The 57,671-nt window shown below is 60.4% G+C and carries 48 protein-coding genes and 1 tRNA gene (1 of these 49 running past the window's edge); 33 read left to right on the top strand and 16 right to left on the bottom strand.

Translation table 11 applies throughout. From position 1 onward, the window contains the following. The 5 genes from QWJ46_RS00245 to QWJ46_RS00225 form a co-directional block, all read right to left on the bottom strand. Positions 1-958, bottom strand: partial view of a sn-glycerol-3-phosphate import ATP-binding protein UgpC gene (locus QWJ46_RS00245; protein WP_302748467.1) — the 5' portion only. 152 nt of this gene lie to the left of the window's left edge; the window shows 958 of its 1,110 coding nt (coding positions 1-958); its start codon is at positions 956-958; its stop codon lies beyond the left edge, outside the window. Positions 959-970: 12 nt separating this feature from the next. Next, positions 971-1,885: an ABC transporter permease subunit gene (locus QWJ46_RS00240; RefSeq protein ID WP_184453608.1), complete on the bottom strand. Its 915-nt coding sequence runs from the start codon at positions 1,883-1,885 to the stop codon at positions 971-973. Positions 1,886-1,895: 10 nt separating this feature from the next. Next, the gene (locus QWJ46_RS00235) at positions 1,896-2,780 is read right to left on the bottom strand and encodes a carbohydrate ABC transporter permease (protein WP_302748464.1); all 885 of its coding nucleotides are present in this window, start codon (positions 2,778-2,780) and stop codon (positions 1,896-1,898) included. A gap of 124 nt (positions 2,781-2,904) precedes the next feature. Next, a complete protein-coding gene (locus QWJ46_RS00230) occupies positions 2,905-4,260 on the bottom strand; it encodes an extracellular solute-binding protein (protein ID WP_302748463.1) in 1,356 nt (451 codons plus the stop codon). 362 nt (positions 4,261-4,622) lie between these two features. Beyond that, on the bottom strand, positions 4,623-5,828 hold the full coding sequence (locus QWJ46_RS00225) for an ROK family transcriptional regulator (RefSeq protein ID WP_302748462.1): 1,206 nt from the start codon (positions 5,826-5,828) through the stop codon (positions 4,623-4,625). Positions 5,829-6,054: 226 nt separating this feature from the next. Here QWJ46_RS00225 and QWJ46_RS00220 point away from each other — a divergent pair, with 226 nt between their 5' ends. The 6 genes from QWJ46_RS00220 (at position 6,055) to QWJ46_RS00195 (ending at position 12,122) form a co-directional block, all read left to right on the top strand. Next, complete coding sequence (locus QWJ46_RS00220; protein WP_302748460.1) at positions 6,055-7,293, top strand: extracellular solute-binding protein; 1,239 nt, start codon at positions 6,055-6,057, stop codon at positions 7,291-7,293. Between the two features lie 74 nt (positions 7,294-7,367). Continuing rightward, positions 7,368-8,252, top strand: a complete 885-nt coding sequence (locus tag QWJ46_RS00215; protein ID WP_302748890.1) for a carbohydrate ABC transporter permease — start codon at positions 7,368-7,370, stop codon at positions 8,250-8,252. Then, on the top strand, positions 8,252-9,097 hold the full coding sequence (locus QWJ46_RS00210; RefSeq protein ID WP_302748458.1) for a carbohydrate ABC transporter permease: 846 nt from the start codon (positions 8,252-8,254) through the stop codon (positions 9,095-9,097). Before QWJ46_RS00215 ends, QWJ46_RS00210 begins: the two co-directional genes overlap by 1 nt. Beyond that, positions 9,094-10,116: an SIS domain-containing protein gene (locus tag QWJ46_RS00205; RefSeq protein ID WP_302748456.1), complete on the top strand. Its 1,023-nt coding sequence runs from the start codon at positions 9,094-9,096 to the stop codon at positions 10,114-10,116. The genes QWJ46_RS00210 and QWJ46_RS00205 overlap by 4 nt, the downstream gene beginning before the upstream one ends. After that, positions 10,117-11,046, top strand: coding sequence for a PfkB family carbohydrate kinase (locus QWJ46_RS00200; protein WP_302748454.1), 930 nt, complete (start codon positions 10,117-10,119; stop codon positions 11,044-11,046). Beyond that, complete coding sequence (locus QWJ46_RS00195; RefSeq protein ID WP_302748452.1) at positions 11,043-12,122, top strand: ABC transporter ATP-binding protein; 1,080 nt, start codon at positions 11,043-11,045, stop codon at positions 12,120-12,122. Before QWJ46_RS00200 ends, QWJ46_RS00195 begins: the two co-directional genes overlap by 4 nt. A gap of 21 nt (positions 12,123-12,143) precedes the next feature. Here QWJ46_RS00195 and QWJ46_RS00190 read toward each other — a convergent pair whose 3' ends face one another. The 5 genes from QWJ46_RS00190 to QWJ46_RS00170 all read right to left on the bottom strand — a co-directional run bounded on the left by QWJ46_RS00190 (position 12,144) and on the right by QWJ46_RS00170 (position 17,899). Beyond that, positions 12,144-12,971: a glycoside hydrolase family 16 protein gene (locus QWJ46_RS00190; protein ID WP_302748450.1), complete on the bottom strand. Its 828-nt coding sequence runs from the start codon at positions 12,969-12,971 to the stop codon at positions 12,144-12,146. Between the two features lie 49 nt (positions 12,972-13,020). Next, a complete protein-coding gene (locus QWJ46_RS00185) occupies positions 13,021-14,502 on the bottom strand; it encodes a lipopolysaccharide biosynthesis protein (protein ID WP_302748448.1) in 1,482 nt (493 codons plus the stop codon). Between the two features lie 75 nt (positions 14,503-14,577). After that, positions 14,578-15,822 carry a glycosyltransferase family 4 protein gene (locus QWJ46_RS00180; protein ID WP_302748447.1) on the bottom strand — a complete coding sequence of 415 codons (1,245 nt, stop codon included), beginning with the start codon at positions 15,820-15,822 and terminating at the stop codon, positions 14,578-14,580. Beyond that, positions 15,819-17,168: a glycosyltransferase family 4 protein gene (locus tag QWJ46_RS00175; RefSeq protein ID WP_302748445.1), complete on the bottom strand. Its 1,350-nt coding sequence runs from the start codon at positions 17,166-17,168 to the stop codon at positions 15,819-15,821. Before QWJ46_RS00175 ends, QWJ46_RS00180 begins: the two co-directional genes overlap by 4 nt. Next, positions 17,165-17,899, bottom strand: a complete 735-nt coding sequence (locus QWJ46_RS00170; RefSeq protein WP_184453582.1) for a Crp/Fnr family transcriptional regulator — start codon at positions 17,897-17,899, stop codon at positions 17,165-17,167. The genes QWJ46_RS00175 and QWJ46_RS00170 overlap by 4 nt, the downstream gene beginning before the upstream one ends. A 471-nt stretch (positions 17,900-18,370) precedes the next feature. Between QWJ46_RS00170 and QWJ46_RS00165 the strand changes: the two genes are divergently transcribed. From QWJ46_RS00165 to QWJ46_RS00145, 5 genes are all read left to right on the top strand, one after another. Next, positions 18,371-19,072: a sugar transferase gene (locus QWJ46_RS00165; RefSeq protein ID WP_302748441.1), complete on the top strand. Its 702-nt coding sequence runs from the start codon at positions 18,371-18,373 to the stop codon at positions 19,070-19,072. A 102-nt stretch (positions 19,073-19,174) separates the two neighbouring features. Beyond that, positions 19,175-20,926, top strand: a complete 1,752-nt coding sequence (locus tag QWJ46_RS00160) for a polysaccharide biosynthesis tyrosine autokinase (RefSeq protein WP_302748440.1) — start codon at positions 19,175-19,177, stop codon at positions 20,924-20,926. Then, positions 20,923-21,939: a glycosyltransferase family 2 protein gene (locus QWJ46_RS00155; protein WP_302748439.1), complete on the top strand. Its 1,017-nt coding sequence runs from the start codon at positions 20,923-20,925 to the stop codon at positions 21,937-21,939. The genes QWJ46_RS00160 and QWJ46_RS00155 overlap by 4 nt, the downstream gene beginning before the upstream one ends. Positions 21,940-21,943: 4 nt before the next feature. After that, positions 21,944-23,317 (top strand): polysaccharide biosynthesis/export family protein, encoded by a 1,374-nt coding sequence (locus tag QWJ46_RS00150; protein ID WP_302748438.1) that lies wholly within the window; start codon positions 21,944-21,946, stop codon positions 23,315-23,317. Positions 23,318-23,376: 59 nt separating this feature from the next. Further along, on the top strand, positions 23,377-24,843 hold the full coding sequence (locus QWJ46_RS00145; protein WP_302748436.1) for a hypothetical protein: 1,467 nt from the start codon (positions 23,377-23,379) through the stop codon (positions 24,841-24,843). 188 nt (positions 24,844-25,031) lie between these two features. Here the strand turns inward: QWJ46_RS00145 and QWJ46_RS00140 are convergent, their stop codons facing one another. Beyond that, on the bottom strand, positions 25,032-25,331 hold the full coding sequence (locus QWJ46_RS00140) for a hypothetical protein (RefSeq protein WP_184453571.1): 300 nt from the start codon (positions 25,329-25,331) through the stop codon (positions 25,032-25,034). A gap of 307 nt (positions 25,332-25,638) precedes the next feature. On the opposite strand from QWJ46_RS00140, the gene QWJ46_RS00135 reads away from it, so the two are divergent. From QWJ46_RS00135 to QWJ46_RS00125, 3 genes are read left to right on the top strand one after another with little or no spacing between them, the layout of a single operon-like run. Further along, entirely contained in the window at positions 25,639-26,550 is a 912-nt protein-coding gene (locus QWJ46_RS00135; RefSeq protein WP_302748434.1) for a glycosyltransferase, read from the top strand. After that, a complete protein-coding gene (locus tag QWJ46_RS00130) occupies positions 26,540-26,743 on the top strand; it encodes a hypothetical protein (RefSeq protein ID WP_302748433.1) in 204 nt (67 codons plus the stop codon). Before QWJ46_RS00135 ends, QWJ46_RS00130 begins: the two co-directional genes overlap by 11 nt. Beyond that, entirely contained in the window at positions 26,740-27,762 is a 1,023-nt protein-coding gene (locus QWJ46_RS00125; RefSeq protein WP_302748432.1) for a glycosyltransferase family 2 protein, read from the top strand. The genes QWJ46_RS00130 and QWJ46_RS00125 overlap by 4 nt, the downstream gene beginning before the upstream one ends. 117 nt (positions 27,763-27,879) lie before the next feature. On the opposite strand, the gene QWJ46_RS00120 is transcribed toward QWJ46_RS00125, so the two are convergent. Beyond that, a complete protein-coding gene (locus QWJ46_RS00120) occupies positions 27,880-28,989 on the bottom strand; it encodes an acyltransferase family protein (RefSeq protein WP_368046070.1) in 1,110 nt (369 codons plus the stop codon). Between the two features lie 218 nt (positions 28,990-29,207). On the opposite strand from QWJ46_RS00120, the gene QWJ46_RS00115 reads away from it, so the two are divergent. The 16 genes from QWJ46_RS00115 (at position 29,208) to nuoG (ending at position 47,095) form a co-directional block, all read left to right on the top strand. After that, positions 29,208-31,526 carry a membrane-bound PQQ-dependent dehydrogenase, glucose/quinate/shikimate family gene (locus QWJ46_RS00115; protein ID WP_302748429.1) on the top strand — a complete coding sequence of 773 codons (2,319 nt, stop codon included), beginning with the start codon at positions 29,208-29,210 and terminating at the stop codon, positions 31,524-31,526. A 291-nt stretch (positions 31,527-31,817) separates the two neighbouring features. Then, the gene (locus QWJ46_RS00110; protein WP_302748428.1) at positions 31,818-32,312 is read left to right on the top strand and encodes a DUF305 domain-containing protein; all 495 of its coding nucleotides are present in this window, start codon (positions 31,818-31,820) and stop codon (positions 32,310-32,312) included. 397 nt (positions 32,313-32,709) lie between these two features. Further along, positions 32,710-33,210 (top strand): NADH-quinone oxidoreductase subunit J, encoded by a 501-nt coding sequence (locus tag QWJ46_RS00105; protein ID WP_302748426.1) that lies wholly within the window; start codon positions 32,710-32,712, stop codon positions 33,208-33,210. Further along, positions 33,210-33,512, top strand: a complete 303-nt coding sequence (gene nuoK, locus QWJ46_RS00100; RefSeq protein ID WP_064811214.1) for an NADH-quinone oxidoreductase subunit NuoK — start codon at positions 33,210-33,212, stop codon at positions 33,510-33,512. The genes QWJ46_RS00105 and nuoK overlap by 1 nt, the downstream gene beginning before the upstream one ends. Positions 33,513-33,517: 5 nt before the next feature. Continuing rightward, on the top strand, positions 33,518-34,984 hold the full coding sequence (locus QWJ46_RS00095) for a monovalent cation/H+ antiporter subunit D family protein (RefSeq protein WP_302748421.1): 1,467 nt from the start codon (positions 33,518-33,520) through the stop codon (positions 34,982-34,984). Further along, a complete protein-coding gene (locus QWJ46_RS00090) occupies positions 34,981-35,235 on the top strand; it encodes a hypothetical protein (protein WP_097600728.1) in 255 nt (84 codons plus the stop codon). The genes QWJ46_RS00095 and QWJ46_RS00090 overlap by 4 nt, the downstream gene beginning before the upstream one ends. After that, a complete protein-coding gene (locus QWJ46_RS00085; protein WP_302748420.1) occupies positions 35,228-37,003 on the top strand; it encodes a Na(+)/H(+) antiporter subunit D in 1,776 nt (591 codons plus the stop codon). Before QWJ46_RS00090 ends, QWJ46_RS00085 begins: the two co-directional genes overlap by 8 nt. Positions 37,004-37,011: 8 nt before the next feature. Beyond that, a complete protein-coding gene (locus QWJ46_RS00080) occupies positions 37,012-38,487 on the top strand; it encodes an NADH-quinone oxidoreductase subunit M (RefSeq protein WP_302748419.1) in 1,476 nt (491 codons plus the stop codon). Continuing rightward, positions 38,484-39,923 (top strand): NADH-quinone oxidoreductase subunit N, encoded by a 1,440-nt coding sequence (locus QWJ46_RS00075; protein ID WP_302748418.1) that lies wholly within the window; start codon positions 38,484-38,486, stop codon positions 39,921-39,923. The genes QWJ46_RS00080 and QWJ46_RS00075 overlap by 4 nt, the downstream gene beginning before the upstream one ends. Positions 39,924-40,052: 129 nt before the next feature. Next, positions 40,053-40,418: an NADH-quinone oxidoreductase subunit A gene (locus QWJ46_RS00070; RefSeq protein WP_184453550.1), complete on the top strand. Its 366-nt coding sequence runs from the start codon at positions 40,053-40,055 to the stop codon at positions 40,416-40,418. Continuing rightward, positions 40,406-40,909: an NADH-quinone oxidoreductase subunit B family protein gene (locus QWJ46_RS00065; protein ID WP_184453547.1), complete on the top strand. Its 504-nt coding sequence runs from the start codon at positions 40,406-40,408 to the stop codon at positions 40,907-40,909. Before QWJ46_RS00070 ends, QWJ46_RS00065 begins: the two co-directional genes overlap by 13 nt. After that, entirely contained in the window at positions 40,906-41,442 is a 537-nt protein-coding gene (locus QWJ46_RS00060) for an NADH-quinone oxidoreductase subunit C (RefSeq protein WP_302748415.1), read from the top strand. The genes QWJ46_RS00065 and QWJ46_RS00060 overlap by 4 nt, the downstream gene beginning before the upstream one ends. A 29-nt stretch (positions 41,443-41,471) precedes the next feature. Next, positions 41,472-42,686, top strand: a complete 1,215-nt coding sequence (gene nuoD / locus QWJ46_RS00055) for an NADH dehydrogenase (quinone) subunit D (protein ID WP_302748413.1) — start codon at positions 41,472-41,474, stop codon at positions 42,684-42,686. Positions 42,687-42,702: 16 nt separating this feature from the next. Then, positions 42,703-43,212 (top strand): NADH-quinone oxidoreductase subunit NuoE, encoded by a 510-nt coding sequence (gene nuoE / locus QWJ46_RS00050; protein ID WP_184453542.1) that lies wholly within the window; start codon positions 42,703-42,705, stop codon positions 43,210-43,212. A gap of 4 nt (positions 43,213-43,216) precedes the next feature. After that, positions 43,217-44,482, top strand: a complete 1,266-nt coding sequence (gene nuoF / locus QWJ46_RS00045) for an NADH-quinone oxidoreductase subunit NuoF (RefSeq protein WP_302748411.1) — start codon at positions 43,217-43,219, stop codon at positions 44,480-44,482. A gap of 33 nt (positions 44,483-44,515) precedes the next feature. Next, a complete protein-coding gene (gene nuoG / locus QWJ46_RS00040) occupies positions 44,516-47,095 on the top strand; it encodes an NADH-quinone oxidoreductase subunit NuoG (RefSeq protein WP_302748410.1) in 2,580 nt (859 codons plus the stop codon). Between the two features lie 75 nt (positions 47,096-47,170). Here the strand turns inward: nuoG and QWJ46_RS00035 are convergent, their stop codons facing one another. From QWJ46_RS00035 to nuoH, 3 genes are read right to left on the bottom strand one after another with little or no spacing between them, the layout of a single operon-like run. Continuing rightward, positions 47,171-47,611, bottom strand: coding sequence for a CBS domain-containing protein (locus QWJ46_RS00035; RefSeq protein ID WP_184453535.1), 441 nt, complete (start codon positions 47,609-47,611; stop codon positions 47,171-47,173). Positions 47,612-47,656: 45 nt separating this feature from the next. Next, complete coding sequence (locus QWJ46_RS00030) at positions 47,657-48,223, bottom strand: NADH-quinone oxidoreductase subunit I (protein WP_302748408.1); 567 nt, start codon at positions 48,221-48,223, stop codon at positions 47,657-47,659. A gap of 10 nt (positions 48,224-48,233) precedes the next feature. Next, positions 48,234-49,235 carry an NADH-quinone oxidoreductase subunit NuoH gene (gene nuoH, locus QWJ46_RS00025; RefSeq protein ID WP_302748406.1) on the bottom strand — a complete coding sequence of 334 codons (1,002 nt, stop codon included), beginning with the start codon at positions 49,233-49,235 and terminating at the stop codon, positions 48,234-48,236. 643 nt (positions 49,236-49,878) lie between these two features. Here nuoH and QWJ46_RS00020 point away from each other — a divergent pair. From QWJ46_RS00020 to QWJ46_RS00010, 3 genes are all read left to right on the top strand, one after another. Beyond that, the gene (locus QWJ46_RS00020) at positions 49,879-55,827 is read left to right on the top strand and encodes an AAA family ATPase (protein ID WP_302748404.1); all 5,949 of its coding nucleotides are present in this window, start codon (positions 49,879-49,881) and stop codon (positions 55,825-55,827) included. A 51-nt stretch (positions 55,828-55,878) separates the two neighbouring features. Then, positions 55,879-56,505 (top strand): response regulator transcription factor, encoded by a 627-nt coding sequence (locus tag QWJ46_RS00015; protein ID WP_210633342.1) that lies wholly within the window; start codon positions 55,879-55,881, stop codon positions 56,503-56,505. A 271-nt stretch (positions 56,506-56,776) separates the two neighbouring features. After that, complete coding sequence (locus tag QWJ46_RS00010) at positions 56,777-56,992, top strand: hypothetical protein (protein ID WP_184453526.1); 216 nt, start codon at positions 56,777-56,779, stop codon at positions 56,990-56,992. Between the two features lie 570 nt (positions 56,993-57,562). Here QWJ46_RS00010 and QWJ46_RS00005 read toward each other — a convergent pair. Further along, positions 57,563-57,639, bottom strand: a tRNA-Met gene (locus tag QWJ46_RS00005). Between the last annotated feature and the right edge of the window lie 32 nt (positions 57,640-57,671).

Below are 57,671 nucleotides of genomic sequence, written 5' to 3'. Positions count from 1 at the left end.
AGGGCAGCCCGTCGAAATCGGCATGAACCACGCGGCTTGCGCCGAGTTCTTCGATGAAATCGGCCGTCGCGACCAATGCGCCGGGTGCATCCGGCGCCACCAGCCGGGCGGCCTCGGCGCGCATGCCGAGCACGACGCGTTTGCCTTTCAGCGGCGCGGCGCGTTCGCGCGGCAGCGCAATCTTGCGGCTCTGGTCGTAGACGAAGACGCCTTCATCGTTGATCGTGCCTTCGAGCAGGTTCATCGCCGGCGTGCCGACGAAACCGGCGACGAAGCGCGAAACCGGATGATGATAGACCTCTTCCGGCGTGCCGACCTGTTCCACCCTGCCGCCGTTCATCACCACCAGCCGGTCGGCCAGCGTCATTGCCTCGGTCTGGTCATGCGTGACGAAGATCGAGGTGGCGCCGAGGCGCCGGTGCAGGCGGCGGATTTCGGCACGCATCGCGATGCGCAGCTTGGCGTCGAGGTTCGACAGCGGCTCGTCGAAGAGGAACACCTTCGGTTCGCGGATCATCGCACGGCCCATGGCGACGCGCTGGCGCTGGCCGCCGGACAACGCCGCCGGGCGGCGATCGAGGAACGGCTCGAGGCTGAGCGCCTTGGCGACCTCGGCGATGCGCCGGCTACGCTCAGCCTTCGAGACACCTGCCACTTTCAAGGCATAGCCGATATTCTCGGCGACCGTCATATGCGGATAGAGCGCGTAGTTCTGGAACACCATGGCGCAGCCGCGCTCGCGCGGCTCGAGCTGGTTGACGACGCGGCCGTCGATGGCGATTTCGCCGCCGCTGATTTCCTCGAGGCCGGCGATCATGCGCAGCAGCGTGGACTTGCCGCAGCCGGAGGGGCCGAGGATGACGATGAATTCGCCGGACTGTATCTCCAGGTCGACGCCGTGAACGACGGGATGCTTGCCGTAGCTCTTCTTCACATCACGGATTGAGATCGGTGCCACAGGACTGTTCCTTCACTTCTCGGTGGAGATAAGGCCGCGCACGAACCAACGCTGCATCAGGATGACGAGCAGCAGCGGCGGCGACATGATGATCAGGGTTCCGGCCATGGCGACGTTCCAGTCGGGCAGGCCGAATTCGGACGGGATGAGGGTCTTGAGCTGCGTCACCGCAATGCCGAAATTCGGATCGGTGGTGACGAGCAGCGGCCAGAGATACTGGTTCCAGGCCCAGACGAACATGATGGTGAACAGCGCGATCATGTTCGACCGCGACAGCGGCAGCAATATATCGACGAAGAAGCGGACGGCGCCTGCCCCGTCCATCTTCGTGGCCTCGGCGAGCTCGTCGGGGACGGTCAGGTAGAACTGGCGATAGAGGAAGGTCCCGGTCGCGGTGGCGACGAGCGGCGCCACCAGGCCGGTGTAAGAATTCAGCAAGCCCCATTCGAGCTTGATCTGGATGCCGGACACCCAGGCGACAAGTGCGGTAATTCCCGTGACGTCGAGGATCGCCTGAAACGGCGCCAGCGCATTGGCCGCGATCGAATAGGTCGGCACGATGCGGACTTCGAGCGGCAGCATCAGCGTGATGAAGATGATCCAGAAGATCAGATGCCGGCCGCGGAAGCGGAAATAGACGATCGAGAAGGCCGCCATCGCAGAAAGGATGACCTTGCCGGTGGCGACCGACGTGGCGAAGATGATGCTATGGATCAGCTTGTTGCCGAGATCGGCGCGAATCCAAGCTTCTTTTGCGTTTTCCCAAAAATGTGAGCTCGGCATCAGCGGCAACGGCACACGATTGACCGTTTCCAGATCGAGCGTCGATGCGATGATGACGATGACGAAAGGCAGAAGCGCGATCACCATGCCGAGCGCCAGAAGCGTATAGCAGACGAAGTTGAATATCGGCGTGCGTTCGATCATGTCAGCGACCTCACTTGTAGTGCACCCGCCGCTCAATGAAGCGGAACTGGAAGACGGTGAGAAGGACGACGAGCGCCATCAGGATGATCGACTGGGCGGCGGCGCCCGAATAATCGAGCCCCCTGAAGCCGTCGAAATAAATCTTGTAGACCATCAGTTCCGTCGCCCGGGCCGGACCGCCCTGCGTCATGACGTCGACGATACCGAAGGAATCCTGGAAGCTTTCGGTGATGTTGATGACGAGCAGGAAAAACAAGGTCGGCGTCAACAGCGGCAGCTGGAGGTCCCACATGCGGCGCAGCGGCCCGGAACCGTCCATGGCTGCGGCCTCGATCAGCGAACGCGGGATGCCCTGGAGGGCCGAGAGGAAGAAGATGAAGTTATAGCCGATATATTTCCAGGAAAAGGCGATGATGACAGCGATCATCGCGTCCTTGCCATCGAGCGCCGGGTTCCAGAGGCCGGGCCATACGTGATTGATAACAGACAGGAGGCCGGCCTCCGGCGCCAGAATGAAGCGGAAGGCGAGGCCGAGAGCGGGAGCAGCGATCGCATAGGGCCAGATGAAGACCGACCGATAGATTTTGTGGCCGCGCAGTTCACGATCCGTCAAAAGCGCCAGGATGAGCGCAAACCCCATGGCAATGATCGTCGAGCTAAAGGCGAAAACCATGCTGCGGCTGATCGATTCCCAATAGATCGGGTCGCTGAGCAATTGCTTGAAATTGTCGAAACCAACCCAGGCATTGCCGCCGCCCCATGGCTGTTCGAGCGTGAACGCCCAATAAAGCGCCTGCGCGCTCGGCCAATAGAAGAAGACGAAGATCAGCAGCAGCATCGGGAATGCGAAAAGGATGCCGATCGTCGTCGAGGAGAAAGTGACACGCTTTTCCATGGGTGGTCGTTTTCGCCCCGGTTTGGTTTAGGCGCGGGCGACGACTTCGCCTCCGCAGCCGGTATGAATGTATAAGGACGCCCCCGGTCCGCAAGGTGGACCGGGGGCGGCTCATATCGATTGATCAGGGAAGCTGAACGTTCTTGTAGGTCTGCTGGAAGCGGCGCAGCAGCTGGTTGCCGCGATCGGCAGCGCCGTCGAGCGAAGCCTGGACGTCGGCGTTGTTGACGAAGATCGCCTGCAGGCTGTTGGCGATCTCGGTGCGAACCTGCAGCAGGCCGCCGAGGCGGATGCCGTGCGGAGCCGTATCATCAGCGGGCGATGCGGTCAGGCTCTGGATGGCGAGCTCGCGGCCGGCGTATGGAGCCTTGTCGTAGAAGCCCTGCTTCTTCAGATATTCGAAGCCGGAGTTACGAACCGGGATATAACCGGTGACGGTCGACCAGGTCAGAGCTTCTTCCGGCTTGGCGATGAAGTTAAAGAAGGCAGCGGCCGCCTTGTATTCGGCGTCGGTGTGACCCTTCAAGACCCAGAGCGAAGCACCGCCGACGAAGGAGCTGTGACGGGTTGCATTGCCGTAGGTCGGGAGCATCGAAACGCCCCAGTTCATGCCCTGCTTGGCGGTACGGCCGATATTGCCATGGTCGCCGACGGAGGTCAGGATGACCTGGCAGTCGCCGGCAGCAAAGGCTTCGACGAAGGTCTGGCCAACGGTCTTGTTCTTGATGACGGCGAGCTTGTTGTCGTACCAGGACTTGAGGTCCCTGATGTAGCTGACGAGAAGCGGGTTCTTGTTGAACACCAGCTCGGCGTCGAGACCTTCGAAACCGTTCTTCTTCGTCGCGATCGCTTCGCCGTTGACGGCTTCGAACTGCTCGATGTACTGCCAGACTTCGTTGTTGGAGATATCGAAGGCGAGCGGGCAAGCGTAGCCGGCGTCCTTCAGAGCCTTGAAATCTTCACCGGCTTCCTGCCAGGTGGCCGGTGCATGGTCCTTGCCGATCTTGGCGAAGGCGTCCTTGTTCCAATAGAGCAGAGCGGTCGACGAGTTGAAGGGGAAGGAGTACATCTCGCCCTTCGACGTCGCATAATAGTTTGCGATGCCGGAGAAATAGTCTTTCCAGTCGACCGTGTAGCCCATGTCGGTCATCAGCTGGTTTGCCGGGTAGAAGGCGCCGGAAAGCATGATGTCGAGCGTGCCGGCGTCGGAAACCTGGGCGATTGTCGGCTGCTTGCCGGCGCGGAAGGCGGCAATCGTGTTCTGCAGGGAGGCGTCATAGCTGCCCTGGCTGGTGCAGACGACTTCGTAATCACCCTGTGACTGGTTGAAGCGATCGCACTGTTCCTGGACACGCTTGGCGATATCACCGGAATTGCCGAACCAGAAATCAATCTTGGTCTTTTCGGCGGCGGCAGCGGGCCCAGCAAGAAACGCTGTGGCGAGAAGGGCGCCAACGGCGCCGAGAAGCTTGGCTTGCATGAGAACCTCCAACGTAGAAAGGGGCGCGTTTTAAGCGCACGCCCATTTAGCTGGTTCAAATTGCCGCTGCCAATGAATATTACATGACATGAAATGTTGCAAATCTAGTCGTCACAAAAGTGACATGCAATCGTTATTCACGGCAGCCACAGAAATATTTATAGATTATTTCCAACATCCGCAAATATATTGCCGGACATATGCATTTATATTCGAATAACCGTCAATTTTGCGAGAATGTAACATTTATTTATACTATAGGAGAGCATCGTTATTCGTGCCAGCCAAAACAATGAAACTTGCAAAAACATACGCTTTTTTGCCGTTGCACTGCTGTGCAACGCCCAGTTTCAGCCCCAAAATCACTGGGAATCCTTCAAGATTGCAGCAAAGCGCGGATCGAATGCACGGCTGATCGGTCCGGCGGCCGCCCCGAGCGCCACCGACCAGGGATCGGCCATGCCGGGCTGCAGCCGTGGCAGCATCCGGCCGCGCCTTTCGGCGACCGATGGCAGCAGTGGCCCGATCGCCGCAATCAGCCTGTTCACCAGCGCTTCTGGCGCGCTGCCGCAGAGGATCACCGTCTGCGGATCGAAAACCGTTTCGATGAGATGGATGCTCCAGCGCAGATCGGCAGCCGCCGCCTTGATCCAAGCCTCGATGCTTGGATCCCCTCTGGAGGCGAGGTCGTTGATGCGCGCATGAAGATCGGGATCGGCCGGATCGGCCGATAGGTGCTGGTAGAGCGAGGCGAGCGAGGCGCGGTGTTCGAGCGGCGTCGTTTTGCCGTCGGCAAACAGCAGCGCCATGCCGATCTCGCCGGCGTTGCCGTTGGCGCCGCGATAGAGCTCGCCGTTGAGGATCAGGCCGGCGCCGATGCCGTAGCCGACGAACAGACAGACGGCATGGTCGATGCCGTGGGCGGCTCCCACCATGCGCTCGGCGGTCGCAGCCGCCGCCGCATCGTTCTGAAGGCCGACATTGAGGCCGGTACCGTCGCTCAGCGTTTCCAGAAGCGGGAACTTCTGCCAAGCCTCCATCATCCAGGGATCGTCGCCGCTGCCTTCCATGCCGAACGGGCCAGGCATTGCGGCGCCGAGGCCGACCAGCCGTTTTTCCGACTGCTGCACGATACCGGCAAGCCTGGAACGCACACCGGCGACGAGATTGAGAATGACCTTCGTTCCCGTCGCCGGACCTCCGGGCGGCAGCCCGGCTTCTGCGCGTACCAAAACGCTGCCGACGAGGTCGACGGCGACCGCCCGCGTCACATGCCGGTCGATCTGCAGGCCGATCGCGAAAGCACCTTCGGGCACCAAGACATAAGGCGTCGAGGGCTGGCCCCTGCCCTTGCGCACAGCCTCCCGCGAACCGACGAGACCATCGCGCTCGAGTTCCTCGATGATATTCGACACCGTCTGCTTGGTCAGCCGCGTCGCCCGTGCCAGATCGGCGCGCGAGAGCGCACCGTTGATCCTCAAGGCATCGATCATCACACGCCGGTTATGGGCGCTGGTGCCTTCGTGATTGGTGCCGCTCTTGGCTCGGATCGGCCTGATGTCGTTCATGTGTCAATTGCCTCTTGACTCCAGTAGAATGTTGGCGAAGTAATAAGTCAATACATTTGACTTAATGAGGGACCGGAGAGTTCCAGGGAACGCAGGAGGCCACAAGGGCCTCCACCGACGCTCCGAGATGATAACCCGGCACGTTTTTTCACGCGTGCCTTCTCGAAAACCGATGGCGGCCAAACCGCCCTCGGCCATGCGTAAATTTCAAAAACTGGAGGCTGCAATGCTGAAATCTCTCAACAAGACGCTTCTGGGTGCGGCCTTGATCGGCGCATCCTTTGCTCCGCATGCTTTCGCCGAAACGACGCTGAACGCACTTTTCATGGCGCAGGCCGCTTACAGCGAAGCCGATGTGCGCGCTATGACCGATGCCTTCGTCAAGGCGAACCCCGATATCAAGGTCAATCTCGAATTCGTCCCCTATGAAGGCCTGCACGATAAGACGGTGCTGGCCCAGGGTTCCGGCGGCGGATATGACGTCGTCCTCTTCGACGTCATTTGGCCGGCCGAATACGCCACCAACAAGGTGCTGGTCGACGTCTCCTCGCGCATTACCGACGAGATGAAGAAGGGCGTATTGCCGGGCGCCTGGACCACTGTGCAGTATGACGGCAAATATTACGGCATGCCGTGGATCCTCGACACCAAATACCTGTTCTACAACAAGGAGATCCTGGAGAAGGCTGGCATCAAGGCGCCGCCGAAGACCTGGGACGAACTGGCCGAGCAGGCAAAGACCATCAAGGACAAGGGCCTGCTCGCCACGCCGATCTCCTGGAGCTGGTCGCAGGCCGAAGCCGCCATCTGCGACTACACCACGCTCGTCAGCGCCTATGGCGGCGATTTCCTGAAAGGCGGCAAGCCGGCCTTCCAGACCGGCGGCGGTCTCGACGCGCTGAAATACATGGTCGCGAGCTATACATCGGGCCTGACGAACCCGAACTCCAAGGAATTTCTGGAAGAAGACGTCCGTAAGGTCTTCCAGAACGGCGACGCCGCCTTCGCGCTGAACTGGACCTACATGTACAACATGGCCAACGATCCGAAGGACAGCAAGGTCGCTGGCAAGGTCGGCGTCGTGCCGGCACCGGGTGTTGCCGGCAAGAGCGAGGCTTCCGCCGTCAACGGCTCGATGGGCCTCGGCATCACCACCGCCAGCAAGCATCCCGACGAGGCCTGGAAGTACATCGCCTTCATGACCTCGCAGGCGACACAGAATGCCTATGCCAAGCTCAGCCTGCCGATCTGGGCATCCTCTTACGATGACCCGAATGTCACCAAAGGCCAGGAAGAGCTGATCTCCGCCGCCAAGGTCGGCCTTGCCGCCATGTATCCACGCCCGACGACCCCGAAATATCAGGAGCTGTCGACCGCGCTGCAGCAGGCGATCCAGGAATCGCTGCTCGGCCAGTCCACTCCCGAGGATGCATTGAAGTCCGCCGCCGAAAACAGCGGTCTCTGAGCCCGGCATGAAACCCCGGGCGGCGCCCGTCGTCGCCCGGCATCCAGAACCTATGAATGAAAAGGGTCGCCTCGATGTCGGGCACTTGGCTGACAACCCGCGCGTGGCTTCTGATGCTGCCGCTTCTCGTGGTGATGATCTCGGTGATCGGCTGGCCTCTGGTCGATACCGTCGGCCTCTCCTTCACCGATGCCAAGCTCGTCGGCACCGAGGGCAGCTTCGTCGGCATCGACAATTACGTGAAGATGCTTTCCGGCTCGAATTTCCAGCGCACCCTGATCACCACCGCATGGTTCGCGATCGTCTCGGTCGCCGCCGAAATGGTGATCGGCGTTCTTGCGGCTCTGCTGCTGAACCAGCAATTCCGTGGCCGCACCGCGTTGCGCGCCCTGATGATCCTACCCTGGGCGCTGCCGACCGTCGTCAACGCCACGCTGTGGCGGCTGATCTACAATCCCGAATATGGCGCGCTGAACGCCGCGCTGATGCAACTCGGCCTGCTCGACGCCTATCGCTCCTGGCTCGGCGAACCGGGCACGGCGCTCGCCGCCCTCATCGTCGCCGACTGCTGGAAGAATTTTCCCTTAGTGGCGCTGATCGCGCTCGCAGCACTCCAGGCCGTGCCGCGCGACATCACCGCCGCCTCGCTCGTCGACGGCGCCGGGCCCTTCGCCCGTTTCCGCTTCGTCATCCTGCCCTATCTCGCCGGCCCGCTGATGGTGGCGCTGGTGCTGCGCACGATCGAAGCCTTCAAGGTATTCGACATCATCTGGGTCATGACCCGTGGCGGCCCGGCCAACAGCACACGCACGCTGTCGATCCTGGTCTATCAGGAGGCCTTCTCCTTCCAGCGCGCCGGCTCGGGCGCATCGCTCGCCCTGATCGTCACGCTGCTGGTGACGCTGCTGGCCACAGGCTATGCGGCTCTTGTCCGCAAGACCGCCGGGAGTGCCGCCTGATGGAACGCCGGAGCCCGCTCTTCTCAGCCTTCATTCACCTCTGCGCCCTACTGCTTGCCGCCGTCATCCTGGCGCCGATCCTCTGGCTTTTCATCATGAGCATCTCGCCGGCCGCAGATCTTGCCGCGAAGCCGCTGCGCTGGTGGCCACAGGCGGTGGATTTCTCGCGATACCAGGTGCTGCTGTCGACGCTCGAAAACAGCGCCGGCGCCGCCTTCACCTCGTCACTGCGCAACAGCATCGAGGTGGCGGGCATGGCGACGATCGTCGCCATCGCGCTCGCCATTCCGGCCGGCTGGGCCGTGTCGCGCACGCCTTCCGTCGGCTGGTCGCTTTCGATGGTGATCGCCACCTACATGCTGCCGCCGGTAGCGCTCGCCGTACCGCTCTATATGGGCCTCTCCCATCTCGGCATGCTGAACAACGTCTTCGGCCTCGCCCTCGTCTATTTGACGATCCTGGCCCCCTTCACCACCTGGCTGATGAAATCCGGCTTCGATTCCATCCCGCGCGAGATCGAATCGGCGGCGATGATCGACGGCGCCGGCCTGTTCCAGACGCTCCGGATCATCACGCTGCCGCTCGCCGCCCCCGTGGTCGCGACCTCGAGCCTCTTCGCATTCCTGCTGGCCTGGGATGAATTCTTCTATGCGCTGCTCTTCACCTCGGACCAGCGCGCCAAGACGCTGACCGTCGCCATCGCCGATCTCGCCGGCGGCCGCGTCTCCGATTACGGGCTGATCGCCACGGCAGGAGTGCTCGCCGCCCTGCCTCCGGTGCTGATCGGTCTCGTCATGCAACGCGCCCTGATTTCGGGGCTTACCAGCGGCGGCGTCAAGGGATGAACATGACCACAGAAAGAAACCGGCCGGCCGGGCTTGCGGCGATCGACCGCGAAATGGCCCGCCAGCATGCCGATGCGATCGCCTCCTACGAATCGGCGGGGCCGATGGCGGCAAGAGCCGCCGCCTCGCTTGAGAAAACTGGCCGCCTGCTCCTGATCGGCATGGGCGGCTCGCATGCGGTCAACCGCGCTGTCGAGCCGCTCTACCGTGGTCTTGGCATCGACGCCGTTGCCCTGCCACTGTCCGAGCAGCTCGGCCAGCCGCTGCCGATCGCCGGCAGTACGATCTTCGTCACCTCGCAGTCCGGTGAAAGCGCCGAAGTGCTACGCTGGTTCAACGAGACCGGCGGAACGGAGGAAACCTTCGGCTTGACGCTCGAAGCCGGCTCCTTCCTCGCCAGAACTGCCCCATCCCTGATCGGCGCCGGCGGCACGGAACTCGCCTTCGCAGCTACCCGCAGCCTGACGGTGACCTTCGCCCTGCATCTGGCCATCCTTTCCGCCCTTGGCGAAGATCCCGCGGCAGCTCTTGCCGTGCTCAAGGCGCCTGAAGACCGCGACATCGCCGCCGCCCTCGCCACGCTTGAAAATGTTGCGACTGTCGTCACCTCGGGCCGCCGCCTGCAAGGCGTTGCCGAAGCATTGGCGCTTGGATTAACGGAGCTGTCGCGCCGTCCGTGCTTTTCTTTGGAGGGCGGTCAGCTCCGCCACGGTCCGATGGAGATGCTCGGGCCGGAGATCGGCGTTGTGCTGTTCCGCGGCCAGGATGAAACCGCCGGCCTGGTGACGGCAATGGCGGTGTCCGCCGTCGAGACCGGCGCTCCGGTCATCCTGTTCGATTCATCCACGGAAGCTGCGGTCGCCGGCGCGATGACGATCCGTTTCTCCCCGGCAACGGGCCTTGCCGCGATCTTCGCCATGCTGCCGGTTGCCCAGCGGCTGATGATCGCCTTTGCCGAAACCCGCGTCGAGAATGCCGGAACGCCGGTCCGTTCAACCAAGATTACCCGGAGCGAATGAATGCGGCCGCTTGCAGTCATCGGCAACGTCAACGTCGACCTGATCCTCGGACCAGCTGCTCCCTGGCCGAAAGCCGGCACCGAGATCATCGTCGACCATGACGAGCTCAGGGTCGGCGGATCTGCCGGCAACAGCGCGCTCGCCTGGCAGGCGCTCGGCGTCGACTTCGAGATCGCCGCCAATATCGGCAGCGACCAGTTCGGCCGCTGGCTGGCCGAAGCTTTCGGCCATCGTTCCGAAAAGTGGCTGGTGCGCCCTGAACAAACGACCCTCTCCGTCGGCATCACCCATCCTGACGGCGAGCGCACCTTCTTCACGACGCGGGGCCACCTGCCGCGCTTCAGCCTGGCCGATGTCTTCGCCGTCATCGACGGCGCAAGGCTGCGCGGCGGTTACGCACTTCTGTGCGGCGGCTTCCTGACCGACGATCTGACCCGCCAATATGAAGCCTTCTTCGACTGGGCCGAGAGCCATGACATCGCCATCGCCCTCGACACCGGCTGGCCGCTCGACGGCTGGACGGACGAGAATTGCGCTGCGACACGCGCCTGGCTTTCCCGCAGCCGCATCGCACTGCTCAACGAGGTCGAGACGACGACGCTTGCCGGCATCGCCGATCCGATCGAAGCCGCCCGGCACATCAGCTCGCATATGCCCCAAGGTGCGATCGTTGTCGTCAAGCGCGGCCCTGAGGGCGCAATCGCGATCAGACCTGACGGCCAGCTGGTTTCGGTGATTGCGCCTATTGTGACGGTGGTCGATACCATCGGCGCCGGCGACGTCTTCAATGCCGCCTTCCTCGCAGCGCTAGCAAAGGACGAGCCTTTGATATCTTGCCTGAGAGCGGGAACCGAGGTCGCCTCGCGCGCCATCTCCACTCTTCCCCGCAGCTATGGCAATCCGATCTCTCCTCAGGAGCCGCAGCCATGAGCGCGCTCGATATCGAAAATATCCGCAAGACCTATGGCGACGTCGAGACGCTGAAGGGCATCGATATTTCCCTGGAAAGCGGCGAATTCCTCGTGCTGCTCGGTTCCTCCGGCTGCGGCAAGTCAACGCTCTTGAACATCATCGCCGGCCTTGCCGAGGCGACGAGCGGTGACGTCAGGATCGGCGGCCGCTCGGTGCTCCGCGTGCATCCGAAGGACCGCGACATCGCCATGGTCTTTCAATCCTATGCGCTCTATCCCAATCTGACGGTGCATAGGAACATTGGCTTCGGCCTGGAAATGCGCAAAGTTCCGGCGCCGGAGCGCGACAGGGCCGTGCGCGATGCGGCAAAGCTCCTGCAGATCGAAAATCTGCTTGATCGCAAGCCGAGCCAGCTCTCCGGCGGCCAGCGGCAACGCGTCGCAATCGGCCGGGCGCTGGTGCGCAAGCCGGAGGTGTTCCTCTTCGACGAACCGCTTTCCAATCTCGACGCCAAGCTGCGGATGGAAATGCGCACCGAGATCAAGCGGCTTCACCAGATGCTGAAGACGACGGTGGTCTATGTCACCCATGACCAGATCGAGGCGATGACGCTTGCGAGCCGCATCGCCGTCATGCGCGACGGCCGCATCGAACAGCTGGGCACGCCGGAGGAGATCTACAACCACCCGGCAACACTTTATGTCGCCACCTTCGTCGGCGCGCCGCCGATGAACCTGCTGAAGGCGACGGTCAAGGATAATCGACTGGTGCTCTCGGGTTCCGATACCAGCCTGCCCCTGCCCGCCCGTTTTCGCAATGCCGCCGGCAATATCCGTGATGTCGTCCTCGGCATCCGCCCCGAGGCGCTTCACACGGCTGGATCCGGGGCTTCGCTCGAGGCAACCGTGGAGGTTGCGGAGTTGACCGGTCCGGAGCTCGTCGTCACCGCCCTCACGGGAAACCAGCGGATGATGGCCTGCCTGCCGCCGCTCACGCCGGTCCGCGACGGCGAAAAACTCACGCTCTTCTTTGACGAGGAGGCGATGCATCTCTTCGATGCCCAAACCGGTCTCAGTTGCCTCCGCGGGGAATAGAGCGATCAACCGATCGCTCGCTCAGTTCGCCGCGTCAGCCGGCTTGTGCTTGTAGACGTGGATATAGTCGACGAGCAGGATGGAAGGATTTGGCGTTTCATCGATCGGCCAGCCCGAACCGAGCGCCAGGTTCACCAGCGGATAAAACGGCATATGGAACTCCTTCGGCGTGTCGAAGCTCCACAGGTACTGGCGATCCAGGTAGAAGGTCGTCTTGTCGGCCTGGATATCGACACCGTAGGTATGATACTCGCTGTTCAAAATTCCATCCTGGACGGTTTTCCAATAGCCGCCATTGGAATTCTCACCGCCATGGGCCTGGCGCCAGATATGAAAGCCCATGCTGAACTCGTAGGGCGCGCGTCCATAATATTCCAGCACGTCGATCTCGGCGGTATATTTCGACCGGTCGAGCCCGATGAGCCAGAAGGCCGGCCACACACCCTTGCCCGGCGGCAGCTTCATCCGCGCTTCGAAATAGCCGAACTGCTGCGAGAAGCCCTCACCCTTCGGGTTGACCGCCGAGAGCAGGCCCGACCGCCAGGTTCCATCCTCTCCCTTACGCGCTTCGATCTTCAGGATTCCCTGATTGGTCGTAAACGGAAAATCGGGCGCCGGATCCGTGAAACGGGCGTCGCCGAAATCGCCGTTCCAGGGCGTATGAGCGATCCAGCGGGAACTTCTCTCTCCCCATGCCGAGACATCAAGGCTGTCGAAATTCTCCTCGAACGTCAGCTGATAGGCATTCATGTTGATCGGTTCTTGGGCGACGCTAGGCCGGCCGGGCAACGCCCCCAGACCGAGAACAACGAGCAGACCCAAGCTCTTAGAAGATATGCCGTAACGCATTGCGCTCCTCCGAAACCGCCAAAACAATCATTGGACTGCAACGGTCTTTTCATGAAATGAGAATTCTGTTTCGTCGCGGCATGAGCCGGTGAACGACGATGGTCTCGATGCCGTCGGGCCTTCCCAGAATCTGCCATAGCAACAGCGCGAAGCCCCAGAAGATCGTCGCCGCCGCCGCGCCGCAAAGCGCCAGGCCGACGATCAGGCCGAAGCCGGCAGGCATGACGGCGAGCTTGGGGCCCATCCAGAGCAGGAAAGCGATCATCGGCAGGCTCGCGGCCAGAGGCCTGCAAAAGGAATTCAGCTGCGCGGCAAAACTCGCCCCGATCAACCGCCGAGTGATGATAAGCGACGCGGCATAAGCGACGAGAACCGCCACAACCCGCGCGCCGAGCGCACCCGCCACCTGGAAATAGGCAATACCCAGGATGGTGACCGGGACTCTGACCGCGAACTCGGCAAACATCCGCAAGGCGAGGGAACGGGTTTCGTCCATGACCATCGCCAATGCCGGCACTATGTTCGTCGGCAGACCGAGCAGGCTCACCAGGCACAGCCATTGCAGAATTGGTGCGGCGGAGGCCCATTTCTCGCCGACGAGGATACGCACCGTCGGCTCGGCCAGAAAGGCGAGCGCAATAAGAATGGGCGCCGCGACGAAGGTGATTGCACTCGTTGCCTTCAAATAGGCGGCAACCAGGTTGCGACGATCTTCGACAGTGGAGAACGCCGCCATCAGCGGGCGCAGCAACGGGCCGACAAAGGTCTGATAGGGAATGCCGGCGATATTGTCGGCGACGCTGAAGGCGCCAAATGTCGATAACCCGGCAAAACGCGGCAAAAGCAGCCGGTCGAGCTGCCAATTAATCGCGCTCAGCACCTGCGATACGGTATTCCAGCTGATCATATCCTGGAAACGCTTCCATTCCGACAGGCTGAACTTCGGCTGCATCGGTGCAAAGACATAGGAGGTGATCATCGCCGCGGTCGGGCCGGCGACCGCCCCGACCGCGAGCCCCCAATAGCTGCCCGTCGCCACGGCCACCCCTGCCCCGAACAGCAGCGTCGATCCTTTGGTGATGAGATCAAGCGCAAACTCGCGTTTGAAATCGAAATGCTGCATGAAAAGGACCATGCGAGGACTGATCATGCTCCGCATGGCAGGCGCGATCGAAAGCACGGCGACAAGCGCAAAAAGTCGGGAATCGTCGTAGATCACGGCCATCGGCCAGGAAATGATCATCATCAGCAGGCTGATGGCCAACCCTCTCAACAGGCTCAACGTGAAAGCCGTCGCAAACATCTCGTCGGAAGGGGACGGCTGACGCATCAGAGCCTGCGTCAACGGCAGGTCCAGGATCGCCTCGATGATGACCAAAACCGATGTCGCAATGGCGACCAATCCGAAATCCGCGGGACTCAACAATCTTGCCAGGACAAGCAGACTGACGAAATCCAGCAGTCGCGCGAGGAATTTTCCGCTGATCGTCCAGATGCTCGCCGTCGCTGTCCTCTGAGATAGGCTTGACATGATTTGTCTATTCCTCATCGGCAGATTGAGACGGTTTCGATCGCGGCAGCAAGACAGGCAGCTCCAGTCTTGCCCTCAGACCGGCCGTCTACTGAAGGCATCGACGGACCGGCCGGCATGGGTGGAGAGCTGTTGCTCGATGAGCCCGGCCATCCGATTGCGGAAAACTGCCGAGGAAAATTTCAGCGAATGCGCGCGGATGGCTTGCGGATCGATATCGTCCTCCACCTCTTCGAACGCCGCCATGGTTTCCAGCAGGGCTTCGGTGGTTTGCTCAGCAAAGCGAAAACCGACCTGCGGCGAAGATACCGTTTCCCTTGCGCCGCCGGCGTCGAAAGCCAGGACAGGCCGCCCTGATGCCATGGCTTCGACCGGCAGGATGCCGAAATCCTCCGTGCCCGGAAACAGCAGGGCGCGGCATCGCGAGAGGTGATCACGCAGGACATCAAACGGCTGGTGGCCGAGGAATTGGACGGTCGGGCCGGCGATCGATTTCAGATAAGGCAACTGTTCTCCCTCTCCGATCACGATGAGCTTACGCCCGGCCTCGGTACAGGCGCGAACGGCGATGTCCGGCCGCTTGTAGGCCGTCAGCTGACCGGCATAGAGATAGAATTCGCCCTTCCCCTTCCCGACCGAAAAATCATCGGTGGCAACCGGGGGATGGATGACGATGGAGTCCCGATCGTAGAAGCGGCGAATGCGGTTTGCGACATAGTCGGAATTGGCGACGAACACGTCGACGCGGGACGACGTCGTCACATCCCAGGCGCGCAGCATCGGCGCGGTGACCGACATCAGGGCACGCCCAACCCAGGGCAGGCCATGGCGGTAGACGTGGAACTGATCCCAGATGTAGCGCATCGGCGAATGGCAGTAGCAGACATGGAGAGCGTCGGCGCGGGTAATGATGCCCTTGGCAGGCCCGGATTCGCTCGACAGCACGAGATCGTAGTCCTGCAGATCGAATTGCTCGAGCGCGAAGGGCATCAGCGGCAGCATCTTGGTGTAATGCCTCTGCGCGCCGGGAATCTTCTGCAGAAAGGACGTGCGGATGTTGCGCGTCTTGAGAAAATCGCTGATGCGATCCCGGTTGCAGACAAGCGTGAAGATGTCGGCCTGCGGAAACATGCGGCACAATTCTTCGACGACCTTCTCGCCGCCGCGCATCGAGACGAGCCAGTAATGCACGATGGCGACGCGCAGCTGCCTGGTTTCCTTGACGCTTTCCGCCTCGGCCGTGCGTCTTTTCGCCATCACGGGCGCATCGCCGAGAAATGCCCTTGCGTCGGAAAGAGAGGTTGTTGCTTTAATGGTCAACGGAATACTCCTTGTGTCGCCACACGGTCTGTGAGCTCGGGAACCGCATTCGTCGAAAGCAGGCTGTAATATTCGGCAAGGAGCGCGTCGCGCCATTGCTCATGTGTCGAGGCGAGAGCCGGCGACATCAGGAAGGCCCGCTCGCTCATGGCGCGGATTTCGTGCCTCGGCATTTGGCTGAATCGCGTCAATGTGTCGGCAAAGACAGCTTCATCAGCCGTGTCGCACGCAAACGCCATGCCGGCTCGTTCCATTTCCTCGGCAAGAAAGGCGCTGCGTGACATGATGACCGGCAGACCGCTTCTGGCCGCTTCGATCGCCACGAGGCCGAAAGGCTCGGGATAACGCGACGGCATCAACAGGGCGCGCGCCTTGCGGATGGTGGTGCCGATCTCCGCATGCGATTGCCAGCCGACGGCCCTGACGTGATCGCCGGACGCTGCGACCAACGGCATCAGCGGTCCGTCTCCGATCACGCAGAGCCTGGCGCCGGCTCTGCGTGCGGCGGCCACGGCGTCCTCCACGCCCTTTTCCTCGTCGAGCCGACCGATGAAGACGAATTCATCGTTCGCCTCCGCCTCGATGCGCTCTATCGACAAGGGGGCGACGGGATTGCGGATCGTCGTCAACCGTTCGGGCCGATAGCCGGCGCCGACGAGAAAGCCAGCCATCTTCTCATGCAGCAGGATGATCCGGCCGAAATCGGCTTCAGCCCTCAGCAGCCGGAGGATATTCGAGCCGCGGGCGAGCCGCCACAATTTGTGCGGATAACTTCTCTTGTCGCAAGCCGTCGCAATGCAGCCCGCACCGAGCGGACGCCGAAGGCAGATCTCTTGCGTCTGGTAATCGAAAAAGGCACCGTTGGGACAGGCGGTGAAGAAGTCATGCGCGTGAACAACGCACCGTCCCGCGACCGGAGCCAATGCCTTGAAAAGCGCAGGAGACAGGATCTGATGCCAGCCATGGACGTGATAGACGGTATTCGCCGTATCGTCCGCGGCAACCCAGTTCGCGACCATGCGAGCAGCCGCACCATTGTGAATGCCGGTCACGAAAGCCTTCGCACGCTCGGCGCTAAGCAGGTCGCGGCTGTTCAATCCGACCATCGAGATGCCGAGCGCAGCAAGCTCCGGATTGGCGGCGTCATCGCCGCAAATATAGGTCACTGGAATATCCAGGCTGCGAAAAAGCTTGGCCGACAGCACCGCCAGCCCCGTCGCCCCGCCCCTGGCCACCGAGTAGTCGTCGATGACGACCACGCGATCGATCCTCGTCCTGCCCCGGCCGGCAAAGCGGCTGACATTTGAGGCGGATCGCAGAGCTTCGGGAAACGGCGGGCGCATCACTTCACCGAAAGCGCGCCATTCGCACAGGCCTCGAGCGCCTTGCGGTTCAGAATTCGGATCCTGCCCTGCCCCCCGTCGATAATCTTGCATTCCCGCAGACGCCGCAGGCATTGATTGACCTTCTCGCGGGACGCCGGCAGCGTTGCGGCCAGATCATTTTGCGAGATAGTCAGTTCGTTGCCGCTGTTTGCGGAATCCTTTCCGTAAACAGCCGAGAGCCGCAGCAACGTGCTCGCCAGTCTTGCCTGCAGGGTCGACGCCGCATTGGCGATTATTCTATTTTCAAGCTCCGAGACACGCGCCAAAGCCCTTGAGAAGACTTTTTCGCGGAAGCACGGATCGGTGGCATACATGTCGCGCAGGAGCCGGCCCTCGAAGAAGTGCAGCTCGCAATTGGAGCTGGCCCGGTATTCGAGGTTCAATGTCTGCCGGCGCAAGACCTCGAGCTCGCCGATCAGACCTGATTTCGCAATGATCTCGACGATGAATTCCCTGCCGTCAGGCAACATCGTACTTGCACTGACCACGCCCGAATGCACGCGAGCGAACATGTCGACAAGGATGCCAGCCCCGGCAATGATCTCGCCACGACGGAAACGCCGTATGCTCGAGCGGCAGGAAAGGAATTCGTCTTCGATGATAATGCGACTGTTCAGGTGAATGCCGCTGGCCGAGATCGCGGCTTTGCTGATGCCGGGCCTGCGATCAGATGCATGTATGATGCCGTCCATGCAATTCACTCCTAATACTAGAATGGTGTCTCACCTATGCTGCATTGCATCAATTATATTGGATTAACACATTAGTCAAATAACATCGGAACGATCCAAACTAAAATTTAAGTCTACCTTCACACAAACGCGAATAACTTCTCACATAAAATAGACAATTCTAAAATACGCGAATAGTTTCTATGAAATCATCCCCAGTTGCTTATAAAGAAGACTTACTGATTTAAAAATGATCAATTATTGAAATAACGATATCAACACGACTGGTTGAATTAGCACGAAAAATGATCATTAACAGCAGATTATAGAGCCAACTAAAAGAATTGATGACACAGATCTGTAGTCGGAAATCTGTGTGCGGTTTCCTAGCATAAAGAATTAATTAACGATTATGACCTTGGTAACAGACAATCTGGGTGCGGCGCAGCAAGCTTTCAACGGTTGTTGACGGGCAATGTTTTGGAGACCGCGATGGCATGGGAAGCACATAGTTTTGAGGCTTGGTCACGCGTCGGACGGGCTATTAAGGGTGACGATTCACCCGATTCCCGGCCTCGCGCCGCCGCCAGGTCGTCGAAGCGTGCGATAGATCTTCTTGTCGCAATCACCGCTCTGATCCTGCTCTCTCCGCTTCTGCTGATGGTCGCGATCATCGTGAAGCTCTCCGACCGCGGCCCTGTCTTCTATTCCCATATGCGCATTGGCTTCGGCGGAGCGCCGTTCGGATGTCTCAAATTTCGAACGATGAAGCCCGATGCCAGCGCTCAGCTCGCGGAATTGCTGCAAAACAACCCGGCCGCCCGCAGCGAATGGGAAGCGACGCGCAAGTTGAAGAACGATCCCAGGATTACAGCTGTCGGCGACATCCTCAGGCGCTCGAGCATCGACGAGCTTCCCCAGCTGATCAATATCGTGCGTGGCGAAATGAGCCTCGTCGGGCCCCGGCCGGTCACAGCCGAGGAACTGCCGCGTTACGGTGAACATATGTGGGCCTACATGGCGGTCCGTCCGGGGCTGACCGGTCAATGGCAAACCAGCGGACGCAATGACGTCAGTTACGAGTACCGGGTTTCGCTCGACGTCCACTATCTCAACAACTGGTCGCTCGCCCGAGACTTCGTCATCATCGCCAAGACCATTCCTGCGCTGTTTTCCCAGCGCGGATCGTACTGAGCGTTCAGGGGAGACCGCCGACCGTGCCCGAGATGCGATGCGCCTCTCCCGTCTCCTCCAAGCTGACATTTACCTGGTGAATTCCCCTTTCCGGATTATGACATGACCTCCAGCACGATCTTCAGCGGTGTCTCTCCCATATCCCTGCCTGCAGCAGCCACAGGCGGCGGGAATTCGCCGCTGACCCTGCGGGATATGCTCTTCTTTTTCAGAATGCGCTGGCACTGGATCGTCGCGACGACCATCGCTTTCCTGGCGATCGCCGGAACCTATCTGCTGACCGCCGAACCGACTTTCGTCGCCAGCACGCAGCTCGTGATTTTCCCCCAGGTGAGCGGCTCTGAAGCACAGAGGGCTTTCGCCGAAGATGCGTTCATCGAAGGACAGCTGGAGATCGCCAGATCGAGCGACGTCGTCGGCGGAACGGTAGCGGCGCTTGATCTCGTCCATGATCCGGAGTTTGTCGATCAGACGCCTTCGCTGCAGGGCAGAGCAAAGAATTGGCTGATGGGGCCTTCCTCACAACTGGATACGCCATCGCAAGACGCAGCGGGCAAGGGAACGATCGAAGCGCAGACGGAGGAGGAGCGGCTCCACGACTGGGCAACCGCCAAACTGCTGAACATGATGGACATCCGCCGGATCGGAAGCTCGACGATCATCGAGATATCGGCTGCGGCATCGACCCCCCAGAAGGCCGTCGACATCGCCGACACGCTCGCCGGACAATATATCCAGAAGAATATCGCGATGAAGGCCAACGCCGCCCGCCAATACAGCGACTGGCTGGCGAAATTCATAGCCGAGCAACAGCGAGGGCTGGCGGAAGCCGCCAGCGCCCTGGCAAGTTTCACCAGCAATCCGCGCGACCAGTTCAAGCTTGCGGAGTTGCAGAGCGCAACGGACGCCCGACGCTCTCTCTATGAAAGCACCTTGAACCAGCTGACCGAAGCAAAGCAGCGCATCACCTATCCGATGTCCGATGCCACGATCGTCTCGCAAGCCACGCTGCCTCTTTCGAAGGCGAGACCGCGCAGCACGCTCATCGCCGCCTTTGCGGCCGCTGTCGGCCTCGGTGCAGGTCTCGCACTCGCGATGATAAGGCACGCCAGCGACCGCCGGCTCGTCCGCCCGCATCAGATCGCAGAGACCTGCGATCTGCCCTTCGTCACGGTGCTGGCGACATCGAAAAGGATTGGGAACGGCGACCCGGCTCGTTTCCCCGCCGGCATGGGCAGCAGTACAGCCGCCTATCCGGTTATTCCAGGCATGACGGAGCTGAGCGCAACGGTTGTCGGGCTTCGGCGCAAACGCCGGATCGTCATCGGAGTGGTCGCCGTCAATCCCGGCAACGGAGCATCAACCATCGCAAGCGAACTTGCCGTGCTGTCGTCGGTATCTGGAGCGAAGACACTTCTGATTGATGCGGCCGCGCAGAAATCATCGCTGAGCAAGGCGATCGCGCCCGATAGTGCCAGCGGCCTCGTAGACGTCCTCGACAACGGCGACCTCTTCCAGACGGCGGCCCTCCCGCTCACCCCGACGCTGAAGTTCCTGCCACTCGGCAAGGTGGATGCGGTAACACCGGCCATTCGCCTGAGTTCCCGCCGCACGCAATTGAGCTTTGCCGAGCTGAAAAAAGAGTTCGACACCATATTCGTCGACATTTCCGCATTCTCCGAGTCACCGGATGCCAACGCGATCGCGCCGGAGCTGGACGGCGTTCTCGTAGTCGCCTCGCACGGACGCACATCGATCGACGACGCCATGCGCGTCATCGAGACGATGCGCAACGTCGGCGCGGAGATCCTCGGCGCGATCATCAATCACGCTCCGAGGAGCATGCAGCCATGATCGCGCATTCGGCAAAAGCGACCAGGCAGGACGGCTTGAGTTCGGCGCCTGTGTCTTGCGACGCGGGAGCGACGGCGCGGCGCGCGAGCCGGCCATTGCGGATTGCCGTCGGAATTGCTTCGGCGGGACGTCCTTCGATCCTGCTGGAAACGGTCGATTATCTCGCCGGCCTGCCGGTCCAGCCGCAGCGATTGATCGTCTGCGTGCCGGCGAACGACGATACGGCCGGGCTCGCCGACCGTCTCGACGTGGAAGTCATTCTCGGCAGCCGCGGCCTGACCTCCCAGCGCAACAGCATCATCCGGGCAGCCGCCGCAGACACGGATATTCTGATCTTCCTGGACGACGATTTCATTCCGGCCGCAACCTTCCTGGCGCGGATGGCAGCCGTCTTTGCAGCCAATCCTGACGTCGCGATTGCCACCGGTGAGGTCCTGGCCGACGGCGTCCTCATTGGGGGGCTCGACATGTCGAAGGCCCTACAGGTCCTTCACACTGCCGGCGAAGGGTCCGAGCGGGTGACGGATGTCTATAATGCCTACGGGTGCAATATGGCAGTTCGCCTCGCCCCCGTCCTCAAACACGCACTGACGTTTGACGAGCAACTGCCGCTCTATGGCTGGCTTGAGGATGTCGATTTCAGCAGGTCCATCGCCCGCTATGGCAGATCCGTGCGCGTTGAAGGCGCCCGCGGAGTGCATCTCGGCGTCAGATCCGGGCGACAGCCCGGCCAGAGACTCGGCTATTCGCAGGTTGCCAATCCCGTCTACCTGATCCGCAAAGGCACGATGTCGAAAGGCCGGGCAATAGCGCAGATCGGCCGCAACATTCTGGCGAACGCCTCGGGCATAGTGTTCAACGATCGGCTGGTCGACCGATGGGGACGTTTGCACGGCAATTGGCTGGCGCTCATCGATCTCCTTGCTAGCCGCGCGGCACCGTCCCGCATTCTCGAATTCGGCAATCCGCCCTCCCGCGCGCCCTCGCCGCCAATCGCAACGAAACGGAGATAGATCAATGCAGTCCACATTCTTGCTCGATCGCGTTATCTCCGCGGCCCTCGCCTTGCTGGTTTTCTGCTGCCTGACCGGCTGGAGCGTCGCCCACGCACAAACATTCACCCTCGTGGCGGAAGACAAGGTCAGACTTCGTGTCGTCGAATGGCGTTCAGCGGATTCCCGCTATGCCAGCTGGGAAGCTGTCGATGGCGTCTACACCATCGACGATACCGGCGACCTGTCGATACCGATCGCCGGCCATGTACAGGCGTCTGGAAAAACATCCGAAGAACTCGCCGATGCTATCGCCAGCGCGCTCGCCGAAAAGGCGGAACTTCCTGGCAAGCCATACATCGCCCTGGAGGTTGCCGAGCATGCGCCGATTTTTGTGACCGGCACCGTTCAAACTCCGGGACGCTACCCTTTTGAACCGCGGATGACGGTCATGAAGGCCGTCAGCATCGCTGGCGGCTTTCTGCGGGAACGCGAGGACAATACTTACTTCGAGCGCGACCGAATTCAGGCAGCCGGGGCCTATCGAACCGCCGTCCTCAACCGGCGTGACCTCTTGATGCGCCAGGCGCGGCTGCGGGCGGAAATCGCGGGCGAGCAGAGTTTTGAGGTTCCTGCCGAACTCGTGGAAACGCCTGATATGGACAAGCTGAAGGCGCAGGAATTGAACCTGATGCGGCTGCGCCGTGTCGATATCGACAGTCAGATCGAAGCGGCGAATGACCTCGCCCGCCTCTATGGCCAGCAGGTCGAGTCGCTCGAGGCCAAGATCAGCTCGCAAAAGCGGCAGATTGACCTTGCCCAGAAGGAACTGGACAACGTCAACAGTCTGGTGAGCAAGGGGTTGGTCAGCAATTCCCGCCAGGTTTCTGTCGACCGCTGGGTTGCCGATGCGCAAGGTACCCTGATCGATCTCGAAGTTGCCCTGACCACGGCTCGCCAAGGCCTCAGTGAGGCCGACCGTTCCAAGATCAATATCGTCAACAGGCAGAATAGCGAAAATCAGGAACTGCTCAACCAGGTCAATCTGGCGATCAGCAGGGCAGCCATCGATATACAGGTGGCCCAGCTTCTGGGCGAACAGGCCGGCTACGACGCTCAGCTTGCTCAGATGAACACGGACGCGCCGGGAATTGGCAGAACGCAGAAGAACTACAGGATCGTGCGCCGCAATAACGACGGAACCTCCAGCAACATCGTGGCCGACGAGCAAACCGCATTGCTGCCGCACGATCTCGTCGAGGTCGGTTTGGACACCAACCTTCAGGCGCCGGCGTCGCCGCTGCAGCCCCAGACGCAGAGCTCGACACTCCCCTCGTCTGATGTGGCCGGGGATAATCGAGCCGGCCGCGGCTGGATGTCCCAGACGGGATCGAATTAGGAGGCGATGATGATCAGCAACGACAGCTGGCGGCTTTCGCCTCGCCCAGGATTAGATGCATGTCGATAGAGCCGCTCGGTTTCATCGTTCTCCTGCTTGGCCTGCTCGCCATGGTCAACGGCGCTCGTTTTGCGGTGACGACCCTCTGCCTGTTGACGCTGCTGGGAGCCGCGGCGGCTCTGCAATTGCCTGCGCTCGGCGGCAGCAGTATTCAGCCAAGCCATCTTCTGCTCTTGTTTATCGTCGCCGCCACCTTGTTGCGTCCAGTCCAGACGCAAGCGGCGCTGGCGAGCATCGCTTATCCGGGTCCCGGCTTCTGGTTTGCCGCCTATATCCTGTTTTCCGTCGTGTCGTCATTTTTCCTGCCGCGCATTTTTGCAGGCGCGACCCTCGTCTACTCCTCTGCGAGGGATGCGACGGGCATGATGTCGACTGTCGCCGCGCCCCTGGCGCCAGGCTCATCCAATCTTAGCCAATCTGTCTATCTGCTTGGCGACCTCGCCTGCTTTGCCGTGGTCTCGGGACTTGCAAGGCTCGGATATCAGCGTTTCATCGCACATCAGTTGATCGTCGCATCAATCGCGTGTTTTGCGCTGGCCTTGCTTGATATCGGAACGTTCCTGACCGGCCAGTCCTACCTGCTCGATGTCATCAGAAACGCGAATTATACCATGCATACGGCCGAGACGATCAGCGGCTTCAAACGCATCGTCGGCACCTTTCCCGAAGCAAGCATATATGGGACGGTCGCACTGGCTTATTTTTCGTTCACGCTTCTGCTCTGGCTGGAGCGTGTTCGAAGCCGTATGGCCGGTATGGCAACGCTTCTCATCGGCCCGACGATCCTGCTCTGCACATCGACAACCGCTTATATCGCCGGGCTTTTCGTTGTCTGCATGCTCGTGCTGTTCTGCTGCAAACGTATGATCGCAGGATCGGCCAAGACCTCGCACGTGACTTTCCTGGCGATAACTCTCTTCCTGATCCCTTGCGCCATCGTCGCTCTCAGCCTTGTCCCTGATGCGTGGAATTCCATCACCAGCCTCGTCAACACCACCGTGTCGGACAAACTCCAATCACAATCCGGCGAAGAGCGCACCGCCTGGAACACGCTGGCATTGATCGCATTCGTCGATACCGCAACCTTCGGCGCCGGCCTCGGAACGGTTCGAGCGTCGAGTTTCATCGCCGCATTGTTGTCCAACGTCGGATTGACCGGCACGCTTCTCTTCGTCGCGTTCCTGTACAGCCTTGTCAGAGCCTCCGGCCGGCACGTCTCCGGCGATCGGGAGACGCATGCCATCGGAAACGCCGCCATTCTGGCGTCGATCTCGCAGATCGCCTCTGCGGCGATTTCAGGAAGCGGCACCGATCTCGGCCTGCTGTTCAGCACCACGGCGGGTTTGGCTGCCGGTTGCCTGGCCACCCCCTATGTGTCGCGGCATCGGGTGGCCCGACCTCTCGCAAATCGGCATCTGCCGGAGGCATCGGCATCTCTCAGGAGAGCGCCGGTGTTTGCAACGTGATGACGTCAGCCGCAAATTTCGTTCAGGGTCGAGGACGGCACGCCGTTGCGGCCATGCGCCTGCCCGGGCGGATTCGCAGCCAATCACCCGCGCCGCATATGTCAGGAAATGCTGGTGTTAAAGGCTCGGAGGGATGCGGTTCCGCACCCCCCTCCCGGGAAGCACGGGCTGCCGATTCTGTTTCGGCCTCAGCTCTGCTGGCGCTCGCTGGTGGCTGCGACGCTATCAGCGGCGGAATTGTTTTGTCGCAGCCTGGCGCTGCGCCGCGCGAAGCCCGACAGGAAGACGCCTGCCAGGTAGCCGATTTCCATGAGCACGAGGAAAGCGATACCGGAAACGATCGCCCCAATCAGCGAGGACCCGTCGGCGAAAGCCACGCTGCCGAAGCCGATTGCCACAAGGATTGCGAAAATCGCGAAGGCCCAGGCGCGGATCGAAGCGCCGGCAGCTATCGAAATCACGGCCGCCACCAAGGTGGTGATCAGCATGACGATCTTCCCTCCCTCTGCATTTCGATCAGAGTCCCGGCATCAGTCGTCCTGCCGCAGTTCAAGATGTCGAAACACAGCCCTGTGACAGGCACGGCATTCTTCATGATGAGCGTCTCAACAATGGAACACACAAAAACCGTCGGCGGCCGGATGCCGTTTCAACAAACGAGCGGCCGGCGATCCGCAATATATACCGAACCGGACTGTCATACGACAGGCCTGCCGGATCGATCAACAACTGTTCCCTCACCCCTGAAGAGAGCAGCCATTCACTCGCATTGAAGACAACCGGAAGGATGATGACATGAACAATCAGTGCGTTGTCTACGTCACGGATGTCGAATATTCATTTCCAACTATTCTTTCCGCGCTCCAGGCTCGCAAATTCGCAAGCTCCGCAACCGACGTTTGCGTACTTATGTCTGAACGTCTGGATAATTTCAGCGAGTTGAAAGCCCTGCTCGCCGCGAGCGGGGTCGAATTGGCAGATGCGACCGACGCACTGCAGGACTCGCTCGGCAAGCTCGACAGTTCGCATTTTCAGGGGCGGATCAGCGTCAGCACGATGGCCAAACTGGTCCTTTGCGAGATCCTGCCCGCGCATTACAGCCAGATCATCTATCTCGATGGCGATACCCAGATCGTCAGCGATCTTGGCAAACTCGAAAACGCCACCGTGCCCGAGGGCCGGTTTTTCGCGGCCCGCGATTACACGGCAATTCAGGACTTCCTCAACACTGGAAAGGATAACCACTACTTCAATGCGGGGGTCCTGAAATTCAATCGCAACGGCTGGATCGGACAGGAGGCGCTTGCGCTTTTTGTCAAAAATCCGGAGGCTTGCGAGGGCAAACACGACCAGGGTGCATTGAATTATGTCTGCGGTTCGTCGCTCATTCTTGTGTCCAACCGATGGAACTTTCCCAAGCAGTTTCTGCATCTGGTGAACATGTCGTCACTGGCGATCGTCCACTATATGGCGCATCCGAAGCCATGGCATGGAACCTTTTTTCCATGGACTGATCGGGAAAGCCAAGTCTATGTCGATCTGCGCAAAGCCCATCCGATTTACAACGCGCTCTATCGCGGAATAAGCGCCGACCGGAAGATACTCTATAAATTTCGGTCGATCCGGGCACGCATCGAACACGCGATCGAGAGGAGCGGCCCTCACCCGCGAGTGCAGAGCCTGCTGGTTGGCGATTATGCCGTATGATGACGGATATTGGCCCGACCCGAAAATGAAGATTCGCGTTATCGAACTCAGCCGGATCGCCCTGAAAATCGATATCGTCGCTCCCCGCGCGGTCCCCCACCGCGAGCCGGAATTGGTCTGCGCTGCTTCCGTCGGACTTATCGAAGCAGGACTATTCATTCCGGGAATGGATAATATTCAGGATGGATCATGAGTTATCAGGCTTCGGTCGCCAGTATCTCGCATTACGCAAAAGCCCGCCTGCGCCGGTCACTCAAGGCTCGGGAAGTTCGCTATGACGTGCTGCGCAGCGGGCTCAGGCAGGCCCGCCACGTTGTCATCTGCGTCATCCGTGACGAAGGCCACCGGCTGGCATTCTTCCTGCAATATTATCGTGATCTCGGCTTCGAACACTTCATCTGTATCGACAACGGCTCGACGGACGGAACGGCCGAATTGCTGTCCGGCTTCGACGATGTCTCGCTCCTTTCGGCTGATGGCTCCTACAAGGCGGCAAGGTTCGGAAACGACTGGATCAACGAGGTCATCAACCGGCACTGCCGGGAGAAATGGGTCCTTTATGTCGACGCAGACGAGTTCTTGGTCTATCCCCATTGCGACACTCGCCCGATCGATCAGCTGACCGCTTATATCGAATCCACCGGCGGCCATTCCCTCCGCTCGGTCATGATCGACATGTACAGCCCGCGTCCCGTTCTCGAAAACATATGTGAACCCGGCCGCAACCCGCTCGAAGTCTGCAATCTTTTCGACCGATCCGGCTATGTCGCACATTTCGACGAACGCAACTGGACGATATGGATCAAAGGCGGCGTTCGCGGCCGCATCTATTTCCGCGATCGGCTCTGGGACGGGCCGGCGCTCAACAAGATCCCTCTCGTCTATGTGACCGGTGAACGGCTGTTTCTCAAATCATCGCACCAGGTCTGGCCGCTTTCCTTGAATCTGGGCGACATGCGCGGCGCACTTTGCGTATCCGCCGCCCTTCTCCACTTCAAATTTCTATCGACCTTCGTGCACAAGGTTGCCGATGCCGCGCACCGTTCGCAGCATACGGAAGAGTATACCGTTTACTCCTCCGACAAGAACATGGGCGACTTCGTCCATGACGATACGGGCACTTACACGAGCTGGAAGGACTTGTCCGATCACGGCCTCATTCAGGGTGAAGGCTGGAAAAACTGGAAAAATATCTCCGGCGACGAAATCTAAACAGTCCCAGCAATATATGCAGCGGGTTCGGTTAGTGACCGCAAATCCCGATGAAATCTTTGCTGAGCCTGGCATCCTCGCTCAATGGCCAAAGTCCCGCATGGGCGGCCGAGAACCCTATTTCAAAACCGCGCCGGCCAACTCCCGTCTTGTGCCGCGCTGCAGGTAGAGGTTCTCGAGCCAGGTCACCTGTTTCCTCAATTCCAACGCCGGCTTTTCGATGAACCGCCATGAGACGGCGGCAAAACAAGTGACAATGAGGCTGCAGACGATCCCGTTCAGCCACCAGTTATGCGCCCAGGACCCGAGCGCGACGAAGGCCTGCTGGATGGGATAGCCATAGAGGAATACGCCATAGGAATAGTCGGCCCCCTGAAGCACTCCGAGCTTGCGGGGCGAGGTCAGGCCGAGAAAGACCGTTACATATCCAATAGCCGGAATGGCAACGAAGTCCCCAAAAGAGCTGAACCAGTAAGCCCACAATATGACGGCAACAGAAGCGATGAAGATGCGGACATCCCACAAAATCTTGTCCTTGTAGAGATAAATCGTCACACCCACGAGGAAGGCGCCGATCAGCAAATTCCCCGACGCAGTCGTCGGCATGGATGCCCAGTTGCTCTCATGCTTCCAATATCTCGCAAGCCCAAAACCCACGAACAACGCCGTCGTTGCGACGAGCGCGAGCACGCGCCGCCTGACCACGCCGAGCAGGAAAAGCGCGGCGATCGCGACGTAGCATTCAAGTTCGAAGGGCACGGTCCAGAGCTGCCCGTTCACCATCGCGGCGTCAGGATTGGTCAGGAACACCCCCGGAAGATTGAAGTGAATGTGCCCGGTGACATTCAGCAGATATGTAAAAAACCGGGGGTCGGTGAAGTAGTTACTGAGGTCATACTCGGTATAGACCGCTCCAAGTATAAAAGCAGCCAGCAACACTTCCACTGCGAGGGCGGGGTAAATCCGGATAAATCGATTGCCAAGAAAAGAGATCAACGTCTTCGACCGCCCGAGACTGCCGGCAACCAGGAACCCGCTCAAGGCAAAGAACATGGGCAGCACCGACTTGAGAAAAGGACGCAGGGGCGTTTCCCACAAAAACAGATCATCGCCATAGGTGACACGAGCCGTATGGATCCAAAGCACCGAAAAGGCCAACAGCAATCGCATGTAGTCAAATCCTGTCGGCCGCCCCTTCGCCAGATCAAGCTTTTCGCCGAGAACCATCAGTGCCCCTTTCAGAAGTTTTGACGCAATCGCAAGCATCATTGCCGGCTCGGGGACACGTGTCAGTGACCACAGCTACATCAGGAAAAATTTGAGGGACTGCCCGTCTTCGGGACGAATAGCTGACCATCGGCCCAATGGCGCTGTGCTGCCCGAGGCACCGTTCGACGGTCGGAGACGAATGCGGGCGACCCGGCAGCGAATTGGATGAGGAGACGATGAAATTTCTGGCCGCTCTGTTTTGTATCGTTCTCGCCTTGATCGGATTGGGCCTGACGGGAGGCGGCGTCCTGCTGCTCAGCCTCGGCGGCTCGCCCTATTACGCAATCACAGGGCTTGCCTATTTCGTTGCGGCCGTTCTGCTATGGCGTCGGAAGCCATCGGGCGCACCCATCATCCTGCTTGTCGCCGTTTTCACTCTTCCCTGGGCATTATGGGAGTCGGGCACCAATTTCTGGGGCCTCTTCGCACGCTTGATGTCCCCCATTGCGCTGGCGGGATTTGCGTTTCTTTTTGCACCAGCGCGTTTGCCGACCGCCAACCGAAAGCTCTTCCACGGCGGCACCCTGCTTGCCGCCATTCTGTTTGCTGCAGGCTTTGGTCTTGCTTTCACGCCGCATGAGGTGATCCGCCCCTCCGGCGATATCCCTGCCTATAAGACGGTCAGAGGCGACAACTCTCCCTCCGACTGGACATCCTATGGCCGCAGCACGGCGGGAGATCGCTATTCCCCATTCGATCAGATCAATCGCGGCAACATTGCCAAGCTCGATCTTGCCTGGACATATCGCACCGGAAGAGGCGACGGCGTCGACCAGAACACGCCTTTGCAGATCGGCGATACGGTCTATACTTGCACGCCGACGGACGTGATCGCAGCCCTTGATGCCGATACCGGAAAACGCCGCTGGACCTTCGACCCCAAGGCGTCGGCGCCCTATTGGCAGCGTTGCCGCGGCCTCGGCTATTACAAGATGCCGGAGGAGCGTCGATCGCCCGATGACCTCTGCAACGAGCGCCTGATACAGACGACGATCGATGCGCGCCTCCTCGAGATCGACAGCGAGACCGGCGCGCCATGCACGGGCTTCGGCGACAACGGCACCGTGCAGCTCTCTCAGGGCATGGGTGAAATCAAGACCGGCTACTATTTCCAGACATCGGCTCCGCTGATTGCCCGCAACCTGATTGTCATCGGCGGCTGGGTCACCGACAATCAGGAGGTCGGCGAACCGTCAGGCGTCATCCGCGCATTCAATGTGGTCACCGGCGAGCTCGAATGGGCCTGGGATCTCGGCAATCCGGCGATCACCAAGCTTCCGCCGGCAGGCGAAACCTACACCCGCGCCACGCCCAATATGTGGACGACAGCCGCCTTCGACGACAAGCTCGGCCTCATCTATGCCCCGCTCGGCAATACCACGCCGGATTATTACGGCGCCAATCGCCCGGCTTTCGCCGATCAGTACAACGCGACATTGGTGGCGCTCGACGCGACGACAGGCCGGGAGCGATGGAAATTTCAGACCGTGCATCACGATATCTGGGATTATGATCTGCCGGCCCAACCGGTGCTGATCGACCTGCCGGATGGCAATGGCGCCACCGTGCCGGCCATCTTGCAGACCACCAAACGTGGGCAGCTTTTCCTGCTCAACCGTCAGACCGGCCTTCCCCTGGCCGACGTTCAGGAAAAGCCGGTGCCGCAGACCGGAGGCGCGCCGGAAGAGACACTGTCGCCGACACAGCCTTATTCCGTCGGCATGCCGACGATCGGTGCGGAACGTGTCATCGAGCAGCGGGCCTGGGGCCTGACGATGTTCGATCAGCTGGCCTGCCGCATCGCCTTTCGCAAGATGCGCTATGACGGCGATTTCACCCCGATCGGCACGCATCCTGCAATTCAGCAGCCGGGAAATCTGGGCGGCCTCAACTGGGGAAGCGTCTCGGTCGACCTGCCGAATAACCGCGTCTTCATGAACGATATCCGCGTACCCAGCATCTTCGCGCTCGTGCCGCGGGCCGATTACGTCGATTTCGCCCTCGTCACGACCGCACACGGCCCCTCCGCCCCGCAGCGCGGCACGCCTTATGGCATGACAACCGAAAAATGGACGTCGAGACTGCGCATTCCCTGCACCCAACCGCCATGGGGCACGGTGACGGCAGTGGATCTGAACACACGCAAAATCGCATGGCAGGTGCCGGCCGGGACTGCCGAACAGCTCGGACCGTTCAAGATCAAGATGAATTTACCCATGTCGATGGGCTTGCCCACCTATGCCGGCACATCGGCGACTGCGGGCGGCCTTGTCTTCTTTGCCGGCTTTCAGGATTATTACATTCGCGCCTATGACGCCGATAACGGCAACGAGCTTTGGAAATATCCTCTGCCTGTCGGCTCGAGTGCGACGCCGATGACCTACGTCTCACCGAGGACAGGCAAACAATATGTGCTGGTCTCGGTTGGCGGAGCGGCAAATTCGACTGACGTCGGCGACTATGTGCTGGCCTTCTCCCTGAAAGAGGGGGATTAGCCAGCCGAAAGATTGGCTGACAGTAGATGATGGCATCGAAGTCGTGCGCGCTGGCCATGTCTGATCCTCTTGCTGCCGATCCGGGAACCAACCCGCTTATGCAAGGTTAAGGCGATATGCCTCCGAGTTGTTGCCTTGGAAACATCTGGAGCGGTTCAGCTTTTCACGGAAGCGCAGAACCGCTCCAACCTTTTGGATTTACGCGATTCCGGAGGGAAACGGCTTCGCACTTTTCCTGGAATTGCTCTAACCGCCTTCCGACTCGGTCCGGAGGCCGGAAGGAAGCTAGCAATGCGCAACCACCACAATTCCCGACATGAGGGGATGAGCAGGCATCCCTATTCCCTGTTCGCGGTCAACATGATCCTCAGCCTGATCGCCATGTACTTCGTGATGTTTTCGATGATCGACGGCTGGAGCGATTTCCGGAATAATCTCAACATGCTCTACATGGCGCTGACGATGGTGGCCCCGATGGGCATCATCATGCTCGCCACCATGGGCGGCATGTACCGGAACAGGAAGCTGAATGCCGCCATCCATGCCGGCCTGGTGATCCTGTTCGTCGCGGCCTTTGCAGGCACTCGCACACAGGCTCTCATTGACGACCGCCAATTCATCGCCTCTATGGTGCCGCATCATTCAGGTGCAATTCTCATGTGCCGGGAAGCTGCCCTCAACGATCCTGAACTGGTTGCTCTCTGCGCCAACATCTCGCGCGGCCAGCGTGCGGAGATCGAGCAGATGAACGCGATCCGCACGCGCCTGGATCAGGGTACGCGGTAAGACTCCTCGACCCGTTGTCAAGCAAACAAGCCCGCGCGAGGCGGGCATTGTTATTTGGATGCCGAGGCCTGATGGCAGAGAGACTTGCAACTTCGGCGGAACAGCCGGTGTTAGTTGGAGGAAATTTCCCACTACGCCGTAACAAACCTCGGTACCTACGAGCTAATCCCATTTGCCTATGGAACATTAAAATAGGTACGACCCGATCGAAAGCGCGGGCTTGGCAAGTGACCGTCGGCCACGTCCGGACCGGCTCGATCTTGCTCCCCCGATGACAATAATCTTGTGAAAAATCCGATACTAGGGCACAATTTGTGAAGGCATCTGAAGTTGCGGCGCAGTCTCGAAGCCGGCCGTCTCGCGCCGAGTGACAGTTCGCGTCGGAGGGTCGGCGTCGATGGATCAGGGGTTCTTTCTTCTGTTCGCTGCGGTATCCGTGATCACGGCCCTGACGGTGGTCCTGGCGCGCAATCCGGTTCACAGCGCATTGGCGCTGATGGCGTGTTTCCTGCAGGTCTCGGCAATCTTCGTCTTGCTCGAGGCACCGTTGCTCGCGGTCATCCAGATCTTCGTCTATATCGGCGCGATCATGGTCCTGTTCCTGTTCGTGATCATGATGATCGATGTGCGCGAAGCGGTGTTGCAGCGGTTCTTGCCGGGCGGCAACCTCCCGGCTCTGGTACTGCTCGTCCTGCTCGGGGTCGAGATGCTCGTGCTGGTGCTCTGGAGCGACCGCTTTTCGGTTATGGAGCCCGTCGCGATGCGCGATGGCGATGACGTCAGGCAGCTTGGCACAGCACTTTTCGCCGACTATCTCCTGCCGTTTGAAACCGCCTCCGTAATCCTGCTGGCGGCCTTGGTCGGCGCCATCATGCTGGCGCGGAAGGAGCAGGGGTGATGGTTCCGCTCTGGTGGTATATTGTACTCGGAGTGGTCCTGTTCGTGATCGGAGCGGCAGGCGTGCTGCTCAGGCGCAATATTCTCGTCGTACTGATGTCGCTGGAACTGCTGCTCAACTCGGTCAACATCAATTTCATCGCTTTCGGGCGTTATCACGCCGATTTCCGCGGGCAGATCTTCGCGATTTTCGTCATCGCAATCACCGCGGCGGAAGTTGCCGTCGCCCTCGGCATCCTGGTTGCCCTCGTGAGGAACAAATCCACCCTCAAGATCGACGACGTGACGGTGATGAAAGGATAGCGGCTTTGGACCCGGTTGTGTCGATCCGGCCGTTGCTTGCCATCGCCGTCGCCGGTCTGGCGGCCCTTGCAGTTCTCCTTTTGAATAACCGCCAGAGACTTCGCGATCTGGTCTCGCCATTGGCGGCGATCGCCATGTTCGCGATTGTCTTGTCGATGGCGCCCACGGTGCTGGCGGGCGGGACGGTCGAATTGCGCCTGTTCGAGATTCTGCCGGGGATCGACTTTGCTTTCCGGGTCGATGCGCTCGGCATGGTGTTTGCCACCGTCTCGTCGCTGCTGTGGATCGTGGCGGCGATCTATTCCATTGGCTACATGCGGCATTTGAACGAGCATGCGCAGACCCGGTTCTTCGCCTGCTTCGCCAGCAGTCTTGCGGCCGCCGCCGGGGGCGCGTTCGCCGCCAATCTGTTTACGCTGGTGATCTTCTACGAAGCGCTCAGTCTCGTTACCTATCCGCTCGTCTACCACCACGAGGACGAGGAGGGATGGAGGGGCGGCCGCAAGTACCTCGTCTATCTGATGGGCGCCTCGAAAAGCGCGCTGCTCGCCGCACTGGCGCTGACCTACCATATTGCGGGGTCGCTCGACTTTGTCGCGAGGGGGCTGCTGGCGGGGAGTGATGCCTCGGCGGCGCTGCTGACGGTCGTCTATTTCTGCTATCTTTTCGGCTTCGCCAAGGCCGCTGTGATGCCGATGCACGCCTGGCTGCCCGCCGCGATGGTCGCGCCGACACCGGTCAGCGCGCTTTTGCATGCAGTGGCAGTGGTCAAGATGGGCGTGTTCTGCGTGCTGCGGGTGGTGTTCCATGTCTTCGGCACTGGACTGGTGGTTGGGCTGGGTCTCGGCATCGCCACGGCCTATCTGGCTTCGTTCACGATTCTGATGGCGTCGGTTTACGCCCTGACGCGGGACGATCTGAAAGCCAGGCTCGCCTATTCGACAATCAGCCAGCTCTCCTACATCGTGCTGGGCGCGGTTCTGTTATCGCCGGTCGCGATGGTCGGCGGGATCATCCACATCGCGGCGCACGCATTCTCCAAGATCACGCTCTTTTTCTGTGCCGGCTCGATCTATTGCGCGTCCGGCAAAAGGAACATCAGCGACATGGCCGGTATCGGCCGCAGGCTGCCCTGGACGATGGGGGCATTCTTCGTCGCCTCGCTCAGTATGATCGGGATACCGCCAACCGCGGGCTTCGTCAGCAAGTGGTATCTGGCGGAGGGCGCCGTAGCGGCGGGCGAGACCGCGTTCCTGGTCGTGCTCCTTGTGAGCTCGATTCTGAACGCCGCCTATTTCCTGCCGATCAGCTATGCCGCCTTCTTCCAGGTGGAGAAGCAGGAGGAGAGCCGGACGAGGATCCGCGAAATTCCGCTGGTCACGATTCCGCTGGTCGCGACGGCGATCCTGTCGGTGCTTATGGGCATTTTCCCGGGCTATTTTCTCACCCTGGCAGATGGAGTGATCCGATGATCAAGCGTGTCGTCGATTTCTTTGGTGCCGAGCAATATGCGAGGCCGCGCCGCCGACTGTTCTACCTCGTGCTGGTCCTGATCGTCGTCGCCGACTTTCTGGTCTCTCGCGAACATGCCGAATATCTGTGGGACAGGCTGCCGGGCTGGTCCGCCGTCTACGGCTTCGTCTCCTGCGTCCTGCTTATCTTCGTTTCCAAGTTTCTCGGCCATCGGGTCGGGCTGATGCGGCGCGAGGATTATTATGACTGACTTCATCCATCCAGCTCTGCTCTTTATTCCTGGCGCCGTGCCGATCCCTTTCCTCAGCGGGTCGGTCCGCAAGGCCTATCTGCTGCTGATCCCTGCGCTGGCAATCCTTGCCGTACTTGCCATGGAACCGGGCAGCTATGGCGAAGCGCGATTCATCGGGCAGGAGATCCTGATCGCGAAGGTGGACAAGCTCAGCATCGTCTTCGCCACCGTTTTCACCATCATGGCGTTGATTGGCATGGTCTACGCGCTGCACCTGACGGATGCCGGCCAGCACGTGGCGGCATTCGTTTATGTCGGCAGCGCACTTGGCGTGGTGTTTGCCGGTGACTACTTGACTCTCTACCTGTTCTGGGAGGGCATGGCATTCGCCTCCGCCTATCTGGTCTTCGCGCAACGTGGTGGGCCGGCGATCCGGGCCGGGTTCCGCTATCTCATGGTCCATATCACCGGCGGCGTCGTCCTGCTCGGCGGCATCATTTCCCACGGGCTCGCCACCGGTTCACTGCTTTTCGGCCCGATCGCGGGGGCCCTCACCAACGGAGGAATGGGGGTCGGCGACTACCTGATCCTCGCCGGCTTCATCCTCAACGCGGCCGTGCCGCCGCTCAATGCCTGGCTGACCGATACCTATCCGGAGGCGACCGTCACCGGGGCGGTGTTCATGAGCGCGTTTACCACCAAGACCGCCGTCTATGTGCTGGCGCGGGCGTTTCCGGGGACCGAGATCCTTGTCTGGCTCGGCACCATCATGGCGCTCTACGGCGTCATCTACGCAGTGCTGGAGAACGATTGCCGGCGGCTTCTCGCCTATCACATCGTCAGCCAGGTGGGCTATATGATCGCGGGTATCGGCATCGGGACCGAGATGGCGGTGAACGGAGCCGCCAGCCACGCCTTCGCGCATATCCTCTACAAGGCGCTGCTGTTCATGGGTGCCGGTGCAGTCATCTACGTCACCGGCCGACGCAAGCTCACCGAACTCGGCGGCCTTTACAAGACCATGCCGCTGACTGTGGCGCTTTACATGGTCGGCGCCTTCGCGATCTCGGCCTTCCCGTTCTTCTCGGGGTTCGTCACCAAATCGATGGTGATAGCGGCTGCAGGAGCGGATCACCGCGCACTGGTGGTGCTGGCGCTGACCATGGCATCGTCCGGGACGTTCCTGCACACTGGCCTCAAGCTTCCCTATTACATGTTCTTCGGGACGGACCGGAAACTGGAGGCGCGGGAGCCGCCGCGCAACATGCTGATTGCCATGGGCATAGCGGCGGTGCTCTGCATTGCGATCGGGGTGTTCCCCCAGCCGCTTTATGCGCTTCTGCCCTATCCGGTGGATTTCGAACCCTATACGGGTTCGCATGTCATGGAGAGCCTCGGGCTGCTGATGTTCACCGCCCTGGGGTTCGTGCTGTTCCTCTGGGCGCTCGGTCCCGAGAACACGATCAGCCTCGACACCGACTGGTTTTATCGCAAGGGTGCGCGGGCCTTCATGTGGCTCGCCGAAAGGCCGCTGGCGCGCTATGAGCAGGCGGTGAGCAATGTCTCCGAGACCGCGGCGCTGCCCTTGCTGCGCGGCGCGGCGCGGGCAGGACTCCGGCTCGATCTTGCCGGCGTGGATGCCGTCGTGAATGGCATTGCCCACTCGATCCTGCACGGCGGCGGGCGGCTCAGGCGGCTCCAGACGGGTGTCGTGACCCATTACGTGCTGGCGATGATCGTCGGCCTCATCGCAGCCACCGCCGTCTTCGTCGTGGCGTGGCGGTAGGGGGCGCCATGGGCTTCCCGCTGCTCAGCTTCATCATATTCACACCCGTCGCCGGGGCCGCGGTTCTGATCTTCCTGCGCGGTGACGATGCGGCGCGGTGGACTGCGCTTTCTTTCAGCGTCCTCGACCTTGCTCTCTGCATCGCCATGCTGGTCGGCTTCGACGCCAAGACCCATGCCATGCAGTTCACCGAGACGCGCCCGTGGGTGCCCGCGCTCGGGATCAATTATGCGCTCGGCATCGACGGAATCAGCGCGCTCTTCGTGTTCCTGACCGCACTGTTGGGGTCGATCTGCGTGCTCGCCTCCTGGGTCGCGATCGACCGCAAGGTGAAGGAATTCATGAACTGCCTGCTCTCCATGCAGGCGCTGATGCTCGGGGTCTTCTGCGCGCTCGATCTGTTCCTCTTCTACGTCTTTTGGGAGGCGATGCTGATCCCGATGTACCTCATCATCGGCGTCTGGGGCGGCGAGGGTCGGGTCTATGCGGCAATCAAGTTTTTCCTCTACACGCTGGCGGGTAGCCTCCTGTTCCTGATCGGTGTCATCGTGCTCTATTTCTACGGTGGCAGGACCTTCGATATCCTCGCTTTGACGGAACAGGATTTGCCGTTCCGGATCCAGTCCTGGCTGTTCTTCGCCTTCCTTATCGCTTTTGCGGTCAAGGTGCCGATGGTGCCGCTCCATACCTGGCTGCCGGACGCCCATGTGCAGGCGCCGACGGCGGGCAGCATTATCCTCGCCGGCGTGCTCCTGAAGATGGGCGCCTACGGATTCCTGCGGTTCTCGCTGCCGATGCTGCCGGACGCATCCATGTATTATTCGCCGCTGATGCTGGCGCTTTCGGTGCTTGCGATTGTCTATGGCGGGTTGCTCGCGCTGGCGCAGGACGATCTGAAGAAACTGGTGGCCTATTCTAGCATCAGCCACATGGGCTTCGTGACGCTGGGGATTTTTGCACTGAATCTCCGGGGGCTCGAGGGCGGTATCCTGCAGATGTTCAATCATGGCGTGACGACAGGCGCCCTATTCCTGTTCGTCGGGCTGATTTACGAGCGGACCCATACCCGCAGCATCGCCGACTACGGCGGGTTGATGAAGGTCGCGCCGGTCTACACCACGTTTCTGGCACTGTTTACCCTGTCGTCGATGGCGCTGCCGGGAACGAATTCGTTCGTGGGCGAGTTGCTGGTGCTGTCAGGCGGGTTTGCGGCCAACCTGGTCGCCGGCTCGGCCGCCGTTTTGGGCGCATTGCTCGGGGCCGCCTATCTGCTCGGCATGTATGGGAAAGTCGCGCTCGGCCCGGCCAGCGTCGGCGCCCGGTTGAAGATACGCGACGTGAACGCCCGTGAGATGGCTGCGATTCTGCCGCTGGCCGTCTTCGTGCTCTGGGTCGGGCTCTATCCGAAACCCTTCCTCAACGTCATCGATGCCTCGGTGAAGCATCTGCTGACACACGTGCACAGTAGGGGGAGCGGCCAATGACCGCCGCCATGCTTTTCCAGTCGGCCCTAGCGAGCCTGCCCGAAATCGTGGTGATCACCGGAGCCTGCATGCTGCTGATCCTGGGACAGTTTGTGCGAAGGGGACAGGAACATTTCCTTGTCTGGGCGTCGCTCGCGATCGTGTTGATTGCCGCTTTGGCGACACTCATGCTGGCGAGCGAGGTACGCCCGGCCTACACGGGCATGTTCGTCGCCGACCGCTTCGCGGTCTTCTTCAAGTTCGTTTTCTACCTAGCCACCGTTCTGACATTCCTCCTTTCGCGAAAATATGCCGATATCGAAGGGATCGCGAGCAGCGAATACTATGTCCTGCTGCTCTTTGCGCTTTCGGGCATGATGATCATGGCCTCGGCGACCGATCTCCTGTCGATCTATGTTGGCCTCGAACTGATGGTGATTTGCACCTATGTGCTGACCGGCTTCCTGCGGCGTGAGCGGCGGTCGAACGAAGCAGCGCTGAAATATGTAATCCTTGGCGCGGTCTCGACCGGGATTTTCCTTTACGGCGTTTCGCTGGTCTACGGGCTCACCGGCACAACGCAATTGGACGGGATGGCTGCGGCCGTGACCGCCGGTCCGCTCGATCCAGGATTGTTGCTGGCGGTGGTCTTCATCGTCGCGGGGCTGGTCTTCAAGGTCGGCGCGGTTCCCTTCCACATGTGGCTGCCGGACGTCTATGAAGGCGCGCCGACAACGATCACCGCCTTCATGTCGGTTGGCCCCAAGGCGGCGGGATTCGCGGTGATCCTGCGGGTGTTCCTCAACCCTCTGGTCGCAGCCTCGGACGTCTGGATCATCGTCGCCGTCATTGCGGTGGTGACGATGGCGCTCGGCAGCTTCGTGGCGCTGGTGCAGGATAATTTCAAGCGTCTCCTGGCCTATTCCAGCATCGCCCATGCCGGCTTCGCCATTTTCGGCGTGGCCGCTGGCGGCGCCGATGGGATCGCCAGCGTGATGCTCTATCTGCTGATCTACGCCTTCATGAATCTCGGCATTTTCGGCGCCGTCATCATGATGCGGAGTGGCGATTTCTCGGGCGAGGTCATCGAAGACTATGCGGGTTTCGCCAAGTCACATCCGGGGCTGGCGCTTCTGATGCTGCTCTATCTCTTTTCGCTGGCCGGCATTCCGCCGACCGCCGGGTTCTTCGCCAAGTTTTACGTGCTGGTCGCCCTCGTCGAGCATGGTTTCGTCATGCTGGCGGTCATCGCAGTGCTGTTCAGCGCAGTCGCCGCCTATTTCTACATCCGCATCGTCATGGTGATCTATATGCACGAGCCGAAGAGGGCGTTCGCCCCGGCGCTGACGCCTCTGGTGGGCGCGACACTCGCCGTCACCGCTGCCGGCACCATCGGCATCGGCCTATTTCCGTCGTGGTTTCTGAAGCTTGCCCAAGATTCGGTTTTTGGCGGGTGAGCGATTGGATTTGCAATGATCACACCGACGGAATAAACTTGAAGGCGGAGGAAGGATTGCCCAAGTCGCCCCGCGGCGTGACCGATCTACCGGTTCGCGATGAGGTCGGTGGGCAACCGGTGCAGTGATATGACTGCAATGGAATTCTTGCCGGTTCTTTTCATGATCGCCGGAGTCGTTCTGGTGGCGGGGGTGACGTTGTTCGTTTCCTCGCTGCTGCGCCCATCCAATCCCTATCCCGCCAAGAACATGCCTTATGAATGCGGCATGGACGCCGCGGGCGAGGCGGCGGCGGGCCGCTTCAGGGTGCCGTTCTTTATTCTCGCGATCCTGCTGGTCGTTTTCGATGTCGAAGCGATGTTCCTCTTTCCCTGGGCCGTCGTCCTGAAAGAGATCGGGCTGGTCGGCTATATCGAGATGATCGTCTTCATATTGCTGCTTCTCGTAGGCTTCGCCTACGCCTGGCTGAAAGGAGCGCTGGAATGGGAGGCGTAAACAACGCGATCCGCGACAGCGTGCTGTTCACCACGGCCGACAGCATTATCAGTTGGAGCCGGAGATCGGCGCTATGGCCGGAGACCTTCGGCATCGCCTGCTGCGCCATCGAGATGATCTCCGCCGGTTGCGCCCGCTACGATCTCGACCGGTTCGGCGTGGTGTTCCGCCCTTCGCCGAGACAATCCGACGTCATGATCATTGCCGGCACGGTGACCCGGAAATTCGCGCCCGTCGTGCGGCGACTCTATGACCAGATGCCGGAACCGCGCTGGGTGATCGCCATGGGCACCTGCGCTATTTCGGGCGGGGTCTACAATACCTATGCCGTGGTGCAGGGATCGGAAACCTTCGTACCCGTCGATGTGCATGTGCCTGGCTGTCCCCCCCGGCCCGAGGCGCTGATGCACGGCTTTCTCATGCTTCAAGAAAAGATCAAGAGGTCGCGGGCGCTCGCCGGCACACCTCTGGATCGGGTTATAGCGTCATGAGTGTGGAGCCGTCCCTCAATCGCGCCCCGATCATGGAGCGCTTCGGAGAAACAATCGAGGACCTCGGCACTGCGCACGGTATCGACGTCTTTGCCGTCCCGCCCGAGAGGATCGTTGAGTTCTGCCGGTTCCTGAAAGAGCATCCGGCGCTGCAGTTCAATTTCCTTTCGGACATTTGCGGCGTCGATCATTATCCCGAAACGCCGCGGTTCGAGGCGGTCTACCATCTTTATTCGCTGCCCAACAGGTGGCGGGTCCGCATCAAGTGCCGACTTGGCGATCCTCCTGAAGTGCCTTCGGTCACGGGAGTCTGGCGTACCGCCAACTGGAATGAGCGTGAGGCCTGGGACATGTATGGTATCCGGTTCGAGGGACATCCCGATCTGCGCCGGATCTACATGTGGGAAGGCTTCGAGGGCTTCCCACAGCGCAAGGATTTCCCCCTCAGGGGCTATAAGGACAAGTTGAACCCCTTCGGTGCCGAGGGTCCGCCGCCAACGCAGCCCGACCTTGCCACCAGAGACATTCCGTAAGGGAGGCCGTTCTACGCCGGAACGTTGAGATGACTGAAGTCACCGAGCTCAGCAGGCCTGAGGGTGAAGCGCTCAATACCAGAGAAGTGCTTCTCAACCTCGGTCCGCAGCACCCCAGCACCCATGGGGTTCTTCGGCTCGTCCTCGAATTGGACGGCGAGTTCGTCGAGCGCGTCGATCCGCATATCGGCTATCTCCATCGCGGCACCGAAAAACTGGCGGAGAGCTTCACCTATACCCAGATTTTCCCGCTGACGGATCGGCTCGATTATCTCTGCCCGCCCTCGAACAACCTCGCCTTCGCACTCGCGGTGGAGAAACTCCTCGGCATAGAAGCGCCGATCCGGGCGCAATATATCCGCGTGATGATGGCCGAGCTGGCACGGATCTCCGGTCACCTCCTGATCACCGGCGCGCTGCCGATGGACCTCGGCGCCATGACCGCGCTGCTTTACGTCATGCGCGAGCGCGAAATGATCATGGATCTCCTGGAAATGATAACCGGTGCGCGCATGCACACGTCCTTCTGCCGGGTCGGCGGGGTGCGCGAAGACCTGCCTGACGGGTTCTTCGCCAAGATCCGGGAGTTTTGCGACATCTTCCCGAACCGGATCCGCGACTATGAGCGACTGCTCGAAGATAACCGGGTGTTTCTCAATCGCACGAAGGGGATCGGCGTGATCTCCGCAGAGGATGGCATCGATCTCGGTCTCAGCGGCCCGAACCTGCGTGCTTCCGGCGTCGACTGGGACATCCGCCGCGACGAGCCCTACGAGATCTATGACCGGCTCGCGTTCAACGTCATCACCCGTGACGAGGGTGATTGCTATGCACGCTGGCGATGCCGCGTCGATGAGATGCGCGAGAGCATAAGGATCATCGAACAATGCATCGACCAGATGCCTGAGGGGCCGTTCCAGATCGACATGCCGACAATCGCCTTCCCGCTGGACAAGGATCGGGTGCACTGCTCGATGGAGGCGCTGATCCAGCATTTCGACCTGTCGGCCTACGGCTTCAAGGTGCCGAGGGGCGAGGTCTATTCGGCAATCGAGGCGCCAAAGGGTGAGCTTGGCTTCTACATCATCAGCGACGGGTCGCCAAAACCGTTCCGCATGAAGGTGCGGGCCCCCTCGTTCGTCAATCTTCAGGCCCTCTTCGGGGTCACCAACGCCCGCTATCTGGCGGACATGATCGCCGTGCTCGGCAGCCTCGACCCTGTGATGGCGGAGGTGGACAAGTAGCAAGGATTTGAATGCGATGACCATGCGCGAAAAGATCGAAGAGGCGGCGGCGCGGTATCCCGACCAGCGCTCTGCGATCATGCCCGCGCTCCTGATCGCTCAGCAAGAACATGGCCATCTGCCTGGGCCGGTGTTGGAAGAGGTCGCCGACATTCTCGGAGTCGAGCGGATCTGGGTCTACGAGTTGGCGACCTTCTATACCCTCTTCCATACCGAACCGGTGGGGATGTTCCACCTGCAGCTCTGTAACAATGTTTCCTGCATGCTGTGCGGATCGGAGGACCTGCTAGACCATCTGGAAACAGTGCTGGGGATCAGGAAAGGCGGCACCACCCCGGACGGGCTGTTCACGCTTTCGACCGTCGAATGCCTCGGCGCCTGCGAGATGGCTCCGGTGATGCAAGTCGGCGACGATTACCACGCCCACCTCGATGTGACCCGGATAAACGCACTGCTGGACAGCCTGCGGGCGATAGCGGGAGCCGCGAGCGTCGAGCACATCTCTGCGCGGCTGCCGGGGGAGTAGCGCCATGTCCGAGCCGGTTCTTCTCAAAAATGTCGATGTGGCGGACGGTCATTTGGTGTCGACCTACGAGGCTGGAGGCGGCTATCAGGCGCTGGCGAAGGCGCTGCGCGAGTACACGCCTGACGAGGTTATCGACCTCGTCAAGCGGTCCAACCTGCGTGGTCGCGGCGGTGCCGGATTCCCGACGGGCATGAAATGGGGTTTCGTGCCGAAGCGCATGGGCAAGCCGACATATCTGTGCTGCAACGCCGATGAGGGCGAACCGGGCACGTTCAAGGACCGGATCATCATGGAGCGTGACCCGCATCAACTGATCGAGGGGCTGGCGGTAAGTGCCTACGCGATTGGGGCCGAAACCGCCTATGTCTACATTCGCGGAGAATATGTGAAGGCGATCCGTCGTCTGGAGCAAGCGATCGCCGAGGCCCACGCAAACGGCTATCTTGGAAAGCGCATTCTGGGCTCGGATTTCAATTTCGCGGTACACATCCACTGCGGCGCCGGCGCCTATATCTGCGGCGAGGAGACTGCGATGCTCGAGTCGCTCGAGGGCAAGCGGGCGCAGCCGCGATTGAAGCCACCATTTCCGGCCGTGGCCGGGCTCTATGCCAGCCCGACTGTGATCAACAATGTCGAGACGCTGGCTTGCGTGCCGCACATCGTTATGCGGGGGTCGGACTGGTTTCGGGGAATCGGCCCGGACAAGAGCCCCGGCCCGAAGCTCTACTGCCTCAGTGGGCAGGTGCGCAAACCCGGCCTCTACGAGTTGCCGATGGGCATACCATTGCGCGAACTGGTCGAGGAACATGCCGGCGGGGCCTTGCCGGGACGCAAGATCAAGGCAGTGATCCCGGGCGGGGTCTCTGCGCCGGTCATCCCTGAGCCCGGGCTGGACGTGAGGATGGATTTCGACTCGCTGGCTGCCGCCGGCTCGATGCTCGGTTCCGCTGGCGTTATCGTGATCGACGATAGCACCTGCATGGTCAAGGTCGCCACCAGGATCGTCGAGTTCTTCCACCATGAGTCCTGCGGCAAGTGCACGCCCTGCCGGGAAGGATTGAACTGGGTCGTGAAGGTCCTGCGCCGGGTTGAAGGCGGGGATGGCGCACCCGGCGATCTGGAGCAGCTGGAGATGCTCTGCAAAGGCATTTTCGGCAACACGTTTTGTGCCTTGGGTGACGGTGCAGCGATGGGATTGCGGGCAGCACTCAAGCATTTCAGAGATGAATTCGTCATCCATGTCGAGGAGCGGAGGTGCCCGTTTCACTGAAGGAGTGTGCTGGATCAGGGTTGTGAGGAAACCATGCTTAAAGTCACGATCGATGGACAAACGCTGGAAGTTGAGACTGGCTCGACAGTGTTGCAGGTCGCCCGGCGTTTGGGCATCGATATCCCGACCTTTTGCTATCTGAAGCGTCTGCCGCCGTTGGCCTCCTGCCGCATGTGTCTGGTGGAGATCGAGGGCCTGCGGCGGCTGCAGCCGTCCTGCGCTACTGCGGTCACCGATGGCATGGTCGTGCGGACGAATACGCCTCTGATCGAGGAAACGCGCTCTTCCATGCTCGACATGCTGCTCGCCAACCACCCCCTCGACTGCCCGATCTGCGACAAGGGCGGCGAATGCGAGCTTCAGAACATGGTCATGGCCTATGGGCCCCGCGAAAGCCAGTTCCGCGATGACAAACGTGTGTTCCACTCCGAGGACATTCGCCTGAGCCCGGTTATCATCATGAACGTCAACCGCTGCATCCAGTGCCAGCGCTGCGTCCGGATGTGCGAGGAGGTCGTCGGCGCGGTGGCGCTGGGTACCGTCGAAAAAGGCATGGATACCGCCGTCACCGGCTTCGAGGGCAGTCTGGCGAGTTGCGACCAGTGCGGCAATTGTGTCGAGGTCTGCCCGGTCGGCGCGCTGATGAGCTTCCCCTACCGCTACAAGGCGCGCCCCTGGGATCTCGTAGAGACCGACACGATCTGCCCGCATTGTGGCACCGGTTGCCAGTTGACAGTGGGCACGCGCAAGGGCGAGTTCATGCGGGTGCGCTCGAAGTGGGACGAAGGTGTCAACCACGAAACTCTCTGCGTGCGAGGACGCTTCGGCCTCGATTTCGTTGCAAGCCGGGACCGGATCAAGCAGCCAATGATCCGACAGGATGGCGCCTTGGTTCCGGTTTCCTGGGACGAAGCGGGAGATTATCTCCGCCGGCGATTGTTGGCTGTCGAGAGCAAGGATGCCGGCGGGCTGGCCTCGCCTCGCCTGCCCAACGAGGTGCTCTATCAGTTCCAAAAGCTGATGCGGACAGTATTCCGGACCAACAACATTGATTGTTCGTCACGCTGGGCCGCGCCCTTCGATACGCTCGGCCCGCTATTGGGAACTTTCTACAGCCGCACCCCGCTGGACGACGTAATCGGCAACGACTGCGTGCTCGTCGTCGGCGGCAACGTGACCGAGGAGAATCCCGTCACCGAATACCTGCTGCGAGACGCCGCGCGGCGGCGCCAGGCCGGATTGCTGATGCTTTCGGCGCGGCCCTCGCGTCTGGACGCCGATGCCAGGGTGGTGGTTCGCGTGCCGCCGGGCGGAGAAGAGGCGAGCCTTGCGGCGGTGGTAACCGCGCTCATGGCGGCGGCCGGTCAGACCTTGCCGGGCGACGCATTTGCGGAAATCGGCGCGACGATCGGCGGGCCGGCAGCGGGCACCGGCAGCGACGGGCCGGATCGTCTGGCCACCGCGCTCAAGGAAGGCCGTAGCGTCACCGTGCTTGTCAGCGTCGAGCTCCTGAGACCACCCGAAGCGCGCGCGACGCTGCTGCAGCTCAACAACCTGCTGCAGGTTCTGCGCCTGCTCGGCAAGGGCCCGGCAATGCAGTTTCTCTTCGACCGTGCCAACCAGATGGGCGCCTGGGACATGGGGGTCCTGCCGGCGGCTCTGCCGGGGCTGCGGGCGGTCGCCGATGACGCGGCGCGCACAGCTCTCGCGCGGGACTGGGGCGCCGAAATCCCAGCTGAACCCGGCGCGGATCTCGACGCCATTCTGGAGCTCTGCGTCGGCGGGCGGATGGGCGCACTCTATATCGTCGGAACCGACCCCCTGGTCGCTTATCCCGACAGGGATTTCGTAACGCGGGCGCTTGTCGCCGCCGATCTCCTGATTGTGCAGGACGCGTTTCTCACGGATACGGCGGGCCTTGCCGAGGTCGTCCTGCCCGCGGCAGGTTATGGCGAGGAAACCGGCACGTTCACCAACAACGAGGGCCGGATCCAGAATGTTCGCAAATTCCGCGAACCCGCCTTCGAGGCGCGGAGCAATCTGGCGATCTTCGACTTCGTCGCGGCGCTTTGCAACCAGGCACTGCGGCCATCGACGCAAGGGGAAATTTTCGCCGAGATTGCCCGCCTGGTTCCAGCCTATCAGGGATTGACGCAGGGCGAACTTGGCGCCGGCGGCGCATTTACCAAGGCGGTGCCGACGCCACCTGTGACGAGGTTCTTTGCGCCGCCGTCCATTCCAGCAGCAGCCGACCGGCTCATGCTGATCACCGGCGACTGCCTGTTCCACAACGGGTATTTTTCCGAACGGTCGGACATGCTGAACACGGTCGCCAACGACCCCTATGTTGCGATGAGCGCGCAGGATACTGCGGAGCTTGGCCTTTCGGATGGCGATCAGGTAATCGTGCGTTCCGGCCGTGGCGAACTGACAGCGCAGCTCAAGGTCGACAGGCGGTTTCCCAAGGGCCTAGTCTTCGTTCCGGAAAACTATAGAGCCTTGCGTCTCAACAGCCTGCTGCGGCGGGGCGAATATCCATGCGCGGTGGAAGTCCAGAAGGCGCATGCCACTCCTGACCTCGACCACCCAGGCCGGATCTGGCGTGGGGTTTGAAGATTTGGGATCGGGGCGCCGCAAGGCTCCGCGGCAAGCTGCCCGCCCCGGCGTCATCACATCGAGTTGAAGGCGTCAGTGATACCTGGTCCCGCATATGTAATCCTGCAGCTCCTGCTCTGTACGCTGCGCTTCGTCGAGCCTGTGCTTAACCACATCTCCGATGCTGACCACGCCGACAACGTTGCCTCCATCCGTGACCAACACATGGCGCGTACGCCGCTGGGTCATGATCCCCATCGCAACGGGCAGCAAATCTTGTGTCGAACACATCGCCACATTGCGGTTCATGATGTCCGCGACCCGCATCGCCGCCGCCTTGGCCCCGTATTCGGCCATCGCATTGCAGCAATCCCGCTCCGACAGTGTACCGAGGTATTTGCTGTTCGAGCGGCTCACGACGACGAAGCCGATATTATTGTCTCGAAACAACCTCAATACCTCCACCATCGTCTGATCGGGAGCGACTGCGATGACACCGGCACCCTTGTTCTTCATGATTTCACCGACAAACATCTGAGCCTCCTGTTCGAGCGCTTCGGTTTGATGGCTGGTGTGCGTTCATGTTCGCCGGATATTCCGCCACCAGTTATAGCCCTGCGTCTCTTTCGTCTGCACAAGTACGTCCTCCTTCGTATTCAGGCGCGCGGCAACGACGCCGCCGCCGGTTGCCGCCTTACCCGGCTTGACGAGCAGATCATCGCGCCCGATCACCAGGTCAGCGGAGGAAAAACTGGAAAATTCGTATTGTTGCCCAAGGGCGATTGCATCCGCCGGGCAGGCGTCCTCGCACAACCCGCAGAACAGGCAGCGTGCTGTGTCGATTTCAAATTTCGCCGGGTGCCGGTTGCCCTTCTCGTCCTCGTACGGGACGACTTCGATGCAGTCGCAGGGACAGATCCGCGCGCAGAGTTCGCAGGCCACGCACTTGATCTCGCCCTCCTCATCACGCTTCAGAAAGTGATGCCCTCGGTAACGCGAGTAGGGCAACCATTTTTCGTTGTCCGGATACTGCATGGTGACGGATTTGGCGAACAGATATCCGAAGGTCAGAGCCAAGGCATTCGCCAGATCGGCGAAGAACGCCCAGCCAATCCATGTTCCAACTCTGTCCTGCGCGCGCGACATCGCCGCCTCGCTATGGGGCCGTCACGGCCCCTAAAAGTACGCCAGTTATAATTATGTTCGCCATCGACAGAGGAAGCAAGACTTTCCATCCGATCGCCATCAACTGATCGTAGCGGTAGCGGGGGAAAGTGAAGCGGAACCAGATGAACACATAGACGAAGAACGCGACCTTGAGAGCAAACCACAGGAGTGGTGGCAAGGGAATCAGAACTCCGTTCCAGCCGCCGAAGAACAGAACCACCACCAGGGTCGACACAAGCAATACGATGGCATATTCGCTGACCATAAAGAAGGCAAAGCGGATACCGCTGTATTCGGTATGGAATCCGGCCCCTAGATCGCCTTCCGCTTCCGCCAGATCGAAGGGGATGCGTTGCGCTTCGGCCAATCCGGCGACGAAGAACACGAAGAATCCGACCGGTTGGTAGACGATGTTCCAGACATTGGCCTGCGCCCGCACGATCTCGAGAAGGCTCATGGATTGCGCCAGCATGACCACGCCGATGACCGCGAAACCCATCGGGATTTCGTAGCTGATCATCTGCGCGCACGTTCTGAGGCTGCCCAGGACAGCGTATTTGCTGTTGGAGGCCCAGCCGCCGAAGATGACGCCATAAACCTCGATCCCGATCACCGAGAAAACGAAAAGGAGCGCCACATTCATGTTGGAGGCGTAGAGCGTGATCCCGTGGCCGAGGACCGAGACAGTTTCGCCGAAGGGGATGGCGACGAACACCACAAAGGGCGGGGCGAGTGCCAGGATTGGCGCCAGTTTGAACAGGAACCGGTCGGCCTCGGCCGGAATGTGATCCTCTTTCGTCAGGAGTTTGATTCCGTCCGCCACCGGCTGCAACAGCCCGTGCCATCCCACGCGCATCGGCCCCATCCGCTGCTGCATGTGCCCGGCGACCTTGCGTTCCAGCCAGGTGAGCGGCAAGGGTAGCAACAGCAGGATCGCAATCAGGAACGCGACCTTCAAGACGATCAGGCCAAGGGCGACGATAAGTTCCATGATCCGGACTACTTATTCATCGGGTTGAAGCGCGCGACCGGGCTTTGGCTCCGGCTCTACAATGAGCACTGCGCACACTTGTCAAACTACATGGTACAACGGCAACGCACCTCATACAATGCCGTCGCCGTTATGCCGCAGCTCGCTGCCGATAGCCTCCAATTGGATCCGCCGGCATTGAATGCTAGCGGCTGGGTGATCAGCATGAAAAGGGCGACCTGATACAACCGGCAGGGTTGGTCCGGTTTAGGAAATCGGGCGAAAGGGCTAAACAAATATACTTTGGCATAATAGCGAGGGTGCTCCAGGCAGAGTTAATGTGGCAACGGCCCTAAAAGAAACGCCCTCCCATCACGGGCCGACTTGCCGCGCCGGCGTTTTGCTTGACCGCGAGACCTTCACCCTGCCGGCGCGGCGCCTCTTACAGCATGAAACCGCATTTTCCGAGCTTTGCTCCTGGCGGAACTACCTTGACAACATGCACTGGAACTTTCGGAGGAGGAGGATCAGCAGAGATGCGACCGCCGCAATAATCCGAAGCATAGGCTCGTTGACATGAGAGGAAAGTCGGTGAAGCTTGATTGGATCTGCGATGCCTGCACCTCAGATGGTATGCGGGCAGCATCGAAGCGAGCGGTGTGCCATGGACGACACGGTCAAAGATGCGCAGGAGACCAGGAAGAACATGTTCGGACGGAAGCGCGCTCTCGCTTCCATCGGCCAGCAGACTTCGACTGACCTTCGGTACCACGAGCCACAATCCTCCTGGAGTGACGGCGATCGCATTTTTACACGAGAGCTGATCCGGAGCGGCAACGGCGCATCAAAAGCCGTTCTGAGGGTGCAGCTTGCAGCCGAACATCCCAGTCGAACCAGCCTCGATAGACTGGCCCACGAATATCGCCTGAAAGACAAACTCGACCGGGAGTGGGCAGCCAAACCGCTGGATTTCACAACGGAAAATGGTCGTATGGTGCTCGTCCTCGAAGATTGCGGCGGCGTGCCCCTCCCGCAGTTGATGGCACGGCACAGCCATGGCATGGCCGGCGAACTCACTGTCTTTCTGCGTCTTGCCAAGGGCATTGCGGCTGCAGTCGGCAAGGCTCACGGATGCGGCCTCATTCACAGGGACATCAAGCCGGCGAATATACTGGCGGACGAGGCGGAAGGGCGGGTCCGTCTCACGGGCTTCGGAGTGGCGTCGCATCTTTCTCGTGAGCGCCAGGTCGCCGAGCCCCCTGAGGTCATTGCTGGCAGCCTCGCATATATGGCGCCCGAACAGACCGGTCGCATGAACCGATCGGTGGACTCGCGTAGTGACCTCTACGCCGTCGGCATCACGCTCTACGAAATGATCACAGGCCAGTTGCCGTTCACTGCTTCGGAGCCGATGGAATGGGTGCACTGCCACGTTGCCAAGCGACCGGTGCCGCCGTCCGAGCGTGCAAGAGAGCTACCAGGGGTTATCTCGGCAATCGTGATGAAGCTGCTCGCCAAGAACGCAGAGGAACGCTACCAGACGGCCGCGGGGCTAGAGGCGGATCTGCGACGTGCCCTCGTCGAGAGCGAGAAGTATGGGCGGATCGCAGAATTTCCGCTCGGGACACGCGATGTGCCGGACAGACTGGTGATTCCCGAGCGGCCCTACGGTCGCGAACGCGAGATCGCCGCACTAATCTCCGCATTCGACCGGGTCGTCGCGGGCGCTGGGCCGACGCTGGTGCTGGTTTCGGGTCATGCCGGCGTGGGCAAATCCATGGTCGTGAATGAGCTCCACCGCGCGCTCGTACCGCCGCGTGGGCTGTTTGCCTCCGGCAAATTCGACCAGAACCAGCGTCACATTCCTTATGCGAGCGTAGCGCAGGCCCTGCAAGGCCTCGTCCGAGTGCTGCTGGGCAAGAGTGAAGCCGAACTCGCGCCCTGGCGCGCTGCTTTAACCGAAGAACTGGGCGCGAGCGGTCGGCTGCTGGTAACGCTTATTCCGGAACTTGAATCTCTCATCGGCCGGCTTCCGGCGGTTGCGGATCTGCCGCCTCAGGATGCCAAACGCCGCTTCCATTTGAACATCAGGCGCCTGCTGGGAGTATTTGCCACGGCAGAACATCCGCTTACGCTGTTTCTGGACGATCTCCAATGGTTGGACGCAGCAACACTCGATCTGCTTGAAGATTTGTGCACCCAGCAGGATATGCGTCACCTGCTGCTCATTGGCGCCTATCGTGACAACGAAGTATCGTCCACCCATCCGCTGATCCGCCGGCTGACAGCGATCCGGGAGGCCGGTGGTCAAGTGCATGAAATCGTACTGACACCGCTTAGGCTGGAAGATCTGACCCGGATGCTGGCAGACGCTCTTCATTGCGGAAGCAAGCGTGCCGAGCCGCTTGCGCGGCTAGTGCACAAGAAGAGCGGAGGCAATCCTTTCTTCGCGCTCCAGTTCCTGAGCACGCTGCCGGACGAAGGCCTGCTCGAATTCAATCGCGAACACACGCGCTGGGATTGGGATCTCGATCGCATACGAGCCAAAGGCTATACCGATAACGTCGTGGATCTTATGCTAAGCAAGCTGCGGCGCCTGCCCGATACCACGCAGGCTGCCCTGAACATGCTAGCGTGTCTCGGCAATCACGCGGCGGTTGATTGCCTGGCTCTGATCAGGAGCGAAAATCACGACGCGGTTCATGCAGCCTTTTGGGCCGCGGCGCGTGCCGGACTCGTGCTGCTTGAAGAGGGGTCATCTTACCGCTTCCTGCACGATCGCGTTCAGGAGGCCGCGTATGGGCTGATCCCTGAAGATGAGCGGGCGGCAGCGCATCTTTCCATTGGCCGCATCCTGCTGATGCATACGCCGCCGCAGGCACTCGAGCAGAATATTTTCGAGATTGTCGGCCAACTCAACTGCGGCGTCGCCCTCATCGCGCCGGGTGAAGAGCGTGAGCGTCTCGCGGACTTGAACCTGCTTGCCACTCGCCGCGCCAAGGCGTCGGCTGCATACGAATCGGCGCTGGCCTATGCCGGCACGGGTGCGGCTTACCTGCCGGATGATGCCTGGGAGCGCCGATACGAACTCGCTTTCGCCCTCGAACTCCACAGGGCCGAATGCGAATTCTTGACCGGGGCACCGGCGGAGGCGCAGGCCCGCCTCGCGGAATTGGCAAGCCGAGCCACCAGCCTCGCCGATCTGGCCCGCGTCACGCGCCTGCGCGTCGACCTTTACATGAGCCTGGGTCGGAGCGATCAGGCCATCATATTTGGCCTCGACTACCTGCACCGGGTCGGCATTTCGTGGTCGTCCCACCCGACCAGGAGCCAGGTGCGCCAGGAATACGCGCGGCTTTGGCGACAACTCGGGGGCCGCCCTATCGAAACGCTGCTTAACTCGCCCCCTATGTCGGACCCGGTCGCGCTCGCGACCATGGACGTTCTGACTTCACTTGTTACTCCGGCCCTGTTTACCAACGAGAATCTGCGCTGTCTCGTTATCGGGCGAATGGGCAACATCAGCCTCAAGCACGGCAACAGCGACACATCGCCTTATGCCTTCACTGCTGTGGGCACGGTGCTCGGGCCCTATTTTGGCAACTATGAAGCCGGTTTTCGCTTCGGCCTGCTCGGACTGGACCTGACGGAACAGCCTGGAATGGAACGCCTGAAGGCACGAGTCTACCTGGCCTTCGGTAACCTTGCGAAATCGTCATCGCGTCATGTCCGCATCGGCCGTGCGCTTGCGCAACGCGTATTCGAAACGGCACAGCAGGTCGGCGATCTCACCTACGCCGTCTTAAGCCGGAATAACCTTGTGACTTATCTTTTGGCTGCTGGCGAGCCCCTCTCGCAGGTTCAGCGCGATGCGGAAGCCGGCCTGGACTTCGCGCGTCAGGCCGGCTTCGGAGTCGCCGTCGGTTTCATCAGCGGGCAGCTCCAACTCATCCGAACGCTTCGCGGGCTGACGCCGATCTTCGGAAGCTTCAACGATGAAGGGTTCGACGAGCAGCAATTCGAACTTAAGACCGACGGCAAGCCGGGCAGTTGCCTGTACTGGATCCGCAAGCTACAGGCATGTGTATTTGCCGGGGATACCTCCACAGCACTTTCGGCAGCGGCGAAAGCAGAAAGCCTCCTCTGGATGACGCCCGCTATTTTCGAGCGGGCGGAATATCACTTCTACACCGGCCTTTCATTGGCCTCTGCTTTGCAAGGATCGACCACTGAAACAGCTCTTTATCGCAAGGCCATACGCGCTCACCGCCGGCAGCTCGACACTTGGGCCGCGCACAGCCCGGAGAATTTCGCAAGCCGCGCAACATTGCTTGGCGCAGAGATCGCCCGCTTGGGAAGCCGTGAGTTGCATGCCGAGCGCCTCTATGAACAGGCGATCCAGTTGGCGCGTGCGCATGCGCTCCCACACGACGAAGCGATCGCGTATGAGCGCGCTTCCGCCTTTTACCGGGCGCGCGGTTTCGATCAGATTGCTCGGCTCTATCTTCAAAACGCACGTCGGTGTTATCTCAGTTGGGGAGCCGACGGCAAGGTGCGGCAGCTCGAAGGAGCCTATCCCCAACTGCGGGATGGACAATCGGCACCGGCTGCAACAAGCACGATCGAAGCGCCGATCGAGCATCTCGACCTCGCCACCGTCATCAAGGTGTCGCAAGCAGTCTCCAGCGAAATCGTTGTCGAGAAGCTGATCGATACGGTGCTGCGAATGGCCGTCGAGCAGGCGGGAGCCGAACGTGGCCTTCTGATCCTGTCGCGTGGCGGCGAACCGCGGATTGCCGCTGAGGCGACGATCCGTGGCGAAGCGGTCCTCATAGAGTTGCGTAATGAGGCCATCACCGGCGTGATGCCGGAATCAGTTCTCAATTACGTTCTGCGTATGCGGGAAATCGTCAGCCTCGACGATGCGTCGGCTGAAAACGCCTTTGCGGCCGATCCCTATATCCGCCATCGCGCGGCCAGATCCATTCTCTGTTTGCCGCTGATCAATCACGCGAAGCTGATCGGTGCGCTGTATCTGGAAAACACTCTGGCGGGCCGTGTCTTCGCGCCGGGGCGCATTCCGGTGTTGAAGCTGATCGCCTCGCAAGCCGCCAGCACGCTCGAAATCACCGGACTTTACCGCGACCTCGCAGAACGTGAAGCGCGAATAGGCCGGCTTGTCGAAGCGAACATCATCGGAATTTTTATCCGGGATATCGAAGGTCGGATTATCGAGGCCAACGAGGCGTTCCTGCAAATGGTGGGCTACAGCCGTGACGAACTCTTGGCGGGTCAATTGCTGGATAAAGAGCTGACACCGCCGGAATGGCGCGAGCGTGACGATCAAGCCGCGACCGAGCTCAGAGTGACCGGCAGCGTCCGCCCCTTTGAAAAGGTGTACCAGCGAAAGGACGGCGGTCACGTACCCGTGATGATCGGTGAGGCAAGTTTCGAGGGGGCCGGGAGCCAGGCCGTGGCTTTCGTGCTCGACCTCTCCGAGAGCAAGAAAGCAGAGGAGAGACTGCGAGCAAGCGAAACTCGTTTTCGGACCTTCGTCGACCACGCCACCGATGCCTTTTTCCTCCATACCGACGATCTGACCGTCATAGACGTCAACCGCCAAGCCTGTGAAAGCCTCGGTTACAGCCGGGAGGAATTGATTGGCATGCACCCGCGCGACTTTGACGGAGCTATCGACGAAAAGGCGCTTGCGACATTGGTGGATCGCGTCGATGCAGGACAGCCAATGACTTTCGAAACGCTCCACCGGCGTAAGGACGGAACAACGTTTCCGGTTGAGGTTCGCGTCGGTAAATTCCGACAGGAAGAGCAATGGTTTCGTCTTTCGCTGGCGCGTGACATCACCGACCGCAGGCAGGCGGAGGATGCTATTCAGCTTGCGCGAGCAGAACTTGCCCATGTAAGCAGGCTGACCACTATGGGCGAACTTGTAGCCTCCATCGCCCACGAGGTCAGACAGCCGCTCACGGGGCTAGTCAGCAGCGGCAATGCCTGCCTTCGCTATCTCGACGCGGATCCCCGTGACATCGTCTCCGCCCGTCGCGCCATCGAGCGCATGATCAACGACGCTTTTCGCGCATCCGCGGTCATCGACCGGATTCGGGCAATGGCGAAGAAATCACCCGAGCGCAGGGACCGGCTGAATATCAACGACATCGTGTCCGAGACGATTGCGCTGGTGTCCACGGACCTCGAACGCAGTGCGGTGTCGCTTCGTACAAACCTCTCCGACGGCCTGCCCCTGGTCGTAGGGGACCAGGTGCAAATCCAGCAGGTGATCCTGAACCTTATCATGAACGCCAACGACGCGATGGCGGCGATGCCAAAGGGAGCGCGCGAACTCATCGTAAACACTGAAAAGGCAGCACCCAATACCGTTGTAGTGGCAGTCCGCGACAGCGGCCCTATTCTCGACCTGGCGAAGATCGGCGATATATTCGAGGCGTTCTACAGTACCAAACCCAAGGGTATGGGCATGGGCCTGACGATCAGTCGTTCGATCATAGAGGCTCACAAGGGCCAACTTTGGGCCACGCCAAACGCGCCGCACGGTGCCATTTTTCAGTTTACATTACCAACCGAGGAGAAATAATGGATCCATGTCCGGGGCGCCGCCTGACCGGCGCAAAATTTGGGGACATGGATGAAGGAGATTGTCTACATCATTGATGATGACGCATCTGTCCGCGAAGGCCTCGGCGATCTCCTGCGCTCGGTTGGACTTGAGGTACTGACATTCGCTTCCAGCCAGGAATTTTTGGATAGTAAGCGCCCTGACGTACCGGGCTGCATCATTCTCGATGTAAGGCTGCCGGGGAGGAGCGGCCTGGAATTTCAGAGCATGCTCACTTCCCTTGGAATTGAGCTTCCGGTCATTTTTATCAGTGCCCACAGCGACATTCCGATCTCTGTGCGGGCGATGAAAGCCGGCGCTATCGAATTCCTGACAAAGCCGCTGCGCGAGCAGGAATTGCTCGATGCCGCCTATGCCGGGATCGAGCGCGATTGCGCTCGCAGGCAGGAAGTCGCGCTCATTGCCGAGCTTCGGTCCCGCTATGATTCCTTGACCCCGCGCGAGCGCGAAATCATGAACCTGGTGGTCGCGGGCAGCGTCAACAAGCAAATCGCTGCTCAAGTGGGCCTGAGCGAGGTAACCGTCAAGGTTCATCGCGGCCACGTCATGCAGAAGATGCAGGCGAGATCTCTCGTTGACCTGGTCCGGATGGCGGACAGCCTCGGATTGACGACGAAGCCGGCGTGGGTCAGGTAGGCTCACATATCTAGACCAAAGTATCGGGCGCCTGCCACGGGTGGATAGCCGGGGTGCCAATTCGGCTGGTCGCTTATCTCATTCGGCAATACGTTCCGAAGCCCGTCGGCTCTATCCTCTTACCAGTTGAAAGAACATGCAGAGACAGGACGGATGTTATCGCGTCTCGTGCAAGAATCTGCGTCGGGTCCGCGCCTCCCCACCAATGGACGGACATCATCGATGTTGATGCAACGCGCGAGTAAACGGAAGACTAGGAAAGGTATCATTCATGCAAAACCAGAGATACGCCTTGCAGAAGAACCTCAACATCTACTGGACGGTAATCGATACGGTTTCAGACCGAAAAGCTCTCGTCAATGGCTTCGTTATGGACATGCTTACCGCCGATGAGGCCGAAGAATTGGTCAACACGCTGAACCGTGCAGAATCCCATGCCATCCTTGCGCCCGCCCAGAGGGAGCACCACGATCGAAGACGACAGTAACTCTCCGATCGCCATCTAGCCGACCGCTCGTCCTATAGACTGTGAGGAGAGGACGATTGAGGGCGCTGACTCTCTAAAGGTGCCTCGGATAATGGTAAGTTGCAAACAAAGCTAGCTGGCCTTGCAACCTGACGTGCCACTTTTGCCAGCGGCCGCACGCATCTGATGCAGGGTGCGGTCCATCTGGTGCTCTTCCTGGCCTAAGTCCTGCTGATTTTCCAGCAATGATGACCGGTGCGCGAGAGCGGACAGCAAAAGTGCTCTGCGCCTTGACGACCCATCATGTGCCCAAACGAGAAAAGTCCCGGCGGCTTGAGTGGCCTGGTTTTGTGAGCTTCATCAGGCCTTCGCCGACCACATTCATTGAGGTCTGCTGGAATCGCAAAGTCCGCCGGATTGGTGAGCAAATGTATTGCAGACGATTCGGCCCGCGGAATTCCTGGCCCGCAACGAGCTGAACGTGAGGGATCGGACTCCCGCGCCGTTTGCTGAACGCATGCCTTAACGTTTCGCCAGAAATGCAAAAAGCCCGCGCGAGGCGAGCTTCTGTGATGGGGGAATTAGGAAGTTTGGTTGCGGGGGCAGGATTTGAACCTGCGGCCTTCAGGTTATGAGCCTGACGAGCTACCGGGCTGCTCCACCCCGCGTTATTATTTTACAGCAGAAAGGGCCGCTTGCG

Origin of the sequence: Rhizobium sp. CBN3 (assembly GCF_030518245.1) — a bacterium.
GTDB lineage: Bacteria > Pseudomonadota > Alphaproteobacteria > Rhizobiales > Rhizobiaceae > Rhizobium > Rhizobium aethiopicum_A.
Note: the sequence above shows the minus strand (reverse complement) of the source record. Positions and strands in the feature narration are given on the sequence as shown.

Excerpts from the sequence above, each read along its gene's own strand:
- QWJ46_RS00160 (WP_302748440.1), top strand. The coding sequence starts at position 19,175 with ATGACCTCCAGCACGATCTTCAGCGGTGTCTCTCCCATATCCCTGCCT.
- QWJ46_RS00130 (WP_302748433.1), top strand. The coding sequence starts at position 26,540 with ATGCCGTATGATGACGGATATTGGCCCGACCCGAAAATGAAGATTCGC.
- QWJ46_RS00185 (WP_302748448.1), bottom strand. The coding sequence starts at position 14,502 with ATGTCAAGCCTATCTCAGAGGACAGCGACGGCGAGCATCTGGACGATC.
- QWJ46_RS00120 (WP_368046070.1), bottom strand. The coding sequence starts at position 28,989 with ATGGTTCTCGGCGAAAAGCTTGATCTGGCGAAGGGGCGGCCGACAGGA.
- QWJ46_RS00230 (WP_302748463.1), bottom strand. The coding sequence starts at position 4,260 with ATGCAAGCCAAGCTTCTCGGCGCCGTTGGCGCCCTTCTCGCCACAGCG.
- nuoG (WP_302748410.1), top strand. The coding sequence starts at position 44,516 with ATGCTTAAAGTCACGATCGATGGACAAACGCTGGAAGTTGAGACTGGC.
- QWJ46_RS00220 (WP_302748460.1), top strand. The coding sequence starts at position 6,055 with ATGCTGAAATCTCTCAACAAGACGCTTCTGGGTGCGGCCTTGATCGGC.
- QWJ46_RS00210 (WP_302748458.1), top strand. The coding sequence starts at position 8,252 with ATGGAACGCCGGAGCCCGCTCTTCTCAGCCTTCATTCACCTCTGCGCC.
- nuoE (WP_184453542.1), top strand. The coding sequence starts at position 42,703 with ATGACCATGCGCGAAAAGATCGAAGAGGCGGCGGCGCGGTATCCCGAC.
- QWJ46_RS00020 (WP_302748404.1), top strand. The coding sequence starts at position 49,879 with ATGGACGACACGGTCAAAGATGCGCAGGAGACCAGGAAGAACATGTTC.
- QWJ46_RS00170 (WP_184453582.1), bottom strand. The coding sequence starts at position 17,899 with ATGGACGGCATCATACATGCATCTGATCGCAGGCCCGGCATCAGCAAA.
- QWJ46_RS00205 (WP_302748456.1), top strand. The coding sequence starts at position 9,094 with ATGAACATGACCACAGAAAGAAACCGGCCGGCCGGGCTTGCGGCGATC.
- QWJ46_RS00155 (WP_302748439.1), top strand. The coding sequence starts at position 20,923 with ATGATCGCGCATTCGGCAAAAGCGACCAGGCAGGACGGCTTGAGTTCG.
- QWJ46_RS00030 (WP_302748408.1), bottom strand. The coding sequence starts at position 48,223 with ATGTCGCGCGCGCAGGACAGAGTTGGAACATGGATTGGCTGGGCGTTC.
- QWJ46_RS00125 (WP_302748432.1), top strand. The coding sequence starts at position 26,740 with ATGAGTTATCAGGCTTCGGTCGCCAGTATCTCGCATTACGCAAAAGCC.
- QWJ46_RS00035 (WP_184453535.1), bottom strand. The coding sequence starts at position 47,611 with ATGTTTGTCGGTGAAATCATGAAGAACAAGGGTGCCGGTGTCATCGCA.
- QWJ46_RS00115 (WP_302748429.1), top strand. The coding sequence starts at position 29,208 with ATGAAATTTCTGGCCGCTCTGTTTTGTATCGTTCTCGCCTTGATCGGA.
- QWJ46_RS00070 (WP_184453550.1), top strand. The coding sequence starts at position 40,053 with ATGACTGCAATGGAATTCTTGCCGGTTCTTTTCATGATCGCCGGAGTC.
- QWJ46_RS00225 (WP_302748462.1), bottom strand. The coding sequence starts at position 5,828 with ATGAACGACATCAGGCCGATCCGAGCCAAGAGCGGCACCAATCACGAA.
- QWJ46_RS00075 (WP_302748418.1), top strand. The coding sequence starts at position 38,484 with ATGACCGCCGCCATGCTTTTCCAGTCGGCCCTAGCGAGCCTGCCCGAA.
- QWJ46_RS00090 (WP_097600728.1), top strand. The coding sequence starts at position 34,981 with ATGATCAAGCGTGTCGTCGATTTCTTTGGTGCCGAGCAATATGCGAGG.
- QWJ46_RS00065 (WP_184453547.1), top strand. The coding sequence starts at position 40,406 with ATGGGAGGCGTAAACAACGCGATCCGCGACAGCGTGCTGTTCACCACG.
- QWJ46_RS00145 (WP_302748436.1), top strand. The coding sequence starts at position 23,377 with ATGTCGATAGAGCCGCTCGGTTTCATCGTTCTCCTGCTTGGCCTGCTC.
- QWJ46_RS00015 (WP_210633342.1), top strand. The coding sequence starts at position 55,879 with ATGAAGGAGATTGTCTACATCATTGATGATGACGCATCTGTCCGCGAA.
- QWJ46_RS00085 (WP_302748420.1), top strand. The coding sequence starts at position 35,228 with ATGACTGACTTCATCCATCCAGCTCTGCTCTTTATTCCTGGCGCCGTG.
- QWJ46_RS00195 (WP_302748452.1), top strand. The coding sequence starts at position 11,043 with ATGAGCGCGCTCGATATCGAAAATATCCGCAAGACCTATGGCGACGTC.
- QWJ46_RS00200 (WP_302748454.1), top strand. The coding sequence starts at position 10,117 with ATGCGGCCGCTTGCAGTCATCGGCAACGTCAACGTCGACCTGATCCTC.
- QWJ46_RS00150 (WP_302748438.1), top strand. The coding sequence starts at position 21,944 with ATGCAGTCCACATTCTTGCTCGATCGCGTTATCTCCGCGGCCCTCGCC.
- QWJ46_RS00010 (WP_184453526.1), top strand. The coding sequence starts at position 56,777 with ATGCAAAACCAGAGATACGCCTTGCAGAAGAACCTCAACATCTACTGG.
- nuoK (WP_064811214.1), top strand. The coding sequence starts at position 33,210 with ATGGTTCCGCTCTGGTGGTATATTGTACTCGGAGTGGTCCTGTTCGTG.
- QWJ46_RS00135 (WP_302748434.1), top strand. The coding sequence starts at position 25,639 with ATGAACAATCAGTGCGTTGTCTACGTCACGGATGTCGAATATTCATTT.
- nuoD (WP_302748413.1), top strand. The coding sequence starts at position 41,472 with ATGACTGAAGTCACCGAGCTCAGCAGGCCTGAGGGTGAAGCGCTCAAT.
- QWJ46_RS00140 (WP_184453571.1), bottom strand. The coding sequence starts at position 25,331 with ATGCTGATCACCACCTTGGTGGCGGCCGTGATTTCGATAGCTGCCGGC.
- QWJ46_RS00165 (WP_302748441.1), top strand. The coding sequence starts at position 18,371 with ATGGCATGGGAAGCACATAGTTTTGAGGCTTGGTCACGCGTCGGACGG.
- QWJ46_RS00235 (WP_302748464.1), bottom strand. The coding sequence starts at position 2,780 with ATGGAAAAGCGTGTCACTTTCTCCTCGACGACGATCGGCATCCTTTTC.
- QWJ46_RS00190 (WP_302748450.1), bottom strand. The coding sequence starts at position 12,971 with ATGCGTTACGGCATATCTTCTAAGAGCTTGGGTCTGCTCGTTGTTCTC.
- QWJ46_RS00080 (WP_302748419.1), top strand. The coding sequence starts at position 37,012 with ATGGGCTTCCCGCTGCTCAGCTTCATCATATTCACACCCGTCGCCGGG.
- QWJ46_RS00060 (WP_302748415.1), top strand. The coding sequence starts at position 40,906 with ATGAGTGTGGAGCCGTCCCTCAATCGCGCCCCGATCATGGAGCGCTTC.
- QWJ46_RS00215 (WP_302748890.1), top strand. The coding sequence starts at position 7,368 with ATGTCGGGCACTTGGCTGACAACCCGCGCGTGGCTTCTGATGCTGCCG.
- nuoF (WP_302748411.1), top strand. The coding sequence starts at position 43,217 with ATGTCCGAGCCGGTTCTTCTCAAAAATGTCGATGTGGCGGACGGTCAT.
- QWJ46_RS00240 (WP_184453608.1), bottom strand. The coding sequence starts at position 1,885 with ATGATCGAACGCACGCCGATATTCAACTTCGTCTGCTATACGCTTCTG.
- QWJ46_RS00105 (WP_302748426.1), top strand. The coding sequence starts at position 32,710 with ATGGATCAGGGGTTCTTTCTTCTGTTCGCTGCGGTATCCGTGATCACG.
- QWJ46_RS00110 (WP_302748428.1), top strand. The coding sequence starts at position 31,818 with ATGCGCAACCACCACAATTCCCGACATGAGGGGATGAGCAGGCATCCC.
- nuoH (WP_302748406.1), bottom strand. The coding sequence starts at position 49,235 with ATGGAACTTATCGTCGCCCTTGGCCTGATCGTCTTGAAGGTCGCGTTC.